Source organism: Variovorax multivorans (assembly GCF_051216835.1).
In the GTDB taxonomy this organism is placed as follows: domain Bacteria; phylum Pseudomonadota; class Gammaproteobacteria; order Burkholderiales; family Burkholderiaceae_C; genus Variovorax.
Genome location: NZ_JBPJZL010000015.1, coordinates 1 through 54,248, shown reverse-complemented (window position 1 = coordinate 54,248; position 54,248 = coordinate 1). Strand labels below are relative to the sequence as shown.

Below are 54,248 nucleotides of genomic sequence, written 5' to 3'. Positions count from 1 at the left end.
AGCTCGCCGCCGGTTTCAAGGAGCTCGGCCTTGAGTACGTTCCCTCGTCGGGCAATTTCCTGATGGTGCAGGTCGGCGACGCGCAGGCCGTGCACGCGCGCCTGCTGGCGGCCGGCATCGAGGTTTCGCTGCTCGGCAATTACGACCTGCCGCAGTGGCTGCGCATCAGCATCGGCCTGCCAGAGCAGAACCGCGCGGTGCTGGCCGCGCTGCGCTGAGCGGCACTGCTTCTTCCACAACTCCCCGAGGAGACAAGAACCATGAAACGCCGTCAGTTCGCAGCGCAGTCCGCTGCCGCCCTTGCCGCTACGGCCGTCGCGCCGCTGGTGTTCGCGCAGCAAGACCGCACGGTGCGCATCCTGGTCGGCTTTCCGCCGGGCGGCTCGGCGGACGTGGTGGCGCGGGTGCTCGCCGAGAAGATGCGCGTGTCGCTCGGGCAGAACGTCATCATCGACAACAAGCCCGGTGCGGCAGGGCGGCTCGCGCTGGGCGAGCTCAGGCGCGCGGCGCCGGACGGCAACACGCTGGTCTTCTCGCCGAGCGGCGCGATGGTGATCCATCCGTGGCTCTACTCGAACCTCGGCTATGACCCGGCGAAGGACTTCACCCCGATAGCGCTCGGCAGCACCTTCGACTTCGCGGTGACGGCCGGGCCCGGCGCGCCCGCCGGCGACCTGAAGACGGTGCTGGCGTGGATGAAGGCCAATCCGGCAAAGGCCAACTACGCCACCTCGGGCGCGGGCACGGTGCCGCACTTTGCCGGGCAACTGATCGCCCAGGTGGCCGGCGTGCCGATGACGCACGTGGCCTATCGCGGCGGCGCGCCGGCGGCGCAAGACCTGATCGGCGGCCAGGTGCCGCTGATGGTCGACACGGCCTCGGAAACCATCGAGCACCACCGCGCCGGCAAGGTCCGCATCCTCGCGGTGACGGGCGAGCAGCGCAGCCGCGCGCTGCCCGACGTGCCGACGCTGAAGGAGTCGGGCATCAATGTGACGGCCGATGCGTTCTTCGGCCTCTATGGCCCGCCGGGGATGTCGCCCGAAGTGGTCGCACGGATCGACAAGGCCGTGGCCGATGCGCTGCGCATGCCCGATGTGCAGGAGAAGATCTATTCGCTGGGGCTGGTGCCAGCGCATGCCGGGCCGGGCGAGCTCGCGGCCATCCAGGCGGCGCATCTGAAGCGTTGGGAAATGCCGATCAAGAACTCGGGCTTCAAGGCCGAGTCCTGATTCGCCGCCCGCTCAGACCTGTCCGCTGAGCTCCCGCGCGGCAGCCTGCACTGGCTCGATATAGCGCTCGTCGTAGCGGTGCGTGGGCATGGTCAGCGTAACGGCCGCGGCAAGGCTGCCGTCCGCATGGAGCACCGGCGCCGAGATGCCCGCCAGTTCGGCCGTGCGGTCGCCCACCAGCGCGCAGTAGCCCTGCGCGCGAATGCCGTCGTACAGCTTGCGTTCCTTCGCACCGCGCGGCCGCTCGGCTTCCGGGCCGAAGGCGATCAGCACGCGCGCACCCGCGCCCCGGTCGTTGGGCAGCAGGTCGCCAACGCGCACGTGGTCGCGCACCACGTGCGATGAATCGACCCGGAACTGGCACAGGCGTACCCAGCTGTCGCCCTGGTCCTGCCGCACGTGGTACGCCGCGCTTTCGCCTGTGGTTGCGGCGAGCGAGCGCAGCACCGGCAGCACGATGCGGTCGAGCGACTGCGACGCCGCGTACAGCCCGTGCAGCCGCGCGATCTCCATGCCCAGCGCGTAGCGCCCGTCATCCTGCCGGCGGATCAGCCGCGCGTGTTCGAGCGAAGCCAGCAGCCGCAGCACGGTGCTCTTGTAGAGCTGAGTGCGCTCGGCGAACTGCGCGAGCGACAGTGCTTCGTCTCCCGGCTGGAAGGCCGAGAGCAGGCTCAGCGCGCGGTCGACCGCCGCCGCGCCGCCGGGGGCGGCATTGAGGTCTGACACGGATTCGGTCTGGGCTTTGCGGGGCATGAGGAAGGAATGGCTCGGCTTGACAGTCGGATGTATCGACGGTCTAATTCTGTTTAACGGAATATAGTTCTGTAAGATAGAACAATCAAGCGATTCCACGATTCCATCGAAGGAGACAAGTCCGATGACACCCCCCGACGTCCTCATCAGCGAGGTCGGCCCGCGCGACGGCCTTCAGTCGGTCAAGGCCACGATGCCCACGGCCGACAAGCTGCTCTGGATCGACGCGCTCTACGCCGCCGGCATCCGCGAGATCGAGGTCGCGTCCTTCGTGCCCGCGAAGCTGCTGCCGCAGATGGCCGATGCCGCCGACGTGGTGCGCCACGCCGTCACGCTGCCCGGCCTCGTGGTGATGGCGCTGGTGCCCAACCGCAAGGGCGCGCAGGCCGCGCTCGAAGCCGGCGTGCACAAGCTCACCATGCCGGTGTCGGCCAGCGTGGCGCATTCGCTGGCCAACGTGCGCAAGACGCCGACCGAAATGGTCGAGGAGGTGCGCGCCATTTCCGATCTGCGCCGCGCCATTGCGCCGCAAGTGAAGCTCGAAGCCGGCATCTCCACCGCCTTCGGCTGCACGCTGCAGGGCCTGGTGCCCGAAGACGACGTGATCCGCCTGGCCGCGCAATGCATCGAGGCCGGCGCGGATGAATCGGGCCTGTCCGACACCGTGGGCTACGCCAACCCCGCGCAGGTGCGCCGTCTCTTCAAGCGACTGCGCGCGGAGATCGGCAGGCACGCCGGTGCGGCTCACATGCACAACACGCGCGGCCTTGGCATCGCCAACTGCCTCGCGGCTTGGGATGAGGGGGTGCGCACTTTTGACGCCTCGCTTGGCGGTCTCGGCGGCTGCCCTTATGCGCCGGGCGCCTCGGGCAATGCCGTTACCGAAGATCTCGTGTTCATGTTCGAGGCCATGGGCGTGCGTACCGGCATCGACATCCAGAAACTCATCGCGGCGCGCGCGCCGCTCATGGCCGGCCTGCCCGGCGAACCGGTCTACGGCATGACGCCCGAGGCCGGATTGCCCAAGGGCTTCGTCCAGGAACACACCGCACAACATGTCTGAAGCCAATCCTCTTCCTTATGCCGGCGTCCGCGTCGTCGAATTCACCCACATGGTCATGGGCCCGACCTGCGGCCTGCTGCTGGCCGACCTCGGCGCCGAGGTCATCAAGGTCGAGCCCATCGAGGGCGACAACACGCGCCGCCTGCTCGGCTCGGGCTCGGGCTTCTTCCCGACCTTCAACCGCAACAAGAAGAGCATCGCGCTCGACCTGAAGAAGCCCGAGGGCGTGGAGGCCGCGCTGCGCCTCATCGCCACCGCCGACATCGTCAGCGAGAACTTCAAGCCCGGCACCATGAAGAAGCTGGGGCTCGACTACGACACGCTCAGCAAGCTGAATCCGCGCCTCGTCTATGTGAGCCACAAGGGCTTCTTGCCCGGGCCGTACGACCACCGCACCGCGCTCGATGAGGTGGTGCAGATGATGGGCGGCCTTGCCTACATGACCGGCCGCTCGGGCGACCCGCTGCGCGCCGGCACCAGCGTGAACGACATCATGGGCGGCATGTTCGGCGCCATTGGCGCAATGGCCGCGCTGCGCCAGCGCAACCTCACCGGCAAGGGCTGCGAAGTGCAGTCCGCGCTGTTCGAGAACAACGTGTTCCTGGTCGCGCAGCACATGATGCAGTTCGCCGCCACCGGCAAGGCGGCCGACCCGATGCCCAGCCGCATATCTGCCTGGGCCGTGTACGACGTGTTCACCGTGAAAGACGGCGAGCAGATCTTCCTGGCGGCCGTGAGCGACAAGCAGTGGGCCATCTTCTGCAAGGCCTTCGGCCTGGAAGACATGCTGGCCGACCCGCGCCTGAAGACCAACAACGACCGCGTGCTGGCGCGCGAATGGATGATGCCCATCCTGCGCTCGCACCTCGCGAACCACAGCGCGGCCGAGCTCAGTGCGGTGTTCGAGCAGAACGAGCTGCCCTTCGCGCCCATCACCAAGCCGCAGGAGCTGTTCGACGACCCGCACCTGAACGCCACTGGTGGCCTCGCGCCGGTGCGCATGAACGACGGCAGCACGGCCAAGGTGCCGCTGATGCCGTTCACGCTGGGCGGCGAACGACCCGGAATCAGGCTGCAGCCGCCGCACATCGGCGAGCACAGCCGCGAACTGCTGAAAGAAGTGGGCTACAGCGACGAAGAAATCGCCGCGCTCGAAACACAACACATCACCCTCGGAGACTGACCCCATGTTTTTCATCACACGGCGCGCCTTGCTGGCGTGCGCCGCGGCCGCCGCATGCCTGAACGCCGCTCCCGCCCTTGCCGACACGGCCTGGCCCGACAAGCCCGTGCGTCTCGTCGTGCCCTACACGCCCGGCGGCGCCACCGACATCGTGGCGCGCCTTGTCGCGCAGAAGCTCGTCGACGACACGAAGTGGACCTTCATCGTCGACAACCGCGCGGGCGGCAACGGCAACATCGGCATGGACGTGGTGGCCAAGGCCAAGCCCGACGGCTACACCGTCGGCCTCGGCCAGACCGCCAACCTCGCGATCAACCCGACGCTGTTCCCCAAGATGCCCTACGACGCGCTGAAGGATCTGGTGCCGGTGTCGGTCGTGGCCTCGCAGCCCGTGGTGCTGGTGGTGCGCGCGGACGCGCCGTACAAGTCGCTGGCCGAGCTGATCGCGGCCGCCAAGGCCAAGCCCGGCGAGATCAAGCAGGCGCTCGCCGGTACCGGCACGCTGGGCCACATGGCCGGCGAGGTGCTCGCAAAGCGCGCGGGCTTCCAGGTGCTCAACGTGCCGTACAAAGGCGCCGCGCCCGCCATCACCGACCTGCTCGGCGGCCAGACCGACTACATGTTCGCCACGCCGCAGGGCGCGCTCGCGATGGTGAAGGGCGGCAAGCTGCGCGCGCTGGCCGTCACCTCGGCCAAGCGCCTGCCCGTGATGCCCGAGGTGCCGACCGTGGGCGAGAGCTACAAGGGCTTCGAGGCGGTGGACTGGAAGGCGCTCGTGGTGCCGGCCGGCACGCCCGCCGACATCGTGAAGAAGCTCAACGCCGCCGTCGACAAGGCGCTGGCCAAGCCCGCGACCATTTCGCAGCTGCTGGCCGAAGGCAGCACGCCCGTAGGCGGCAGTCCGGAGCAGGCGGCGCAGTACGTCAAGGCCGAGCATGCGCGCTGGGGCGCGGCGGTGCGCGAGGCGGGCGTGCGGCCCGAATAGGCGCCCTCCAACTAACCAACAAACAGGCGGGCGATATAGTTTCCGCCCCATGGACCGCCTCAAGCAGCTCGAATCCTTCGTCTCGGTCGCGACCCGCGGCGGGCTCACGGCCGCGGCCAAGGCCGAGGGCGTGGCGCCCGCGATCATGGGGCGCCGGCTCGATGCGCTCGAAGAGCGCCTGGGCGTCAAGCTGCTGGTACGCACCACGCGCCGCATCACGCTCACGCACGAAGGCAGCGCATTCCTCGAAGACTGCCAGCGCCTTCTGGCCGAGTTCGCAAACGCCGAAGCCAGCGTGAGCGCCGGCGGGATCAAGGCCAGCGGCCATCTGCGCGTGACGGCGCCAGCGGGCTTCGGCCGTAGACACGTCGCGCCGCTGGTGCCGCGCTTTCATGCGCTGCACCCTGAAGTGACGATCTCGCTGAACCTCAGCGACCGCGTGGTCGACGTCACCGGCGAGAGCTTCGATTGCGCGGTACGCGTAGGCGACCTGCCCGATTCATCGCTCGTGAGCGTGCGGCTCGCCGACAACCGCCGCCGCTGCGTGGCCACGCCCGAGTTCGTGCGCCGCCACGGCATGCCCAAGCACCCGGGCGAACTCTCGCGCTTTGCCTGCCTCACGCTGTCGAGCGACGCCTCGCAGACGCGCGGCTGGGCCTTTCGCATCGTCAACGAGGAAGGCAACCAGGAGCTGATCCACCTGCGCCCCAGCGGCCCGCTCGATTGCTCCGACGGCCAAGTGCTACACGACTGGTGCCTGGCCGGCCACGGCATCGCCTGGCGCAGTACCTGGGAGGTCGAGGCCGAGATCGATGCCGGCCTGCTCGTGCCCCTGCTCGACGAGTTCGCCGCGCCGCCCAACGGCATCTACGCGGTGTTCGCGGGCGCCAAGCACCTGCCGCTGCGGGTGCGACTGTGGCTTGATTTCCTCAAGGAGCAATACGGGAACCCGGAATTCTGGGGTGGAAGGGCCTGAGGCGCATCGGCGGCGTCACAATCTGTTTGCATTTGCAACCCCACTCGGAAGAAAGCCATCGATGACGCTCGAAGCCATCCTCGCGTATCTGCACTTGCTCGCCATCCTGACGATGGTGGTGTTCATTTCCAGCGAAGCGGCGCTATGCCGCGTGCAGTGGCTCAATGCCGCGGTGGTCGAGCGGCTGGCCAAGGTCGACATGGTCTACGGCATTGCCGCCATCGCGGTGCTCGCCACGGGCATCGCGCGCACCTGGTGGGGCGTGAAGGGCACGGCCTGGTATTGGACCAACCCGCTGCTGCACGTGAAGCTGGGGCTCTTCATCATCGTGGGCGTGCTCTCGATCTTCCCGACGCTCACCTACTTCCGCTGGCGCAAGACGCTGCGCGCCACCGGCAAGCTGCCGGCCGAGGCCGACATCAAGAAAACGCGCAAGCTGGTGATGGTGCAGGCGCACCTGATCGCGCTCATTCCGCTGGTGGCGGTGTTCCTGGCACGCGGCTTCGGCAAGTAAGCCCGGCATGGGACACCCCGGCATCCAGCTTCTGTTTGCCGGAACCATCTTCAGTAGCGCGTTCCTGCTGTTCCTGGTCCAGCCGCTGATCGCGAAGCAGATCCTTCCGTGGTTCGGCGGCTCGGCCGCGGTGTGGTCGATCTGCATGGTGTTCTTCCAGGTGGTGCTGCTCGCGGGGTACGCGTATTCCGACTGGGTCACGCGCCATCTGCGCATGCGGGCGCAGGCCGTGCTGCACGTGGCGCTGCTGCTCGCGAGCCTGGCGTTTCTTCCGATCGTGGTGGGCGCGAACTGGAAGCCGACGGGCACTGAAGACCCGGCCTGGCGCATCCTGGGGCTGCTGTTCGGCACCATCGGCCTGCCGTACTTCCTGCTCTCGACCACCGGGCCGCTGGTGCAGTCGTGGGTGGCGCGCACGCCTTGGGGCGCGCAGGTGTACCGATACTTCTCGCTGTCGAACCTGGCGTCGCTGCTGTCGCTGCTGAGCTATCCGGTGCTGATCGAGCCGCGCAGTACGCTGCTGCAGCAGGCGCACGGATGGTCGTGGGGCTATGCCGCGTTCGTGGTGCTGTGTGCCGGCACGACGCTGTACATGGCGCGGCGATTGACGGCCGAGACAGTGCCGCAGCCGTCGTCTCCGGGCCAGGCCGCCCAAGCCGTCGTGGAGGACAAGCCGCCGCGCCTCGCCGACTATCTCCTGTGGCTCGCGCTGCCGGCGCTGGCGTCGTGGCTGCTGCTGGCCGTGACGAACCACATCACCCAGAACGTTGCCGCGGTGCCGTTCCTGTGGGTGCTGCCGCTGTCGCTGTACCTGCTGACTTTCGTCCTGTGCTTCGAGAGCGACCGCTGGTACAGGCGCGGCGTGTTCCTGCCGCTGGCGGCTGTCATGCTGCTGCTGTGCGCTTTCGGCCTGCAGCACCACATCGGCGCCGAGGTCCGCATTGCGCTGCCGCTGTATGTGTCGGGGCTGTTCGTGCTGTGCATGTTCCTGCACGGCGAAACCGCGAAGCTGCGGCCGGGGCCGCGCTACCTCACGCGCTTCTATCTGATGATGTCGCTCGGCGGGGCGCTGGGCGGGGTGACGGTCGGGCTGGTCGCGCCGCATGTGCTGGTGGCGTACTACGAGCTGGGGCTCGGCCTGATGCTGACCGCGCTGGCGGCTGCGGCCGTGCTGCGCCAGCGGGTGTGGCTGCGGGTCTGCTGCGTGGTGCTGGCCGCCTGCTGCACGCTCTTTTTGCTGCTGCAGGTCGGCAGCGACCGGTCGGGCGCGCGCAGCCTGCAGCGTAATTTCTATGGGGCGCTGCTGGTTTACGACACGACGGGCGATCCGCCATCAGACAACGTGCGCCAGCTGGCGCACGGGTCGATCAAGCACGGCTCGCAGTTCCTGGACCCGGAGCGCCGGCACGAGCCCACCACCTACTACGGCGAAACCTCCGGCATCGGCCGCACGATCGACTCCGCGCCTGCCGCACCGCGTCGCGTGGGCCTGATCGGGCTGGGTGCCGGCACGCTCGCGACCTATGGCCGCAGCGGCGACGTCTACCGCTTCTACGAGATCAATCCGCAGGTGTTCGCGCTGGCGGACAAGGAGTTCAGCTTCCTGCGCGACAGCGAGGCGCGCATCGAACGGGTGCTCGGCGATGCCCGGCTGGCGCTGGAGCGAGAGCCGGCGCAGGGTTTCGATGTGCTCGCGGTCGACGCCTTTTCAGGGGATTCGGTGCCGGTGCACCTTCTCACGGCCGAGGCGATGGACGTCTACCTGCGGCACATGAAGCCCGACGGCGTGATCGCCTTTCACGTGACCAACCGGTTCCTGGCGCTCGCGCCCGTGATCGCCAAGGTGGCCGAGGCCCGGGGACTGCACGCGGTGCTGGTGCACGACGAAGCCGAGCAATCCGATTGGCTGCACCGCACCGACTGGGTGCTGGTCGCGCGCGATCCGCAGGTGCTGGCGCGCGAGTTGATACGGGAGGCCGCGACGCCGATCGCCACGAAGCCGGGGCAGCGGCCCTGGACCGACGACTTCAACAACCTGCTGGGTGTGCTGAAGTAGCGTGGAGCATTGGCGTGGCCAAGAAAAAGGCCCGCACGCGGCGGGCCTCTTTTCACAATTGTCAGTGCAGCGTGGCTTCAGGCCTTGGCGTCTTTCTCGCACTTCTTCATGAAGCTGTTCTTGGCGGCGCCGGCCAGTGCCTTGCCGTTCTTGTCGACGGCCTTGGCGGCGCAGGCGGGAGCCGCTGCAGCCTTGGTGTCTTTCTCGCACTTCTTGATGGAGCTGGCCTTGGCCGCGCCAGCGAGGGCCTTGCCATTCTTGTCCACAGCCTTGGATTCGCAGCTTGCGCCAGCGGCGGCGGGTGCAGCAGCGGCGGCGGGGGCTGGTGCCGGGGTGGCGGCCTTGTCTTGAGCCTGTGCGGCGCCGAAGGAAAGGCAGGCGCCGAGTGCGAGCAGGGAAAGGAGCTTCTTCATGGTGATGTGTCCTTGCAAGGTTGGGTTGTGACAGGAGCCCCGCCTCGGGGCCGACCATCCTAACGGGCCAAGCCAACAATCGGATGACCATCGTCAACTGCACCCGGGTTTGCCCCCGGTAAAATTCCCGGATGCTATTGGTCAAACAGGAGCTGCTCGCGGCGCTCGCGAACACGCTCGAATCCTTCTCGCCCGGCGCTGGCTCCAAAGCCGCGTTCGAGTCGCCCAAGGTGGCTGCGCATGGCGATTTCGCCAGCACGGCCGCCATGCAGCTCGCCAAACCGCTGGGGCGCAAGCCTCGCGAACTGGCCGAGCAACTGAGCGCTGCGCTGCTCGCCACCCCCGCTTTCGGCCAATGGGTCGAGGCGATCGAGATCGCCGGGCCCGGCTTTCTCAACATCCGACTGAAGACGACGGCCAAGCAGCAGATCGTGCGCGAGGTGCTGTCGGCCGGGAATACTTTCGGGCAGCAACCCGCCACCGGCGAAAAGGTGCTGGTCGAGTTCGTCTCGGCCAACCCGACCGGCCCGCTGCACGTCGGCCACGGCCGTCAGGCGGCGCTGGGCGACGCCATCTGCAACCTGCGCGCCTCGCAGGGCGAAAGCGTCTGGCGCGAGTACTACTACAACGACGCCGGCGTGCAGATCCAGACGCTGGCCACCAGCACGCAACTGCGCGCCCGCGGTTTCAAGCCCGGCGACGCCGAATGGCCCAGCGGCGAAAAGGCACCGGCCTACAACGGCGACTACATCGCCGACATTGCCGAAGACTTCAAGGCGAAGAAGACCGTCAAGTCGGAAGACCGCGAAGTCACCGCCAGCGGCGACATCGAGGACATCGACGCGATCCGCGCGTTCGCCGTGGCCTACCTGCGCCGAGAGCAAGACCTGGATCTGCAGGCCTTCCGCGTCCACTTCGACCAGTACTACCTGGAGTCCAGCCTCTACACCAGCGGCCGCGTCGAAGCTGCCGTGCAGAAGCTCGTGGCTGCCGGCAAGACCTACGAACAGGACGGCGCACTGTGGCTGAAGTCGACCGACTACGGCGACGACAAGGACCGCGTGATGAAGAAGCAGGACGGCACGTACACGTACTTCGTGCCCGACGTCGCGTATCACATCGCCAAGTGGGAGCGGGGCTTCCACAAGGTCATCAACATCCAGGGCACCGACCACCACGGCACCATCGCGCGCGTGCGCGCCGGCCTGCAGGCGGCGGGTGAAGGCATTCCCGAGGGCTACCCCGACTACGTGCTGCACACCATGGTGCGCGTCATGAAGGGCGGCGAAGAGGTCAAGATCAGCAAGCGCGCCGGCAGCTACGTCACGCTGCGCGACCTGATCGAGTGGACCAGCACCGACGCCATCCGCTTTTTCCTGCTCAGCCGCAAGCCCGACACCGAATACACCTTCGACGTCGACCTCGCGGTGACGAAAAACAACGACAACCCGGTTTATTACGTGCAGTACGCGCATGCGCGCATCTGCTCGGTGCTGGCCGGCTGGGGCGGCGACGCTGCCACGCTGAAAGACGTCGACCTGTCGCCGCTCGAAAGCCCGGCCGCCCAGGCGCTGATGCTGCTGCTGGCCAAGTACCCGGCCATGCTGACGGCCGCGTCGAAGGACTTCGCCCCGCACGACGTCACGTTCTACCTGCGCGAGCTGGCCGCCAGCTACCACAGCTACTACGACGCCGAGCGCATCCTGGTCGACGACGAAAAGGTCAAGCTGGCCCGCCTGGCGCTGGTCGCCGCGACCGCGCAGGTGCTGCACAATGGCCTCGCGATTCTCGGCGTCAGTGCGCCGAGCAAGATGTGAACCTCCCCTCACCATGAAGAAGACAACCAGACAACGCGGCAACATCGTCATCGGCCTGATCATCGGGCTGGTGCTCGGCCTGGGCGTCGCGCTGGGCATCGCGGTCTACGTGACCAAGGTGCCGATCCCGTTCGTGACCAAGACGCAGCGCGGCGGCGCCGAGCAGGACGAGGCCGAGGCCCGCAAGAACCGCGACTGGGACCCGAACGCGCCGTTGGCCGGCAAGGCAGGCGCCGCCAAGCCGGCGCCCGCACCCACCGGCCCGGTCAACCCCGTCACCGGCGAGCCGGCCACCACGGCCGTGGCCCCTGCCACCGCCCCACCCACGACTGCACCGCCGGTCCCCGTGGTTGTGGCGCCCAAGCCGCCGCGCCCTGCGCCGGTACCGGCCGAAGCCAACGCACTGCCGCCGTCGAACGATCCGCTGGGCGACCTGGCCCGGGCGCGCTCGGGCGGTGGCTCCAGCTCCGGCAGCACGACCACAGCGTCGGCCGCACCCAGCAGCAACAGCAATGCCGGCAGCAGCAGTTCGGGCCCCGATCCGTTCATGTACTTCGTGCAGGCCGGCGCCTTCCGCACCACCGACGATGCCGAGGCGCAGCGCGCCAAGCTGTCGCTGATGGGCGTCGAGGCCAAGGTCACCGAGCGCGAGCAGGCGGGCCGCACCGTCTACCGCGTGCGCGCCGGCCCCTTCAACAAGAAGGACGACGCCGACCGCCTCAAGGAGCGGCTCGACGGCGGCGGCATGGATTCGGCGCTGGTTCGCGTGCAGCGCTGACCCGGCAGCCGACGCAAATAGCCCCTAAGCTTCGCCGCGCGGCGTTTGCCGCCACCATCCACTGCCTCGGGCGCGCTGGACACGGGGGAACTCCCCGCCGCGCGCCGGCTCAGTCTGCCGTAACAACTGGAGAGCTCTTTCAATGAAACGTCGTGACTTTTCGCTGGCCGCCACTTCGCTCGGGCTGCTGTCCCTGGCCGCCAACCCGGCCCACGCCCAGGCGCGCGCGCCCAAGGCCGGCACCGAGTACCTGGTGCTCGACAAGCGCGTGCCGGTCGACGCGCCCGCCGGCAAGATCGAGGTGGTCGAGTTTTTCTCGTACAACTGCCCGCATTGCAACGACTTCGAGCCGGCGCTGGAAGCCTGGATCAAGACCGTGCCCAAGGAAGTCGCCTTCCGCCGCATCCCTGTGCCTTTCGTGGGCAACGACGTCGAAGCCAAGCAGCGCCTGTACTACGCGCTCGAGGCCATGGGCAAGGTCGACGAATATCAGCCGAAGGTGTTCAACGCGATCCACGCGCAGCGCCAGAACGTGAACGGCGACGCCAACATCATTGCCTGGGCCGCCGCGAACGGCCTGGACGGCGCCAAGTTCAAGGAAGTCTTCACCTCGTTCGGCGTGGCCAGCAAGGCCAAGCGCGCCTCGCAAATGACCGACGCCTACAAGGTGGCTGGCGTGCCGGCAATGGCCGTGGCCGGCCGCTGGTATGTGGACGGCGAAACCGCCGGCAACATGACCAAAGTGCTTCAGGTCGTGAACTACTTGATCGGCGAAGCAAAGAAGGGCTGACCCCCCCAAGATCGCGGACCGGCGGAGCCGGTTCCGCGGTGTTCCTGAGAGGAATCCAGGAAGAAAGTCAAGCCCGCATCGGCGGGCTTTTTCATCTGTGCGTGCGGGGCTGACGCAATCAGCCGCATACAATGCCGAGCAAGTTTCGTGCCTCTATGACATTGCACTCTCACCCCACCACTCCCTTCTTCCGTCGCATCGGCCGCCTGGCTGTCGGCGCGCTGTTGCTGGCCGGCCTTGCCTCGGGCGCACTGGCCGAAACCGCCGACCGCACCAAGCCGATGAACATCGAGTCGGACTCGATGCGTTACGACGACCTGAAGCAGACCAGCGTGTTCACCGGTAACGTGCTCGTTACGAAGGGCACGATCATCATCCGTGGCGCACGCATGGATGTACGCCAGGACCCCGAGGGCTACCAGTACGGCGTGGTCACGGCGGCTCCGGGCAAGCGGGCCTACTACAAGCAGAAGCGCAACGCGCCCGACGAGTGGATCGAGGGCGAATCGGAAGTCATCGAGTACGACAGCCGTGCCGACAACGTCAAGTTCATCCGCAACGCCACCATGCGCCGCCTGCTCGGCGCCACGCCGAACGACGAAAGCCAGGGCGCGCTGATCGTCTACGACCAGAGCAACGACACCTACACGGTCAACGGTTCCACCGTGCCGCCGAACACCGCCGTCAACGCGTCCACCCCGGGCGGGCGCGTCAAGACCATCCTGACCCCCAAGGCCGCCACCGCACCGGCGGCCGGTGCCTCGGCCCCGGCCGGTGCGAAGGCGGCGCCGCCGGCGCCCACGCCCGCACCCGGCAAGGGCCTGCGCCCGAGCACCACGCTCAGTGACCAGGGAGAAACCCGCAAGTGATCGAAACCGCTGGAACGCAGGACGCCAACGGCGCACCGGGCAGCCGCCTGATCGCGCGCGGCCTGAAGAAGAGCTATGGCAGCCGCACGGTCGTGAAAGACGTCTCGCTCGACGTGCAGAAGGGCGAAGTCGTCGGGCTGCTCGGGCCGAACGGCGCGGGCAAGACCACCTCGTTCTACATGATCGTGGGGCTGGTGCGCGCCGACGCGGGCGACATCAGCATCGACGGCGAGCCCATCGCCCACATGCCCATTCACCGCCGCGCCCGCATGGGCCTGAGCTACCTGCCGCAGGAAGCCTCGATCTTCCGCAAGCTCACGGTCGAGGAAAACGTGCGCGCCGTGCTCGAGCTCCAGAGCGAGCCCGACGAGAACGGCAAGATGGCGCCGCTGTCGAAGCAGCACATGGACGAGCGCCTGGCCGAACTGCTGGCCGACCTGCGCGTCGACCACCTGCGCGATTCGCCCGCGCTCGCGCTGTCGGGCGGCGAGCGCCGCCGCGTCGAAATTGCGCGTGCGCTGGCCACGCAGCCGCGCTTCATCCTGCTGGACGAGCCCTTCGCCGGCATCGACCCGATCGCCGTGATCGAAATCCAGCGGATCATCAGTTTCCTGAAGGAGCGCGGCATCGGCGTGCTCATCACCGACCACAACGTGCGTGAAACGCTGGGCATCTGCGATCACGCTTTCATCATCAGCGACGGGCATGTGCTGGCACAAGGCACACCCTCGGAGATCGTCGACAACGCCGAGGTACGCAGGGTGTACTTGGGCGAACACTTCCGCATGTAAGGGCGGGGGCGGTTCCCATGAAGCAAGGGCTATCCCTTCGCGTTTCGCAGCATCTGGCGTTGACGCCACAGCTGCAGCAGTCGATCAGGCTGCTTCAACTCTCCACGCTCGAACTGAGCCAGGAGGTGGAGCAGATGCTCGACGAGAACCCGTTCCTCGAGCGCACGGCTGAAGAAGCGGCGCGCGAGGAATTCGGGCTCGACACGGCCGATGCCCCGGTGCCGCGCGACGACGGCGGCGATAGCGGCGACGGCGAGAGCGACTTCGCTTCCCCCGCCGCCAGCGCGTCCACTGCTTCCACCGAAACAAGCACCACCACCACGGCCGACACCGACGGCCCCGCCGCCGAAATCACCGAGCGCGAGCCCGACTGGGAAGGCGACGGCACCGTCGACATGGCGCCCGACGACAGCGAATGGGGCAGCGACGCGCCCGCGCGCCAGAACAACCTGGGTGATGACGAACGCGCCGACGCCACCGAACTCGCGCGCAGCCAGGAATCGCTGCAGTCCTTCCTGCACCGCCAGGCGCTGAGCCTGCGGCTGAACGAAAACGACAGCGCCGCGCTGCGCTTTCTCATCGAATCGCTCAACGACGACGGCTACCTCGAAGACTCGCTGCCCGCACTGGCCTCGGGCCTGGCCGGCGACGACAACGACCAGTTCGACGACCTCGTGCATCACTTTCAGGTGGCGCTCGGCCTGCTGCAGAGCCTGGAGCCGGCCGGCGTCGGCGCGCGCGACCTCGGCGAATGCCTGGGCATCCAGCTGCGCGCCCTGGCCCGCGAGGACGAGACCGACGAAGAAGAGCTGGTCCGCAAGATCGCCATTGCCATCTGCAAGCAGCCAATGGAGCTGCTCGCGCGCCGCGACTTCAAGCGCCTGGCCACGCTCACCCGCAGCAACGAGGAACTGGTGCGCTCGGCGCTGCAGATCATTGCGCGGCTCGAGCCCAAGCCGGGCCGGCGCTTCGTCGACGTCGAGCGCAACATCGTCATTCCCGACGTCATAGTCACCAAGACGGGCCGCGGCACCAACGTGAAGTTCCGCGTTATGCTGAACCCCGAGGTGATGCCGCGCCTGCGCGTGCACGACATCTACGCCGGCGCACTCAAGTCGCACAAGGGCGAAGGCAGCCAGGCGCTGTCGCAGCGGCTGCAGGAAGCGCGCTGGTTCATCAAGAACATCCAGCAGCGCTTCGACACCATCCTGCGCGTGAGCAACGCGATCGTCGAGCGGCAGAAGAGCTACTTCGTGCACGGCGAGCTTGCGATGCGTCCGCTGGTGCTGCGCGAGATCGCCGACGAGCTGGGCCTGCACGAATCGACCATCTCGCGCGTGACCACCGCCAAGTACATGGCCACGCCCTTCGGCACGGTCGAGCTCAAGTACTTCTTCGGCTCGGCGCTGGGCACCGAGACCGGCGGCAATGCATCGAGCACCGCGGTGCGCGCGCTGATCAAGCAGTTCGTCAGCTCGGAGAGCATCAAGAAGCCGCTGTCGGACAGCCAGATCTCCGAGATGCTGAAAGAGCAGGGCATCGAGTGCGCGCGTCGCACCGTGGCCAAGTACCGCGAGGCGCTGCGCATTGCGCCCGCCAACCTTCGCAAGGCCCTGTAGAAAGACGCCGATGACCCGTCGCCTGCTGTCGCTGTCGCGTTGTGGGCATTGGGTTTTCGTCATGGCGGCGGTCTTGCTGTTCGCAGGCTGCGCCACATTGCCCGACGAGGCACCGCGCCCGCCCACCAAGGCCATGACCGTGTCGGCCGACACCGCTCTCGGAAAGATCGCGCTGGCCTCGCAGCCCGACCCCGACCTGAGCGGCTTTCGCCTGATGCCCGGCGGCGACTTCGCCTTCGATACCCGCATCCAGCTGGCCCGCCGCGCGCAGCGCACGCTCGACGTGCAGTACTACCAGATCGAGAACGACGAGACCGGCCGCTACCTGATGCGCACCCTGCGCGATGCCGCACTGCGCGGCGTGCGCGTGCGGCTGTTGATGGACGACCTCTACACCTCCGGCGAGGACGAGCTGCTGCTCGGCCTCGCCGCCACGCCCAACGTGGAGCTGCGGCTGTTCAACCCGTTCCCGGCCGGGCGCGGCAGCCTGCTGAAGCGCTTCAGCGCCTCGCTCTTCGACTTCAGCCGCGTCAACCGCCGCATGCACAACAAGCTGTTCATTGCCGACGGCGCGATGGCGGTGGCGGGCGGGCGAAACATCGGCAACCAGTACTTCAGGCGCACCGCGGGCGAGAACTTCCTCGACCTCGACACCTTCGTCACCGGCGCGCTGATCCCGCGGCTGGGCAGCCTGTTCGACCAGTACTGGAACAGCATCTACGTGCGGCCGGTCCAGTCGGTGGTGGCCAGCGACCTGTCGCGCGAGGAACTGCAGAAGCGCTTCGACGTCGCCACCGGCCCCGACACCACGCCACCGCCGCCGCCGCCCGCGCCCAACGACCTGCTCGGCTACAGCCCGATGGCGGAAGACCTGAACGCCGGCAAGCTCGGCCTGATCTGGGCCACCGCAGAGGCCTACGCCGATTCGCCCGAGCGCGTGATCGGCAAGACCGCCTCCTACGGCGGCGTGCCGTTGCTGGACGTCGACAGCGTGCGCTACAACGTGGTCGAGCAGATGCGCCGCGCGCGCTCCGAGGTGACCATCGTCTCGCCCTACCTCATTCCGGGCGCCTCGGGGTTGGAGGTGATGCGCGAGATCCGGGGCCGCAACGTGAAGATCAGCGTGGTCACCAATTCGCTGGCCGCCACCGACGAGCCGCTGGTGCACACCGCCTACCGCCGCTACCGGCCCGACATGCTCAAGCTCGGCGCCGACCTCTACGAGCTGAGTTCCACCCGCACCCGGCGCAGCGTGCGACTCGGCCTGTTCGGCACTTCGGTAGGCAGGCTGCACGCCAAGTCGGCGGTGATCGACCGGCGCATTCTTTTCGTCGGCTCGATGAATTTCGACCCGCGCTCGGAGACGTACAACACCGAGATAGGCCTCTTCATTCGCAGCCCCGAGATGGCGCAGCAGGCGCTGAAGCTCATCGACGTGCTCAAGCAGCAGGGTGCGTACCGGCTGCGCTTTGCCGAGGGCAGCAACGAGTCGCGCATCGAATGGGTCAGCGACGATGCCGGCAAGCTCACCGTGCTGACCGAGGAGCCCGACTCCGGCTTCTGGGACCGGACCATGCTCGAGATTCTGGCGCCGCTGACGCCGGAGAGCCTGTTGTAGCGTAGGCCCTTCAGGTGCCGCGTACGGCCGACCACACGAGCCGCAGTCCCAGCAAGCCCATCACGCCGCCGGCTGCGCGGTCGATCCAGACCTTGTAGCGCAGGTAGGCCGAACGCGGCGCCGCCGAGGACAGTGCGAGAGCGACGATGGCGTACCACCCCGTCTCGATGCAGAAGATGACTGCCGGCACCGCCAGTGCCAGCACCAGCGGCACCTCGCGCGGCAGGAAGGCCGCGAAGATGCTGGCGTAGACCACGGCAGTCTTCGGGTTGCTGACCTGCGTGGCCAGGCCCAGCAGGAAGGTGTGGCCGCTGCGGCCCTGCTGGCGCGGCGAGGCGCCCGTTTCCTGCGTCACCGCCAGCGGCTGGCGCGCGCCGCTCCATATCCGGATGCTCAGGTAGACGAGGTAGGCGCCGCCCAGGCCCTTGATGGCCACGTACAGCGTCGGCACGGCCAGGAACGCCGCCTGCAGCCCGGCCAGCGCGGCGATCGCGAAGACCAGCCCGCCAGCGCCCATGCCCAACGCGGCAGCCAGTCCGTCGGCGCGAGAGCTCACGGCGGTGCGGGCCACCATCACGAAACTTGGGCCGGGGCTCATCGCGCCCACAGTCATGGCGCCGGCGATGCCGAGCAGGGAAAGGGTGGTGTCCATCATGGCCTTGCCTCCCGTGTCACTGCACGTTGACCGCTTCGACCTGCACCAGCAGCTTCACCTTGTTCTCGAAGCCGAAGTTCAGCCCCCAGGTGATGCCCCAGTCGCTGCGCTCCACCGTGGTCTCGAAGTCGCCGCCGCACACCTGGCGGTTGATCAGCGGGCTCAGGTAGCAGTTGAAGCGCACGGCCTTCAGCGTCACCGGTTTGGTCTGGCCCATCAGCGTGAGCGTGCCGGGCACGTCGACCACCTTGTCGCCGCTGAAGTCGATGCGCTCGGCCACGAAGCGGCCGGTCGGAAACTCCGCCACGTTGAAGAAGTCCTTGCTCTGCACGTGGCGGTTGAGCAGGTCGACGCCGGTGTTGATGGAGCTGATGTCCATCGTGATGTCGACCTTGCCGCTGGCGCCGGTGCCGTCGATCTGCACCGAGCCGTCCTTGGTGCTGAAGCGCCCGCGGTTGGTGGTGGTGCCGTAATGGCCCATTTCGTACATCACGAAGGTGTGCGTCGGGTCGACGACGTAGTTGGCGTTTTTCACCGGTCCGCCCGTGGGCTTTGCGGCCACGGCTGGCGCGAACCCCGATGGCTGTTGTTCCTGTGCGCTGGCACCGGTGAACGCGGCGGACGCCGACAGGGCCATGGCGAGAAGAAGCTTTTTCATGGCGGTGGTGGTGTGGATCATGAAAGAGAAAAACGGATGGAAGAAGGCGGATCGGCCAGGCGGTTCACAGCGGCCCGAGGCCCGCGAGCGTGAACTTGAAGCGCACCTGCACCTCGTTGCCGACCATCGATGTGTCGGTCCATTCGCCGTCGCCCACCTTGTAGTCGAGCCGCTGGATCGTAAAGCTTCCGGTGGCCACCGCGTAGTTGCCGCCGGCCGCTGCGATGCTGACGGGCACCGTCACGTACTTGGCCGTGCCCTTGATGGTGAGCTTGCCCGCCATCTCGAACTTGCCGTCGCCCAGCGCCTTGATGGCGCTCGACTGGAAGCTCGCCTGCGGGAAATGCGCGGCGTCGAACCACGACTGCTTGGGCAGCTCGGCATCGCTCATCGGAACGCCGAAGCCGGCGCTGGCCGTGTCGATCTGCAGCGCGACGCTGCCGCCCTCGGGTTTCTTCGGATCGAAGGCGACGTGTGCGTCGAACTTCTTGAACGTGCCTTCCACCGGCACGCCCATCTGCTTGGTGACGAAGACGATCTGGCTCTTGTCGGCGACGAGCTTCGCGGCCGCAGGCTCGGCGCCGGCCGGCAACGCGATGGCGAAGGCCAGCGCCGCGAGCGGCGGCAAGAGGCGGAAAAACAGGCGCTTCATCATCGAGCAGATTCCTTGCGTGGCCCCGGCCACATGCGTTTCAGAAGACCGTCGCGGTCGATCCAGTGGTGCTTGAGCACGGCAGCCACGTGCAGCAGCGTGACGCCCGCCAGCACGAAGGCGCAGTTGCGGTGCAGCGGCTGCAGCACCGCCTCGGCGAAGTCGTGGTCGACCGGCACGAAGTCGGGCAGCGGCAGCACGCCGAACCACGCGACCGGCATGCCCATGGCCGAGCTGTAGGCCCAGCCGGACAGCGGCACCGCGAAGAACAGCAGGTACATCAGCGTGTGGCTGATGCGGTAGCCGGCCAGCTGCAGCCGCGTCATGCCGGGCGGGAGCGCCGGCGGGCGGTGCCCCAGCCGCCACAGCAGCCGCAGCGCCGACAGCGCGAGGATCGTGACGCCCGCCCACTTGTGCCAGCTGTACACCTTCAGCCGCAGCGGCGAGAACGGCAGACCCGTCATGTAGAGCCCGACGCCGAACGAGCCGACGATCAGGGCCGCGAGCAGCCAGTGCAGCGCGATCGCGAGCGGGTCGTAGCGCGGGTTGCGTGGATCAGCGGCGAGGAGAGGGGGGGATGTGTCGGTGGACATCGAAGGCAGGGCTGGCGGCCTGTGCGCGGAGCATATATCGGAAGCCATGACAGCACAGCAGGGCCCGTGCCAGCCCGGTGGCCTCGGTCAGCTCCGCAGCTGCTGCTGCGCCTTCAGCAGCACGCCGCGCAGTTCGTCCGGCTGCACCGGCTTGCGCAGCGCATGCCAGCCGCGTTCGGCGGCCAGCCGCTGGGTGGCTTCGTTGATGTCGGCCGAAATCAGCGCGATCGCGAGCGACGGCTTCTGCCGCTGCAGCTTCTCGGCCAGCGCGATGCCGTCGAGCGCACCCGGCAGGCGGATGTCGCACAGCGCCGCGTCGAGCGCGCGCAGGTCGGCCAGCGCCAGCGCCTCGGCGGCGCTGGCATAGACGCGCGGCTCCACTTCCCATTGCAGCAGCAGGGCCGAGAGGCTGTCGGCCACCACCGTGTTGTCTTCCACCACCAGCACGGCGAGCCCGGGGCGCAGCGGCGTGCGCGTCGCCTCGTCGCCATCGTCCTGCGCCACGGCAGCGGGGCGCGCCGCCACCACCGCGCCTTCCGGCGCTGCAGGCAGTTCGAAGCTGAACACCGACCCTCGCCCCGGTGCCGAGCGCAGCGACACCTCAATGCCGAGTTGCGCCGCCAGCCGCCGCACGATCGCCAGGCCCAGCCCATGGCCGCGCTGCAGGTTGCGCTCGACGTTGCCGATCTGCTCGAAGTCGTTGAACACGCGCTGCTGCGCGTCGGCCGCGATGCCGATGCCGCTGTCGCGCACCTCCACGCGCCAGGCCCGGGCGGTGCCTCGTCGCCGCGCCCGCACCGCCAGCAGCACGCGCCCGCGCGGCGTGAACTTGACGGCGTTGTCGACCAGGTTGGCGAGCACGCGGCGCAGCGACACCGTGTCGCTCCAGGCGATTGCATCGTGCGGGCAGCGCACCAGCACGCGGCCGTCGCCCGCCTGGCGCGCCAGTTCCTGCAGCAGCGGCGCCAGCGCCACCGCCGCCGGGCGCAGCGGATCGACCGCGGCCTCGATGCGGCCGATTTCCAGCAGCTGGTTGGTCAGCCCTTCGAGCGCCTGCTGCGCCCGCGCCAGCGAGCCCACCGTGTGCTGCACCGCCTCCATGTCCGCGCCGTTGTTCAGCTGCTGGCGCAGCACCTCGGCCTGCAGGCCGATGGCCATCACCGGCTGGCGCAGGTCGTGGTTGGCGGCCGAGAAGAAGCGCAGCCGCTCGGCCTGCGCGTGTTCGGAGGCGCGCAGGCCGGCCAGTGCCTGTTCGCGCAGGTTGCGCTCGTTCAGCCGCAGGCCGATGTTCTCTTCGAGCTGGCGCGAGCGCTCGGCCACCAGCTTCCACATCATCGCGATCAGGCCGATGCCGATGACCGCCACGGCCATCATCACCGGCGCGCCCATCCAGAGGCCGGTGATGATGATCGGCGCCAGCAGCAGCGTGATGGCGAGCTGCGTGGCCGGCGTGTAGAACGACACCGAGAAAGCCGACGACAGCGTCATGCCCATCAGGATCAGGCCCAGCAGCAGCTGCAGGTCGGCGCTCGCCGGGTTGAACAGCAGCACCCCGGCCAGCCCGTGCGCCAGCTCCCAGATGGCTGTGCGCAGCGTGTGCGTGCGCTGCGCCTCGCGCAGCGTTTCGGGCGTGAAGGGCTCTGGCAGGCGCTGGGGGAAGAAGCCGCGCATCACCGTCACCCCCGTGACCAGCGCGATCCAGATCAGTGCGCGCGTCAGCGAGTACTGCCAGGCGAAGAGCGCCGCCACGCCGCAGTTCAGCAGGTACTGCACCAGCAGCACCGGTCCGATGGGCCGCACGGACAGCCGCAGCACCTCGCACTGGATCGCGAAGCGGTCGTCGCTGCTGTCGCTGGCGGCGGCCGGCGCGGTCGGTGATGCGGGGGTGGGGGTCATCGGCGAATCGACTATATAGAGAAGGCGCGTGACGCGGCGACAATGGAGTCCCCTAGTCGGGTTCCCCGATGGCCTAATTTCCGTGAACGATCTCTCCTTTTTCCTGCCTTGCGCCGCCGGCGTCGAGGAATTCCTCGCCCAGGAGGTGCACGCCCTGACCGGCCGCGTCGGGCAAGACCTGCTCACGTTGCGCGGCGGCGTGCGGGTGCGTGCCGACTGGCGCGACGCCTTGAAGCTCAACCTGCACTGCCGGCTCGCCCAACGCGTGCTGGTCGAACTGGCCCACGCGCCCTACCGCAGCGAGAACGACCTGTACGCCATTGCCAACGGCGTGGCCTGGGAGATCTGGTTCACCCCCAAACAGACCTTCAAGATCGAGACCACCGCCCAGCACAGCCCGCTGCAGAGCCTGAACTTCGCCACCCTGCGCATCAAGGACGCCATTGCCGACCGTTTCCGCGCCAAGGCCAACGGCGTGCGTCCGAGCATCGAGACCCAGTGGCCCGACTGCCGCGTGTTCGCCCACCTGACCACCGACACCTGCACGCTTTACATCGACACCTCGGGCGAACCGCTGTTCAAGCGCGGTTGGCGCCAGGACAAGGGCGACGCCCCGCTGAAGGAAACCCTGGCCGCCGCCATGCTGGCCGCCAGCGGCTGGTGGAACCCCGAGACCGGCGAGGTGTCGACCCAGCCGCTGTACGACCCCTGCTGCGGCAGCGGCACCATCGCCATCGAGGCGGCGCAGATCGCGCGCGGCATCGCGGCCGGGTCGCTGCGGCGCTTCGGCTTCGAGAAACTGCTGCCGTTCCAGGCGCACGTGTGGACGGTCATCAGGCAGGAGGCCGAGACGGCCGTGCGCGAGGGCAGCGTGGCGATCTTCGGCTCCGACGTGTCGCACCGCATGGTCGACTTTGCCGAACGCAACGCCGAGCGCGCCGGTGTGGCGCAGGCCATCGAGTTCCGCGGCGGCGACGCGCTGCAGCGCATGCCGCCGGCCGAGGGCGGCGTGATCATGCTCAACCCGCCGTACGGTGAGCGCATCGAGGTGGGCGGCGTGGCCGGCACGGGGCGCTCGGGTGCGCGCGAATCGGCGCAGACCTCAGGCGGTGAAGCAGGTGGCGAGGGCGACGGCGGCGAATTCTTCCCGCAGCTCGCCACCCACTGGAAGAAGAACTACGCCGGCTGGACTGCCTGGGTGCTCACGCCCGACCTGAAGCTGCCCAAGCAGATGCGCCTGAAGGAATCGCGCCGCGTGCCGATGTGGAACGGCCCGATCGAATGCCGGCTGTTCCGCTTCGACATGGTCGCGGGCTCAGCGCGGAAGTAGCTCGCCTTCGGGCTTGGGCTGCTGCTGCTGTTCCCTGGCTTCCTTGGGGCGAACGGCGCAGGCTGCGTTGATCGTTCGCGTGACGAGGTCGCGCGCGCCGGCCAGGGTCACGGTGCGCACGTCGCTCTCCTCGAAATGCCTCACCGCGACAGGCTCGCCGACGAAGTCCGGATGGCCGAAGTAGGTGGCGCTCACGTAGCGCGCGCTGCGGGCCTCGCAATCGACCTTGGCTCGGGCCTGGAAGGAGCGGAACCTGATGCCGTCGCGGCCCGTGCGGTCTTCCGGCAGGCTCATGCGCAGGCTCACGAGGCGGTTCGATCCATCCACCTCGACGCTGGTCGGCTCGACCTGCACATAGCTGCTGGTGGCGTCGCCGGGCGTGCCCGACAGCGTGAACCACTCGGCCCGGACACCCACGGAGGCGAGCAGGACGAGGCAGAGCAGCGGGAGACGTTTCATGAAAGAGGGCGGATGCTGTGATGAGGCAGGGCGCGCAAGCGCCCGGGAGCATTGTCGTCGGCCGAACCGACTCGGGCCTGACGCCGGCCCCGCATGGTGCAACATCGGCGATATCCCCCGCACATTCCATGACGTTGACAGAATCCTCCGCCCCCGTCGTCATCGACACCAACATTGCGCTCGACCTGCTGGTCTTCGAAGATCCGGCATGGGGCCCGCTGACCGCACGGCTTGCGGCAGGAGAACTGCGCTGGCTGGTTACGGCCGCCATGCGCACAGAACTCGAACGCGTGCTGGGCTATCCGCTGATTGCAAGGCGCATGGCGCAGCGGGAGCTACAGGTGCCGATGGTGCTGGCAGATTTCGACGCGCGGGTGCAGATGGTGGAAGGCATTCCGCCGCGCGCGCCCTGCGTGTGCAGCGATCCTGATGACCAGGTGTTCATCGACCTGGCCGTGGCGCATCGGGCGCTGCTGCTTAGCAAGGATCGGGCTGTGCTTTCGATGAAGAAGAGGCTGGCGCTGCGCGGGGTGGCGGTGCAGGCGGCGTTTGGGGCTTGATGCGTGCCATGAGATTGATCGCCCGCATCCTCTTCATCTTTGCTGGAGCGATTGCGCTCGGCTTTGTTTTCTACAAGCTTATTGGGCCTGTGGGCCATTGGTATGAGCTCAACTTCGCAAAGAACGATGATGATTTGGGCCGGGCGTACATGGTCGCGCTTGGCGTTCAACTCGCGGCATTGATGACGGGCGGCTCGCTGGGCGATTGGGTATTTCGCAAATGGCGGCAGACGCAACCCGATCTTCAATAGCTCATGTGAAGAGGGGGCATCTGGTGTCAGGTATCAATTGACAACTTTTCAGTCATCGCCACTTTTCGGGGCGGTGTTAGATTTTTCAGCAAGGCGAGGATGGTTGCGGCGAACGGGCGTCGCAGTCCCTTGCTTTTCCTGCGGCCTCGATGCCACCCCTTCAGCCTTTGCTATGACTGGAAATCATGCAGCCATCTTTTGCGACCCTTTGGGCGAATCATCCGACGATCAAGGGAGACGACGCCTTGCTGGACAAGGACGTCTACACGGATCAATGCGCCATCAACGTTGGTGCAGCATTCATTCGATCCAGTCTGAGCCTCGACAGCTTCCCAGGCGTTTATTCCTGGCAGAAGGACAAGCCGAAGTACCCGATCAGGGCGCAGGAATTGGCAAGCTGGCTGGATTCCGGCAAGTCCGGCCTAATGTTTCGCACCGAGAAATACACGGGAAAAGAGGGGTTCGAGAAAATCGCCAAGCGCACCGGAATCGTGTTCATCCAGAACTACTGGGGTGAAGGACGACAAGGCGACCACATCGACCTCTGGAATGGCTCACGGATGACGGAACTCATGTCATATTTCCGCGTTCAGTGGCATCTCTCTTGGGAAGGGGTCATCACTGACATGCGTCTAGCACAAGCCATTTGGTTTTGGCAGGTTCTATGAAAATCCTACTTCGCCTCATCTGCATCGTGCTTGGGGGATTGGCGCTTAGTTTTGTTGTGGCAAAGGGCGTGCTCGTACCTATTGGCCAGTGGTACGAAATGAACAAAGCTCAAAGCGAGAGCGATCTGACTCAAGCCTTTGCAATCGCCCTTGCCGTGCAGGCAATTTGCGCCATCGTGGGTGGTTGGTTAGGCGACTGGGTATTTCGCAAATGGCGGCAGAAGCGCCTTGACCGCCAACAGCTCCCGTAACGACGGCTGCTAGTTCTGCAGCCCGCCAGCAGGCGCCAGATACCACCGCCCCAGCAGCCGCGCCACCGCCCGCACCCGCTGCGTATCCCGCCCCCACCGCCGACTAGCCGGCAGCTTCTGCGCCCACTTCATGCGCCGCGCCGCATTCGCGATGCGCTCGCGGACCTCTTCGTTCACGCCGGCCAGTGCCGCGTGCCAGTGCTGCCCTGCAGCCTGCGGCGCCGCGGCTTCGAGCATCATGGCCGTCGAATGCAGGTAGCTCAGCCAGTCACGCGCCTGGCATTCCGCCAGCGTCATGACTTCGGCCGGGTCGTCCTCGAAATCGATGTAGCCGATCACGCCGTCGGGGCACTGCACGAGGTTGCGGTCGAAGGCCTGGCTCAGGTGCTGGCCTCGCACGTGCACGGCGGCGATGGCGACAAGGCCCTCGCGCCACACGGCGAGCAGCGCGGCGGGGCCTGCGGCGGCGGCTTGGTCGATCCGCTCCTGCAGCACGACCGTTGCACGGCCGCTTTCGCCCAGGTCTGATATCAGCAGGCCATCGGCCTGCTGCGCCAGCACCACCGGCACGCGCAGGCCGGCGGCGGCGAGCTGTTTCAGCCGACGCGCTTCGGTCGCGATGGCCGCTTCGCCGCCCGGGTTGGGCACTGGCTTGATGATGTCCAGCCGCGCCATGCGCGCGACCGCCGCCATCACGCGGTAGCCCCACTTGCCATGCCGGGGGCCGGCCTTCTTGAGCCACACGCGCTCGCTGCCGAGCCGGTGGCTGGCCACGTTCTTCTGCTGTTGCGGCAGGGTGGTGCGCAGGAATTCCGCGTAGTCGCTGGGCGCTGGCGGATTCGGGGAAAGCGCGTCGAGGGGCGCGGGCGCCGAAGCTGCGCCTTTGCGCGTTTGCAGGCGCGTGTTGGCGCCTCGTCTCAGTGGGTTCATGCGGCCAATGCAAAGCCCGCCACAAGCCCTTGCGGGCCCTGCGTCACGGGCTGGAAACTCTCTGCACTGGCCAGCGGCCAGTAGGTACGGAAAACATTGTGCTGCTCGTCGAGCGGGCCGAGCAGGGCGCCCGGCTGTACCTGCATCACCAGGTTGCTCAACAGGCGCACTTCGGTGTCTGAAATGCGGCGCACGATGTGGTGCGCGGTGATCTGCTGCGGATGGTCGAGCCCGGCGGCCTGCACCAGCTCTTGCAGCGCATGCAGCGTGCTGCGGTGGAAGTTGCGCACGCGGTCGGCCTTGGTGGGCACCACCAGCGCCTGCTGGCGCAGCGGGTCCTGCGTGGTCACGCCCGTGGGGCAATGGCCGGTGTGGCAGCTCTGCGCCTGGATGCAGCCCAGCGCCATCATGAAGCCGCGCGCGGCGTTGCACCAGTCGGCGCCCAGCGCCATCATGCGGGCCACGTCGAAGGCGGTGATCACCTTGGCGGCGCAGCCGATCTTGATGCGGTGGCGCAGGTTCACGCCCACCAGCGTGTTGTGCACCAGCAGCAGGCCTTCCTGCAGCGGCGCGCCCACGTGGTCGCTGAACTCGACCGGCGCCGCGCCGGTGCCGCCCTCGGCGCCGTCGACCACGATGAAGTCGGGCGTGATGCCGGTGGTCTGCATCGCCTTGACGATGCCGAACCATTCCCACGGATGGCCCAGGCAGAACTTGAAGCCGGTCGGCTTGCCGCCCGACAGTTCGCGCAGCCGCGCGACGAAATGCATCATCTCGGTCGGTGTGGAGAACGCGCTGTGCGAAGAGGGCGAGATGCAGTCCACGCCCACCGGCACGCCGCGCGCCGCCGCGATCTCGGGCGTGACCTTGGGCGCCGGCAGCACGCCGCCGTGCCCGGGCTTGGCGCCCTGGCTCAGCTTGATCTCGATCATCTTGACCTGCGGGTCGCGCGCGTTGGCGGTGAAGCGCTCTTCGTTGAAAGTGCCGTCGTCGTTGCGGCAGCCGAAGTAGCCCGAGCCAATCTCCCAGATCAGGTCGCCGCCGTGCACGCGGTGGTGCTGCGAGATCGAGCCCTCGCCGGTGTCGTGCGCAAAGCCGCCCATCTTCGCGCCCTTGTTGAGCGCGAGGATGGCGTTGGCCGACAGCGCGCCGAAGCTCATGGCCGAGATGTTGAACACGCTGGCGCTGTAGGGCTGCGTGCAGACCTGCGCCGGGTTGGCGCCCACCGGCTGCGGCGTGCCGCCGATCACGATGCGGAAATCGTGGTTCTCCAGCTTCGTCGGCTGCATCGAGTGGTTGATCCACTCGTAGCCCGCGATGGTCACGTTCAGCTGCGTGCCGAAGGGCCGGTTGTCGGGGTCGCCCTTGGCGCGCTGGTACACCAGCGAGCGCTGGGCGCGCGAGAAGGGCGCGGCTTCGGAGTCGCTCTCGATGAAGTACTGCCGCATCTCGGGCCGGATGAACTCCAGCAGAAAGCGCAGATGCCCGATGACCGGGTAGTTGCGCAGGATGGCGTGGCGGGCCTGCCGCAGGTCGTGCACGCCGGTACCTGTAAGTACCGCAAAGACTGCCACGCCGACCCAGGCCAGCCACAGGTGCGGCGACACCAGAACGAAGGCGAGGCAGGCCGCCAGACCGACCACGCACAGGGCGAAAGCGCTGTAGCGCGTCGGAAACGGAATAATCGTGGGCATAGAAATAGTCTCGACCGGAGCCTGCTGCATCATAGAGGGCTGCCCCGAACTTGCCATGACGACCATTCCCGACCCCATTTCGCCCCCAGAGGCCACCTCCGCAGCCCAGTCCCCCCTCGGCCCCGACGATTTCGACGCACTCGACCAGGCGCTCGACGCCATGCGCGAGCACGACGAGGAAATCCCCCAGTGGGAGTTCTGCGAAGGCTTCATGGCCGCGCTGATCTGCACCCGCCGGCCCATCATGCCGTCCGAATACTGGCCCGTGCTGCTGGGCGACAGCTTCTCGTCCGCGCAGCACATGGAGTTCGTCTGGAACTGGAAGCGCCGCTGGGTCGAGATCGAGGAAGGCCTCGACGCCCCCGTCGAAACCCTCGACGACGAACGCAGCTGGCAGCCCGAGGTGCTCGACACCCGCGGCGCCATCGCCTCGCTGCCTGAGGAAGAACGTGCCGAAGTGGCCGGCGAAGCGATTCCCTCCTTCGCGCAGGTCTGGGCGCTGGGCTTCATGTACGCGGTCGAGAACTGGCCCGAAGACTGGGCCACGCCGCGCGACAAAGATGCTGCGCGAATGCTCGACGACGCGCTCGACAACATCGTCGCCCTCACCGAGGACGACAACGCCAAGCCCACGCTGTCGATGTACAGCGACGACGCCCCACCCAGCGTGAGCCAGCAGCGGCTGGACGACTTCGGTGCCGCCATCTGGGCCGTTTACGACCTGCGCCAGCTCTGGAAGAGCCTGGGCCCGAAGGCCGAAACCATCCGCAAGCAGGCCGAGCCCGGCCGCAACGACCCGTGCCCCTGCGGCAGCGGAAAAAAATACAAGAAGTGCCACGGTGCCACCTAGCACCGGCACTGGCTCTGACAACGCACCCCTGACGCCGCGCGCGGCCTGGGTGATGGTCCTGGCGCTGTGCGCCGGGGTCGCGCTGAGCCAGGCCTTCCGCACGGTCGGCGCCATCATGGCGAGTCCGCTGCAGGCCGACTTTCATCTCTCCGCCCAGGCCCTCGGGATTTTCTCGGGGGCCTTTCACTTTGCGTTCGGTGCCATGCAGCTGTTCATGGGCATCGGCATCGACCTGCACGGCGTGCGCCGCACGGTGCTGGTGGCCTTTCCCGTTGCCATCGCGGGCGCGCTGCTGTCGGCGGTGTCATCCAGCTACCTCGTGCTGGTGGCGGGCCAGGCACTGATCGGCGTGGGCTGCGCGCCGGCCTTCCTGGTGTGCACGGTGTTCATCGCGCGGCACTTTCCTGCGGCGCGCTTCGCAACCGTGTCGGGCATGGTGCTGGCCGTCGGCGGCCTCGGCATGCTGGCGACCGGCACACCGCTGGCGTGGCTGGTGCAGGCCCATTCATGGCGCGCGGGCTTCCTGGTGCTGGCCGTGGCGGCCGCGCTGGCGTGGCTCGCGATCTGGTACTGGGTGCACGAGCCCGCCTCGGCCGTGCCGCAGGTCAAGGAGTCGATCCCCGAGGCGATCCGCCAGTTCGGCGCGCTGTTCGCCATGCCGCACACGCTGGGCATCATGGTGTTGGGGGCAGTCACCTACGCCGCCTTCATCTCGCTGCGCGGCCTGTGGCTCGGCCCGCTGATGATGGAGCGCCACGGCTACTCGCTGGTGCAGAGCGGCAACGTCGCGCTGGCGGTGTCGGTGATCTCGCTGTTCGGCGCGCCGCTCTTCGGCCGGCTCGACCGCGACGGCGCCGGGCGGCGCCGCTGGATCGTGATCTGCGCGCTCGGCTATGCGGGGCTCTTCGCGCTCATCGCGGTGCTGCACTCGGCCTGGCTCGACATCGCCGGCATGGTGCTGATCGGCGTGCTCTCGGGCTTCATCGTCTGGCAGTACGCCGACGTGCGCGGCGCCTACCCGGCCACGCTCACCGGCCGCGCGATGGCTGTGTTCACGATGGCGATGTTCCTCGGCGTGGCGCTCATGCAGTGGGGCACGGGCGTGGCCGCCTCGGTGGCGTCGGCGCATGGCGGCGATCCGCTGACGGCCGTGCTGGCCACCATTGCCGCGCTGCTGGTGCTGGGCATCGCGGCCTTCGCGTGGTTGCCCGCGCCGAAGGCCGATTCCGTCAGATCTTGAAGGCGCGCTGGATGTCCGGCCGCACCAGGTCTGCGTACTCGCGATGCTTGCGGATGTAGCCCGCGATGAACTGGCACACCGGAATCACATGCAGCCCCTTGGCGCGCGCCTCGTCGAGCACGTGCCTCGCGATGCCCGAGCCCACGCCCTTGCCCTCGTGCTCCGGCAGCACCTCGGTGTGCGTGAACATGATCGCGTCGGTCAGCAGGTTGTACTCGGCATAGGCCGCGAGCTTGGCATCCAGCGTGGCCTCGTAGCGGTGCTGGGCTTCGTTGTTGGAAAAGGTGAGGGCGGTGTTGTTGCTCATGGCTGGCGTGCAAGAAAAGTGGCGAGGTTGGCTGCGGCGGTGGCGCGCACCTTGTTGCGCAGGATGGGCGTCCAGCCGAGCAGCAGGCCCGGCGTGCCGAGCGCCTGGCGCGACCAGGTCCAGAACGGGAAGCTGTCGCGGTGCGTCGCGATCAGCCCCTCGGGCGTGAAGGTGAAGCGCGCGTCGATGCTGTTGTCGACGAGGCGGCCGGTGGCGCTGAAGCGGTAGTGCGCGTCCCAGTGGGCGCTGCCGGTGTTGTCGTCGGCCTTCACGTCGCGCCAGGTCAGGCGCCACACGTCGGCGCCCTTGGCCCGGGTGCCGCCTGCCAGCATGCGCCACATGCCGCCCACTTCGCGCCGCCCGCGCAGCGAAAAGGCCTCGTCGTCGAACACCGCGTCGCTCGCGTAGCAGGCCTCCATGGTGGCGGCGTCGAGCTTGGCGAACGCGCTGTAGAAACGCTCGATGGTCTGGGCATTGGTGGCTGCGGTCATGAGGCCTCTTGGTATGAATGGCGGGGGAGTCACAGCACCTGGGGAATGGTGCGGGCGAGGAAATCATAGACCGAGCGGATGCGCCGGTCGGTGCGCACCTCGCGGTGCACCGCCAGCCACACGGGCAGCACCGGCAGCTTGATCGAAGGCAGCACGCGCACCACTTCGCCGTCGGTGTGGGCCAATGACTCGCTCACGAAGCCGATGCCCATGCCCTGGCGCAGCGCCTCCCAGTACACGCTGACGTCGTCGGTGCGAAAGCAGAAATCTTCGCGCTTCAGGGGCGCGCCGAGCTGGGCGGAGCTGCGCAGGATGCTGTCGTCGCGGTCGTAGCCCAGCAGGTCGTGCCTGAGCAGGTCGGTGATCTGGCGCGGCGTGCCGCGGCGGCGCAGGTAGTCGCGCTGGGCGAAGGTGCCGAGCGCGAACCGGCCCACGCGCCGGGCGATCACCGAGCCGGTCTCGGGCGGGCTCATGCGCAGTGCGATATCGGCCTCGCGGCGCAGCAGGTTGCTGACCTCGTTGGTTGCCACCAGCTCGACCTGTATCTCGGGCAGCTCGCGCCGCATCTGGGCCAGCAGCGCCGGCAACAGGTGCCGCGCCGTGGCCTGGCTCGCCGAGATGCGCACCGTGCCGGCCAGCGCGGTGTTGGCGCCCGACACGCTGCGCGACAGCGCGAGCGCGCCGCTTTCCATGCTGCGCGCGGCCTGCGCGAGCCGCGTGGCCATTTCGGTCGGCCGCAGGCCCCGGCCGGTGCGCTCGAACAGCACCACGCCCAGTTGCGCTTCGAGCTCGGCGATGTGGCGGCCCAGCGTCGGCTGGCTCGCGCCCACGGCGCGCGCCGCTCCCAGCAGGCTGCCATGGTCGAGCGCGGCCAGAAACGCGCGCACCAGCCGCCAGTCGAAGCCCAGTTCCTTGTCGGGTTTCATCGGGTATTCAGTTTTGAATAGCAGTTATGGAAGCTTGACGCATTGTGAACTGCGGGCGCGCTTTCGATAATTCGCCCAATGGATGAGCGAAGAAACTTTGTCCGGCTGCTGGGAGGCGGCGTTGTCGTAGCGGCGGGTGCGGCCGCGTTGGCAGCCTGGTGGCTGAACTCCGACATGCCGGCGGCCGCGCTGGAGATATGGAACGGCCCCGGCAACGAGCCCGACGTGCGCAAGCGCGCCGTCGCCTATGCCGTCACCGCCCCCACCGCGTACAACTGCCAGCCCTGGCTGGTCGACCTGCGCGAGCCCGACGCCATCGTGGTCTATTGCGACCGCGAGCGCGTGCAGCCCGAGTCCGATCCTTTCGGCCGGCAGGTCGTCATCGGCCACGGCGCCTTCATCGAGCTGCTGGTGATGGCGCTCGCGCAGCAGGGCGTGCAGGCCAGCGTGCAGCTGTGGCCGCAGGGCGAGCTGATCGGCGAGCCGCGGCACTGGCCGCACATTCCGGTGGCGCGGCTGCGGCTGGCGGACGGCGGCGTGCCCGATCCGCTGTTCGCGCAGGTGCTGCGGCGACGCACGCCCAAGCAGCGCTTCGACCTCACGCGGCCGGTGTCGGCCGACATATTGCAGGGCCTCACCTCGGTGGTGCCGGCGGGCGGCATGGTGAGCTCGGCCGGCACGGTCGAGCTGGCGCGCGTGCTGCCCTTGCGCAGGCTCTGCGCGGCGGCTGCGCGCGTGGAGCTCGCCACGCCCGGCACCGCCATGGAAAACCTGCAGCTGCTGCGCATCGGCCCGCAGGAGATCCTCGAACACCGCGACGGCTTCTCGGTCAACGATCCGGCGCTGCGCATCGCCGTTGCGCTGGGGCAGTTCAGCCGCAGCACGCCCGCGCCCGAAGACAGCCCTTCATTCCGCCAGACCCTGCAGATGTTCGAGGACCAGGCCCAAACCGCGATGGGCTTCGTCTGGCTCAGCACGCGCGGCAACAGCCGCACCGAGCAGATCGCGGCGGGCCGCGCCCATGTGCGCCAGCAACTGCGCGCCACCGACCTGGGCCTGGGCATGCACCCGATGAGCCAGCCGCTCGAAGAGTTCGCGGAGATGGCGCCGTGCCGTGCGGTCGCGCACGACCTGCTGCTGGGCACCGCGCGGCCGGGCGACAGGCACAGCCCGACGGTGCAGATGATGTGCCGCCTCGGCTACCCGATGGCGCCGGTGCCCGCCGCGCCGCGCCGGCCGCTCGGCGATTTCATGACGGCCTGAAGGCCGGAGCCTGCCCGCGCGTTCAGCGCGAGAGCAACTCGACCAGCGTCTTCAGCGCGTGATGCACCGTGGCCGCGCGCACCGTGGCGCGGTCGCCGTCGAAGCGGCGGCGCTCGGTGCGCACGTCGCCGTCGACCGACCAGCCGAACCACACCGTGCCCACCGGCTTGTCGGGCGTGCCGCCGGTCGGACCCGCCACGCCGGTCACGGCCAGCGCCACGCGCGACGGCTGCGAATGTGCGATCGCGCCCGTGGCCATGGCGCGCGCCACCGGCTCGCTGACCGCGCCGTTCGCCGCGATCACCGTTGCGTCCACGCCCAGCAGCTCGGTCTTGGCTTCGTTGGAGTACGTGATGAAGCCGCGCTCGAACCACACGCTCGACCCCGCCAGCTCGGTGCAGGCCGCGCCGATCAGGCCGCCCGTGCAGCTTTCGGCAGTGGCCAGCATCCAGCCTTTTTTCTGCAGCAGGCCGGCCAGGGCCACGACCAGTTCGGGCGTGTCCTGGTCCGCGAGCGCCGTTATAGAGGAAGAGTCCATCGGGTTCACCATGCGCGCCAGAGTGCAATGACCAGCAGCGTGCAGAACGCCGCCACCAGGTCGTCGAGGATGATGCCGAAGCCCGCGCGCCACCAGCGCACCTGCACCGCATCGCGCTGCTTGAACAGCGCATCGGCCCAGGCCACCGGGCCGGGCTTGGCGGCATCGAAATAACGGAACAGCGCAAAGGCGACGGCCTGCGCGAAGAGGCCGGCAGGCGTTACCAGCCAGAGCACGATCCAGAAGGCAATTACCTCGTCCCACACCACGGCGCCGGGGTCGGCCACGTTCATGTCGCGCGCGGCCACGGTGCAGGCCCACCAGCCGATGGGCAGCGAGGCCGCGATGATCCAGCCGATGGTCGCGGGCGTGAACCAAAGCTGCATCACCGCGAAAGCCACCCAGGCCCACAGCGTGCCCACGGTGCCGGGCGCGAAGGGCGACAGGCCCGAGCCAAAGCCCAGCGCGATGAAGTGCGCGGGGTGCGACAGCAGAAAGCGCAGCGTGGCGCGGCGCATCGGGGGTTGGGGCATGGCGCCGGTGGTCGTTGTGGACAAGGAAGAAGGAGAGGAAGAAGCGGCTTGCATCGGGGCAGAAGTGTCGCGCATCTGCGCCGGCACGGTTCGGCACAGTTTTATTTATCAAAGAGATAACTTGTTTAATTAACGCAGGCCGCCTACCATCCGGACTCCTTTCCAAGCTTCGTCTCCGCGCCATGTCTTCCTCTTCCGCCGCCCTGCGTCCTCCACCTGCCACCGCCGCCTGGAGCGAATTGTTCAGCGGCCGCAACGGCTGGCGCGCGCTGGCCCTGACGGGCGGCGTCGCGCTGCACGCCGTCAACGTGCACATCGTGACCACCGTGCTGCCGTCGGTGGTGCGCGAAATCGGCGGGCTCGATTGGTACGCCTGGAGCACCACGCTCTTCGTGGTCGGCTCGATCCTCGGCGCCACGCTGTCGGTGCGGCTGCTCGCCGTGCTCGGCCCGCGCGGCGCGTGCCTGGCGGCGCTGGCGGTGTTCAGCGCCGGCTCGATCGGCTGCGCGCTCGCGCCGGCCATGCCGTGGATGCTCGCGGGCCGCACGGTGCAGGGGCTGGGCGGCGGGCTGCTCGCGGCGCTGAGCTACGGGCTGATCCAGCTGGTGTTCGAGCAGCGGCTGTGGCCGCGCGCAGTGGCGCTGGTGTCCGGCATGTGGGGCGTCGCCACGCTGTGCGGGCCGGCCGTGGGCGGCCTGTTCGCACAGGCCGGGCACTGGCGCTGGGCCTTCTGGTTCCTGCTGCCGGTGGCGGCGGCGCAGGCGTTGCTGGTACTCGTGCAATTGCGGCCCTCGATGGGCGTGAAGCACGCGCGGCCCGACGTTCCACCGCGCGTGCCGGGCATGCAGATCGGCCTGCTCGCGCTGTCGGTACTGGTGATTGCGGCCAGCGGCTTGTGGCCCGAACTGCTCTGGCAGGCCGTCGGCGTCGCATTGGGCCTGGCCATCGGCTTCGCGGCCACGCGAATCGACAGCCGCGCCGCCGTGCGCGTGCTGCCGAGCGGCGCCTATTCGATGAGCGCGCCGCTGGGCGCCATCTACGCGAGCGTGGCGCTGCTGCTCATCGGCAGCACCACAGAGATCTTCGTGCCGTACTTCCTGCAGCTGCTGCACGGCCATTCGCCGCTGGCGGCGGGCTACCTCACGGCTGCGATGGCGGGTGGCTGGAGCGCGGGCTCGCTGCTGTCCTCGGGCCGCAGCGGCACGGGGGCCGACCGCATGCTGCGCGCCGGCCCGGTGATCTGCACGCTGGGGCTGGCGGCGCTGGCGTGGCTGCTGCCGTCGCCGGGGTTCTTCGGCGACGGCTTCGAGACCTTGCTGATAGCCATTGCGCTGGCGGCCGTGGGGCTTGGCGTGGGCATCGGCTGGCCGCACCTGATCACGCGCGTGATGTCGCTGGCGCCCAAGGGTGAGGAAGGCCTGGCCTCGGCCTCGATCACCACCGTGCAGCTCTACGGCATGGCTGTGGGCGCGGCGGTGGCGGGGCTGGTGGCGAATGCGGCGGGGCTCACCGTGCCGGGCGGCGTCGAAGGCGCGCGGTCGGCGGCCGTGTGGCTGTTCGCGAGCTTTGCGCTCGCGCCGGCCTTGGCGGTGTGGCTCGCGTACCGAGCTGTCGCACGGCGCGGCTGGTGAGCAGGGCGGCCGCGAAGGCTCAGGCCACCACGCCTTCCCACGCGAGCGCCCGCCGGCGCGCCCGCACCCGCAGGCCTTCGCCGCGCAGCAGGCCCACCAGGTCGTAGACCTCGGCCGGCAGGTGCGCGCCGCGCCAGGCCACGTGCTGGTCGGGGCGGCACAGCACGAGGCGGTGCGTGTAGGCCTTGGGCACGTCCTCGGTCTCGATGTCCAGCACCGTGAGCGGCATGCTGTAGGCGGCCGCGGCGCGTTCGAGCGGCCGCACGTCCACGCTGCGGTCGAAGCGCAGCATCGTGTAGCCCGGGCCGAAGGCGTCGTAGACCGAACGGCCGTCCGAAAGCCAGAAGTGCGGCGCGCGGCAGCCCGGCACGGTGGACGGCGTGAACTCGCCCATCGAGTAGGGCGGCGCCATGTGTTCGCCGTCCGCAATGATGATCGGCGAGCCGCTGTAGAAATAGCCGAAGTTCAGGCCGCCGCAGCAGAACTGCTGCACGTTCAGCTCGTAGGCCTCTCGTCCGATGTCGGCACGCAGCGCATCGCCGGCAGGGCCGGGTTCCTCGATGTTCGGCGGCACGGCGCGGCGCGCGCGGATCATCTTCTGCGCATGGTCCATCGCGAAGTTCGACACTTGCTCGGTGATCGGCTGGCGCTCGGCCTCGTAGGCGTCGAGGATGGCCTCGTCGCCCCAGCCCTGCACAACAGCACCCAGCAGCCACGAGAGGTTGAGCGCGTCGGCAATGCCCGCATTCATGCCGTAGCCCGCATAGGGCACCCACAGGTGCGCCGCGTCGCCCGCGAGGAACACGCGGCCCTCGCGGAAGCGGTTGGCTACGAGGCGGCGGCCGATCCAGTCTTCCTTGCTGATGATCTCGTACGTGAAATCGGGGCCCACGCCGAGGATTTCGCGCAGTGACTTGTCGCGGTCGACCGAGTCGAACTCGGGCTCCTCGGCATTCAGGTGGTTGTGCACCAGCCAGGTCTCGTGCCCGTCGATGGCGAACATCGTGCCGCAGCGGCGCGGGTTCATCGCGTAGTACGACCACGCCGGCTTGCCCGGAATCAGCGCGCGCAGTTGCGGCGCGCGGATGAAGGTCGACTGCACGCGCTGGATCACTGCCGTGCCTTCGAGCCTTGCGCCGATCTGCTTGCGCACGATGGAGGCGCCGCCATCGCAGCCCACCATGTAGCGGCATCGGATGCTGCGCGTCACGCCGCTGTCCATGTCGGTGGCAATCGCCGTCACGCCTTCATCGTCTTGCGTGAAGCCCGCGAACTGCGTGCGGTTCAGTAGCGTCACGCCCGGCAGCGCGGCCGTGTGCTTCAGCAGGATGGGCTCGAGGTAGATCTGGTTGATGCGATGCGGCGGCTCGGGCGTGGGCCACCACGCGTCGGGGCCCTCGGTCTCGGTGTAGCGGTCGCGCCGGCACGGAATCGGAATGCGCGTGAGCTCGGTGCCCGTCACGCTGGTGCGGAACACAACGTCGTTCGGGTAGTCCGCGGGCAGCCCCGCATCGCGCAGCTTCTGCGCCACGCCCAGGCGGCGGAACTGCTCCATGGTGCGTGAGGCCACGTGGTTGCACTTCACGTTCGGCGGCTCCGCGAAACGGCGCGTCTCGCAGATGACGACCGAGACGCCGCGCGAGGCGAGGTCCATCGCCAGCGTGAGGCCCACGGGGCCGGCGCCGACGATCATCACGTCCGCTTGCAGTGCTGCTGTGTGGTGGTCGGTCATGTTCGGAAGAGGGCGAAAGGGAGCGTGCCGTCAGTCGAGCCGGATGTGGGCGGTCTGGATCACCTTCGCCCACTTCTTCGTCTCGGATTGGATGTAGGCCTCGAAGGCCTCGGTCGAGCTCGGCGCAGGTTCCGCGCCGAGGTTGCGCATCGCGGCCTTGATCTGCTCGTCGGCGAGCGCGGCGTTGATCTCGGCGTTGAGCCGCGCGACGATGGGCGCGGGCGTGCCCGCAGGCGCCACCACGCCGAACCAGCCCGTGGAGTCGTAGCCGGGCAGGCCGGCCTCGGACACCGTGGGCACCTCGGGCAGCATCGGCACGCGCTGTGCGCTGGTCACCGCGAAGGCGATCAGCTTGCCCGCGCGGATCTGCTGCAGCGAAGCCTGCAGGTCGACCAGCGCGAGCTGGATCTGCCCCGCCATGGTGTCGAGCGCCGCGGGGCCCGAGCCGCGATAAGGCACTTCCACCAGCTTCACGTCGGCCATCTGCGCGAACAGCGCCGCCGACAGGTGCATGGCCGTGCCGTTGCCGCCATGGCCTATCGACAGCGTGCCCGGCTTCGCCTTCGCCAGCGCGATCAGCTCGCGCTGCGTGCGCGCAGGCAGGGAAGGGTGTCCTACGATCACGAAGGGCGTGGCCGCGACCATGCCCACGGGCTTGAAGTCCTTCACCGGGTCGAAGGGCATCTGCGCGTACAGGCTGGCGTTGGCGGTCAGCGCGCCGGCCGCGCCCAGCCCCAACGTGTAGCCGTCGGCCAGCGTCTTGGCCACCAGCGCGAGCCCCACGTTGCCGCCAGCGCCGGGCCGGTTGTCGACCACCAAGGGCTGGCCCAGCTTCTCGTTGAGCCGGGGCACCATCAGTCGCACCACCGCATCGGCGCTGCCGCCCGGCGGAAAGGTCACGATCATGCGGATGGGCCTGTTCGGGAAATCGCCGACTGTGGGTGATGGCGCAGGGGCCTGCGCGAAAGCCGAGCCGCCGGTCAATGCCGCGCCGACTGCGCCCAGCATGAGCTGCCTGCGAAGCGCGCTCTTCCCGTCGGCAAGAGGTACTGCCATCGAGGCTCCTTGAATGTGATCTGTCTTTTCAATGATTGAACGATGACAGCATTCATTCGTAAATCAAGAAATTTCTAATGAAATATCATCTTTGCTGATGAATACGAACTTCAGTCCTACGATCCGCCAGCTGCGTGCATTCCTCGCGGTCTACCAGCTGAAAAAGCTCAGCGCGGCGGCTCAGCGGCTGTTCGTTACCCAGTCTGCGGTGAGCATGCTGATCCGCCAGCTCGAGGACGGACTGGACACGCGCCTGTTCGATCGCACCACGCGTTCGCTCAAGGCCACGGCGGCGGCCGAGCAGATGATGGTCACGGTCGAGCGCATCCTGCGCGACGTCGATTCGCTCTCGGCCGACTTCCGCGAACTGGCCACGCTCGAACGCGGCCGCGTCACGCTGGCCATCACGCCCACGCTCTCGGCCTTGCTTCTGCCTGATGCCATGCGCGCGTTCAACGAGCAGCACCCCGGCGTGCGCGTGCTGGTGAACGACTGCGCGCCCGATCAGTTCATCTCGCGCATCCTCGGCGAACATGTCGATTTCGGCATCGGCACGCCCGAGCGGCCAGGCGCCGAGGTCGAGGTGCAGCGGCTCATGCGCGACCACCTCGCGCTGGTGTGCCGCGAAGACCACCCGCTGGCCAAGGCGCGGGTGGTGCGCTGGACCGACCTGGCGCGCCATCCCGTCATCACCGTGCGCCCGGGCTACGGCGTGCGCCCGCTCATCGATGGCACTGCGGCCGATGCGGGCGTGGCGCTTGATGTGGTGAACGAGGTTTCGTTCCTCTCCACCGCCATCTGGATGACGGCCGCCGGCATGGGCGCGTCGATCATGCCCTCGGCCTTTGCGCGCGCGGAGGCCAATCCCTCGCTCGTCATCAAGATACTGAGTTCGCCGCGCGTGGCGCGCGACATCTCGATCGTCACCAAGCGCGGCCACTCGCTCTCGGCCGCGGCGCGCGCCTTCATAGAGGCCCTGAAGCGCTCCCTATAATTTTTCGATCCACAACACACGGGAGGGCCAGTCCCCATGAGAACTTTCATTCAACGTCTCGGGGCCCTGTCGCTCCTGGTGGCCTTCAGCTTCGTGCTGGTGGCCTGCGGCAACAAGGAAGCCGAGCAGCGCAAGGCCTTCACCACCTTCCTGCAGACCCGCGTGCTCGACAAGCCCGGCCTGCGCGTGCCGGTGCCTAACGAGGAAGAGAAAACCTCGTTCGGCGACTACGCGAAGCACTACGCCGTGATCACCGACTTCAACGAAGGCATGAACAAGTCGGTGAGCCAGCCCATGACGCAGATCATGGCCAAAGGCGCGCTGCGTTCCATTGCCGACCTGCCGGCGCGCCGCGACGACCTCAAGGCCGCGAAGGACGGCCTGACCGCCTTGCGCACCGCGCTCGACCAGCAGACCGCCAAGGCCGATGCCGCGCATGCGCAGCTCAAGCAGCCCGACGACCTGAAGCAGGTCTACGACAAGGCCTTCGACAAGACCGTGACCGCGCCGGCCACCACCTTCAAGGAAGTGTTCCCCGCGCTCGACACGGTGTTCAACAGCGCGCTGGCCATCGGCGACTTCATGGAAAAGAACAAGTCGAAGATCCAGGTCGCGGGCTCTTCGGTCACCGTGACCGACCCGGCGGTGCAGGCCGAGCTCAACAAGATGCTGCAGCAACTCAACGGGCAGTCGGCAGCCATCAACGCCGCGCAGCAAAAAATGCAGGCCATGGTGCGCGGCTCCTGACCGGAGCGGCGCAACAACAAGAGCTCAGACGAAGTGGTCGAACGAGCCGAAGCGCTGTGACACCGGCGCACCGGTTGCATCGACGATGCGCAGGCCGACATCGGCCTCGATGCGGCCGATGCGCGTGACGCGCGTGACGCTGCCCAGTCCCGCTTGCGTGACCGCGTCGCGCGCAGAGGCGGGAGCGGTGAAGACCAGCTCGTAGTCGTCGCCGCCAGAGAGCGCGCAGGTGCGCAAAAGCTCGGTGCGCAGGCCGGGAGCCTCGGCAGCGATCAGGGCCGTCGCTGCATCGGCATCGAGCGTGGCGCCCACGCCGCTCGAACCGAGGATGTGGCCCAGGTCGCCGATCAACCCATCGCTCACATCCACCGCCGAAGAGGCGATGCCGCGCAAGGCCTGCCCCAGCGCCACGCGCGGCGTAGGCTGCTCCATGCGCATGCGCGTCGATTCGAAAGCCTCGGCCGACAGCGCGACCGTGCCGCGGAACACCTCCAGCGCCAGCCGCGCATCGCCCAGCGTGCCGCTCACCCAGATGTCGTCGCCCGCGCGCGCGCCCGAACGCAGTAGCGCAGCGCCGGCCGGCACTTCGCCGAACACCGTGATGCAGATGTTGAGAGGGCCGCGCGTGGTGTCGCCGCCCACCAGCTCGCAGCCATGCGCATCGGCCAGCGCGAACAGTCCGCGCGAGAAGCCTTCGAGCCAGGGCTCGTCGACGCCCGGCAGCGCCAGCGCGAGCGTGAAGGCCAGTGGCTTCGCGCCGCAGGCCGCCAGGTCGCTGAGGTTCACCGCCAGCGCCTTGTGGCCCAGCCGCGCCGGATCGACGGTGGAAAGAAAGTGCCGGCCCTCGACCAGCATGTCGGAAGACACGGCGAGCTGCATGCCAGCAGCGGGCGCAAGCAGCGCGCAGTCGTCGCCCACGCCCAGCGGGGAGCGTGTGGCGGGGCGCTTGAAGTAGCGCGTGATCAGGTCGAATTCACCCATATGGGGGGTGAGCATAAGGGCTGAGGCCGTGCTCAGGCCTGCCCGCGGAAGCGCAGCGACGCCTGCCGCACCACCTCGGCCAGCAGCCGCTCTTTGCCCTGCTTCTCGCGCAGCCAGCGTGCATCGTTGCGGTTGGCTTCCACGCTGGTTCGCAGTTCGCCCAGCGCCTGCGTGGCGTTGAGCGCCTCGCTGTGCCATTCGAGCTGGGTCATCGTCATCAGGATGTGGTCGCGCAGCGGCATGTGCTGGCCGGTAGCCGGGTCGACGTACACCGCGTCCAGCCCGAAGCGGCAGGCCTGGAAGCGGTTGTAGGTGTAGACGAGGTAGTCGTCTTCCGTCGGCTCGAAGGGCTGCTCCTGCAGGAACCACGCTGCCAGCGACTGCACGTAGCCCGCGAGCGCTGCGGCGCGCTCGACGGTGAGCGGCGTGTCGAACACGCGGATCTCGATGGTGCCGAACTCGGGCTTGGGGCGGATGTCCCAGTAGAAGTCTTTCATGCTGCGCACGACGCCGGTGCGAGTCATGCGCTCGAAATACGCCTCGAATTCCTTCCAGCTCAGTGTGAAAGGCGCGCGGCCCGACAGCGGAAAGGCGAACACCGAGTTCAGCCGCGCCGAGTCGAATTGAGTGTCCTGCCCCTGCACGAAGGGCGAAGACGCCGACAGTGCAATGAAGTGCGGGATGTAGCGCGACATGCGGTGCAGCATCAGCAGCGCCGCGTCCGCATCGGGGCAGCCGATGTGCACGTGCTGGCCGAAGATGGTGAACTGCTTGCTCAGGTAGCCGTACAGCTCCGACAGTTCGCGAAAGCGCGGTTTGTCATAGATGCGCCGCTCGTGCCACTGCTGGAACGCGTGCGTGCCGCCGCCCACCACCGCGATGTTGAGCTTGTCGGCATTGCGGATCAGCGCTTCGCGAATGGGCGACAGCTGCGTGATCACGTCCTGCGCCGAGTGGCAGATGTCGGTCGAGATCTCGATCATGCTGGACGTCATCTCGGGCACCACGCTGCCGGGCAGCGGGGTCTGCGCCATCAGGCGCAGCATGTCCTCGGCGTACGGTGCCAGGTCGTAGTCGTGCGTGTTCACGAGCTGCAGCTCCAGCTCCACGCCGAGCGACAGCGCCTCCGACTTGTTGAAAGGTTCGAGCTTGACCGCGCGGCTCTCGGGGTCCGAAGGCAGCGGTGCCGAGCGTACGTCGTCGCTGTCCGGGTCGATAGGTGTGTTGTTGTTGACTGCGGTGCTCATCGCTGCGTGTCCTCCGTGATGCTGAAGGCCTGGGGCATCCAGGGCACCGAACTCTCGCCCACCGCGTGGATGGCCACTGTGGCGAGCATCGCGCCCACCACCTCCATCAGCAAAATCGAGGGCAGGGCCACCTGCGTGATCATCGTGCCCAAGAGCGGCGAGGCGGTGGCGAAATTGGAGGCAATGAGCAGCGCAATCGACGACAGCGGCGACATCGCGCAGCCGACCCAGAAGGCCTGCTTCCAGCTCGCGCCGCTGCCCGGGTTGGCAATGGCCACGCCCGAAATCTTGGCCAGCAGGCGCACGCCGATCACGGCCAGCACCACGCTGGCCACCGGTAATGTCCAGTCGGCCTGCGCCGCAACGATCGATACCAGCACGAACATCAGCATGGTCAGCAGCGAAGCCGCCGTGCCCAGCTGCCGCTGCCAGGCCCAGGGCTTGGGGTTGAGCGTCTTCAGCAGCACGCCGCCGATCAGCGCGGCCAGCGGCGCCGAGCCGCCGATGTGCGCGGTGAGCGCGGCGCCCGCCGCGATGATCGCCAGCAGCAGGATCGACGTGTTCTCGCTCGACGGGCTCATCACCCGCAGGGCCGAGCGCAGCGCCAGCGCCATGATCCCGCCGACCACGAACGAAAGGCCCAGCACTACCGCCACCGGATACAGCTTCTGCAGCATCGTCTGCGGCGCGCGCTCGATCAGCCCGGCCTGCGCGTAGCCCAGTGCCAGCGCGTAGAAGGTGTTGAGCGTGGCCAGCGTCATCGCGCGTTCGGTCACGGGGCCGGCGGCGCGGGTGTCGATGATCACGCGGCTCAGCACCGCCGGCGAGGCGACGATGGCCATCAGCGCGATCGGGTTGGCCACCGGCTCGGGCAGGCCCAGCAGCGTGAGCACCCAGTACACGCCGAAGTAGGTCAGCGTGGCTTCGAGCAGGCTCTGCACCAGCACCATCGGGTTGTGGCGGAACCAGCGTAGCGGCAGCCGCCCACCGGCCTCGAACAGCACCACGGCCACGCCGAGTTCGAGCAGAAAGAGGCTGATGCCCCGTAGCGGCCAGATCGCGCCTTCGAAGCCGGCAAAGCCCACCACAGCGCCCACCAGCGAATAGCCGATGACCTTGGGAAACCCAAGATAGCGTTGCACCAGGTGGCCGGAAGCCGCCGCCGCCGCCAGCAGCAGCGACCACAGCACGGTGGGCAGGCCCGCCGAGGGGCGCACCCATTCGGACCAGAAGCCCAGCAGATCGTTGAGGAAGCTCGTCAAATTCATCCAGGCAGGAAAAAGCTCACCGGCCGGCTGCGCCAGCGGGCCCAGATCGCGCTGCGGATGCGGGCGCGGTCACCGAGGCTCACGCTGTGCGCGCGCAGCGCCAGGCGGAAAGCGAAGTAGAAACTCACGCTCACATTGAGCGCGCCAATGACCGGGATCGCCGCTACCGCCCACCACAGCGCGGGCTGCTGCAGCACCCCGAGGCCGGTGGATGCCGCGGCTGCGGCGATCTGTCCGGCCGAGAGTGTCACGTGCCGTACATCAAGGCCAAGCCCGAAGAAACCCGCGAACGCGGGCAGCAGCCCGAGCATGAGTCCCAGCGAGATGTTGGAGGCGAAGCCTGAGATGTGTGTGCGCATGAAATCGGCCCAGCGGCGGGCCCGTGCGGCGCCGAGAAAAGCGCCGATGCGGGGGTTGTAACGCATGGCGGAGTCCATGCGATGCAGGACAAAGGCGTTTTCTGTCCATCCGGCGACGATGCTGGCCGAAAACAGCAGGATGCCGGTGATTGCCGCATAAAGCGCGGTCGGCCCGGCCAGCGAGAGTGATTTCAGCGTGGCCGCGGCATGCGCGGCGTCGAGCAGGGGCCGCTCCAGCGCCAGCTGGGCCAGCAGGGCGATGCCCACCACCGCCGGCACCACCACCAGCACATTGCCCAGCACCGCCGCCACCTGCGAGCGCACGAGGTTCGCGACCTCATCGACGAAATCGCTCACCGCGCCGTCCGAATCGATGTCGCGCAGCCGCGCCGCCATGGCCGGCGCCGTCATCGCGGGCTGCTTGGTGGCCAGCGTCAGGTGCAGCAGCTGGATTGCGACGAAGCTGGCCGCATACATCAGCCCCGCGCCCAGCCCGCTCCAGAAGGCCGACAAGCCCAGCGCGTAGATGCCGAACTTCAGCAGCACCGTGATGGCCGTGAGCGCGCCGCCGCCCGCGGCCTTCTTCACCATCTGCAGGTAGCTGGCGCGGTCGCGGGTGATGTAGTGCTCGCCGGTCTCGGCGCTGCGCTCGGTCACCTTGGCCGCCAGCATCGACGAGTTGGAGGCGATCAGCGCGCGGATGCTGTTGCGTTCGCCGCCCGCCAGCACCAGCCGCCCGACCAGCCGAGCCACGCTGGGCGCGGGGTTGGGCGCCATCAGGCAGTCGAGCAGTTCGCGGATGCGCAGCACCCGCTCGCGCAACTGGCGCAGCCGGAACACCAGCCCGACCGAGATGCCGTTGTCTTCCAGGTGCGTGTAGACCGAGGCGGCACCGGCCCGGCAGGCGTCGAGCCGGTCGCGGAAGGCCATGAAGGCGGCCTGCAGCGCCTCCTCGTCGCGGGGCTCGCCGGGCCGGTCGAACATCTGCTCGCGCAGTTCGTCGAGATCGGCCATCAGCGAATGAAAAGGGCGCCCCTGGCCCAGCACCTCGGTGCTCATGCGCAGGCGCAGCTCCGGCGAGAAGCCGGCCGCCACCACCTGGCTGCTGCAGTAGGTAACGGCGTCCATTACCGTGTGGCGCCAGCGCGGCGCGCCGTCGTCGTCCAGCGCCGCATCGGCCAGCAGCGCGCCGATGCGGGCCAGCTGCGTCTCGTCGAGCAGCGCGATCCAGCCCGCGTCGAACACGCCGGGCAGCACCATGCGGAACAGGTCCGACGCGTCGGTGGTCTCGGGCGTGCCGGGCAGGATCTTGCGGCGCAGCCGCTCGCCCAGCTCGCTGGCGAAGGCGGTGCGCGGGGCGAAGCCGTAGTCGGCCAGCAGCGTGGTCAGGTCGACCGTCTGCGTGAACACTCGCCACCAGGCGCGCAGCCGCTCACGCAGCTCGGGCCGCGCCTCGATGGCGTCGAGCAGCAGCTGCACGCGGCCCATGGCCGCCTGGGGCGAGGCGCGGTCGCCGCGCAGCCAGTCAAAGATATTGATGAGCCAGATGTGGCGCTGTGCCACGTCGGCTGTCGGGTCGAGGCCGGCAAGCAGCCCCTGCAAGTCGCGCGATGCGGCAGCCATGGAACGATCTCGTCAAGCGCCGGGGAACACCGCGGAACCGGCTTTGCCGGGCCGCAGGTGTTGCCCCCGGCGAGGGGGGGTGGCGAAGCGACACGAAGTGCGCGAAGCCTGGGGGAGTACCTAGTGAAGCACGCGGGAGACGGGGGCTCCGCCCACGTCCGCTTCGAGCACGAACATCGGAATCGGCACGTCGAAGCGCTCGCCTTCTTCCGTCACCACGAAATAGCTGCCATGCATCGTGCCGCTGGGCGCCTGCAGGCGGCAGCCGCTGGTGTAGCGGAAGGATTCGCCGGGCGCCAGCAGCGGCTGCTGGCCGATCACGCCGAGGCCCTTGACCTCCTGCGCATGGCCCGAGGCATCGTTGATGAGCCAGTGGCGGGCGATCAGCTGGGCAGCCACCGTCCCCGTGTTGGTGACGGTGACCGTGTACGAGAAGGTGTAGATGTTGTCCTTGGCCGACGACTGGTCGGCCAGGTAGCGCGGTTCGACTTGCACGCTGAAGGGGCTGTGTGACATGGGCGCGATGGTAACTGCAGGCCCTCTCCCCCACGTCCGCCGGGCGACGTCAGACCGTGTTGCCCTTCGGCGTGCTCTCGGGCGCTGCGGCCGGAACAGTCTGGAACAGCAGGTCGCGCAGCGCCGCGGTGGCGGCCGTGTCCGGGTCCCGGTCCGAGGTGCCGACCAGCACGATGCGCCAGACCTGGGTGCCGCTCTTCAGCAGCGTGGCATCCACGTGCCGCGAGGCGTCCGCGGTCATCGCACCCTTCATCTGCAGGCCCAGGCGGCCCTTGACGTTGATGGGGCGCGCGCGTGCGTCCAGCTCCATCGACGGGCGCACCGCCATCGCCCAGATTCGCTGGTACTCGTCCAGGCTCACCTGCTCCATGCCACCTTCCACGGCGAAGACCGCGACCACGGTGTCCGAGAAGAAGGTGTGAACCACGTCGCCGGTGGTGTTGGACTGCTCCCGGTATTGCCACCCGCGCGGGATGCTCGCGCGCAGCTTCGTGACGGGGTTCGTCCACTCGAAGCCGGCGTAGAAGCGCATGCTTCTTTGCGCCTCGCGCTGGTTGATGAAGACCACGCCGGCCACGAGGCCCGCCAGTGCGGTCACGGCCAGGCCCGTGCGCAACACGCCCGTTCCCGCCGCCTGCACCAGGTAGCGCTTCGCGTCGTAGGTGGCGGGGCGGCCCTCCTTCACCTCGAAGAACTGGCGGCCCATGGTGAACAGCGTGACGAAGGGAATGCCCAGGCCGAGGCCGGACAGGTACATCCACGCCACGCGCCCCAGGTACTGGAGGAAAGTGGGCCGCCCGCCGTCGTGAAGCCTGACCCGCACGCCGAACAGCAGCTTGCCCAGCGTCGTGCCGAACAGGCCGAAGACGATGGCTTCGAAGACCAGCGCCACGGGCAGGAAGATGATCCCGAGCGTTGGCGTGGACGACGGGTTTTCCATCCACAGGCCGAAGGCCGGCCAGATGCGGCCCACCACCGCGGCCATGAAGAAGCCGGCGGGCAGGCACATCGTCCAGACGTCGAAGAGACGGGCGAAAAAGCGGCGCCACGGGCCGGCCGCCGGCAGGCCGGGGGTGCGCCTTTGCGGTGCGGGTGCCTCCAGGGGACCGTCGGACAGCCACGGTTCCGGGTCGGGTCGCGCGGACTGCGGCGCGGGCATCGGGCGGTCCGGGGCTGGTTGCTCGTCGGGCAAAGGCGGCGCCTCGCGCACTGCGGCGGGCCCGAAGTCCTGTAGCAGCACGGGTTCCATGCGCACGCCCGGCTGCATCAGTTCCTCGACCTGGTGCAGGGGCTTCCAGGCCAGCCGGCCCGGACGCCAGATCAGCGTCTGTGCGTCGATGATGCCCGTGCGAATGCGTTCATGGATCTGCGCGCTCGACAGCGGACCCTGCCTGTCTTCGCCCTGTGCGTACCACCAGCCCTCGTCCATGGAAGCTCCCCCGTCCTGTAGTGCCGCCCTCTACGGGCCACACAAATGTATCGGGAAGTACTCCTTGCTCCAAGGACAAGCGGGCGGGGCTGAAGCGACAATCGGGGGCATGAGCACCCCGTTTCGCATCGCGCCCTCCATCCTGTCCGCCGACTTCGCGCACCTCGGCAAAGAACTGACCGACGTGATTGCGGCCGGCGCCGACTGGATCCATTTCGACGTGATGGACAACCATTACGTGCCGAACCTGACCTTCGGCCCGATGATCTGCCAGGCACTCAAGCCCTACGCCAAGACCGCCGACGGCACCCCGGTGCCCGTCGACGTGCACTTGATGATCCAGCCGGTCGACGCACTGGCGGCCTCTTTCGCGCAAGCGGGCGCTGACTACATCAGCTTCCACCCCGACGCCTCGCCCCACACGCACCGCAGCATCCAGGCCATCAAGGCGGCCGGCTGCAAGGCCGGGCTGGTGTTCAACCCCGGGCTGGGGCTCGAGGCGCTCGACTGGGCCATCGACGACATCGACCTGATCCTCATCATGAGCGTGAACCCCGGCTTCGGCGGCCAGAGCTTCATCGACTCGGCCCTGCGCAAGATCGAACTCGCGCGCAAGCGCATCGAGCAGAGCGGACGCGACATCCGCCTCGAGGTGGACGGCGGCATCAAGGCCGACAACATTGCGCGCGTGGCCTCGGCCGGCGCCGACACCTTCGTGGCGGGCAGCGCCATCTTCAACGCCAAGGACTACGGCGCCGTCATCACTGACATGCGCAAGCAGCTGGCCGGCGTCGTCAGCGCTTGATCTTCCCGCTCTTGTAGACGCGGTTGGCCTCCAGCCCGCGGTCGGTATCGACCAGGCCGCGCTCCACGTCTTCATGGGCCTGGCGGCCCACCTCGGTCGGACGGCCGTCCGGCGTCTGCTGGCTGTCGGACGACTGGTCGTGCTCGTGTGGCAGGCGCGGCGCCGATTCGCCGCCTTGCTCCACCTTGGTATTGCCGCCGCCGGTATCCTTTTGAGGATCGGCCGGCGCGGTCTTGCTCTTGCTGCTCTTGCTCATGCGGGGGCTCCTTCAATGAAGAACGAGCCTGCGTCGCGACCGCCGCCTGGTCGGTAGGACATGCAAGCCAGCCCCTGTAGGTGTTGCAGTCTGCTATGAAATGAGTAGCGCCTTTGCGCGCAGGGAAGGGGCTCCGCAATAATCCCCGGATGTCCTCCGATCCCTCAGATCCATTTGCCGGCATTGCCACCGACAGCCTGCGCATCCACGCCTTCGCCTCGCTGAACCCCGGTCCCCGGTTGCTCGTGATGGGCGGCGTGCATGGCGACGAAGTCTCCGGCACCCTGGGCATCGAGCGCATCCTTGCCGAGTTCGAGGCCGGCACGCTGCAATTGAAGCGCGGCGAGCTGACCCTGGTGCCCGTCGCCAACCCGCTCGCGCGGCGCCGCCTGCAGCGCGAGGGCGAGCGCAATCTCAACCGCCTGTTCCGCCCCACCGAGGCACCCGTCGACTACGAAGCCCGCGTGACCAACGTGCTGGCCCCGCTGATCGCGCGCCACGAGGTGCTGCTCGACCTGCATTCCTTCCAGAGCGAGGGCGAGGCCTTTGCCATGATCGGCCCGCGCGACAACACCGGCACGCTGGAGCCCTTCGCCCGTTCGTTTGAAGAGGGCCAGCTCGCGCTGCACATCGGCACGCCCATCGTGGTGGAGGGCTGGCTCGACATCTACGCCGCCGGCCTCGCGCAGCGCGCGGGCGGCACGCCGGCCGACGAGGCCGCGCTCGACTTCGGCCGTGGCACCAACGAATACATCCGCAGCCGCGGCGGCTACGGCGTCACGCTCGAATGCGGCCAGCACCTGGACCCGCAGGCACCTGAGGTGGCGTGGCGCGCCATCCGCCGCACGCTTGCGCTGCTGGGCATGGCGGCGCTGCCCGAAGGGCTGTCGGGCGCGCCGGAGCAGCCGCCCAAGCTGCTGCGCCTTGCCAGCGTGACCGACCGCCTGCACGAGGAAGACAGCTTCGTGCGCGACTGGGCCACCTTCGACGAAGTGCAGCGTGGCGAACCCATCGGCATGCGCCACGACGGCTCGCTGGTAAGCGCTCCCGAAGACGGCTTCATCGTGTTCCCCAACGCGATGGCGCTGCCGGGCGCCGAGTGGTTCTATTTCGCGCGCCCGAGCGAGCGCCGGCTCGGGCCGGTGGCCGGCACGGCCTGACGCCGCGCTCCTACATCGCCCGCACATGGGCGGCGCACATTCCAAGGCTGAAGGAGTGTGCCCATGCCAGTCTCGAAAAAAGCCCCCGCACCGCGCGTCCTGTGGAAGGGCGCCATCAGCTTCGGCCTCGTCCACATTCCGGTGGCGCTGTATTCAGCCACCACCGACCACGGCATCGATTTCGACTGGCTCGACAAGCGGACCATGGACCCGGTCGGCTACAAGCGCATCAACAAGAAGACCGGCAAGGAAATCGCGCGCGAGCAGATCGTGAAGGGCGTCGAATACGAGGACGGCGAGTACGTGGTGATCAGCGACAAGGAGATCGCGGCCGCCTACCCCAAGACCACGCAGACCATCGAGATCGAGACCTTCGTGCCGGCCAACGGCATTCCCTTCGTGTACCTGGAGCGGCCCTACTACGTGGCACCGATCAATCGCGGCGCCAAGGTGTATGCGCTGCTGCGCGAAACCCTGCAGCGCAGCGGGCGCGTGGGCGTGGCGCGCGTCGTCATCCAGACCAAGCAGCACCTCGCCGTGCTGGTGCCAGTCGGCCCCGGCCTCGTGCTGAACCTGCTGCGCTGGGGCGCCGACATCCGCCCGTGGACCGACCTGCCGCTGCCCTCCGAAGACGCGAAGAAGGCCGGGCTGAGCGAGCGCGAGCTCAAGATGGCGAAGCAACTGGTCGACGACATGAGCGCCGACTGGGACCCGACTGAATTCAAGGACGAGTTCAAGGACGAGATCCTGCGGCTTGTCGACAAGAAGGTGAAGGCCGGCCAGACCGAGACCGTGACGCAACCCGAGCCTGAAGAAGAGCAGTCCACCGAAGGCCGCGGCGCCAAGATCATCGACCTGACCGAACTGCTGCAGCGCAGCCTGCGCGGCAAGGCGAAGGCTGCCGGCGAAGAAGAAGCTCCCCCACCCAAGGCCGCGGCGAAGAAGCGCAAGCCCGCCGCCAAGACAGCAGCGCGCAAGGCCCCGGTCCGCCATCGCCGCGCAGCCTGACGCCGGCCTGCCGCCATGGGCACCACCGCATCGACCGCGCGCAAGGCGCTGGCGCGCTACCACGGCAAGCGCGATTTCACCCGCACGCCCGAGCCCAAGGCCGGCGGCAGGAATGGCAAGGGCGTGCTGTCCTTCGTCATCCAGAAGCACCACGCGAGCCATCTGCACTACGACTTCAGGCTCGAACTCGACGGCACGCTCAAGAGCTGGGCCGTGCCGAAGGGGCCGTGCCTCGACCCGACCGTGAAGCGCATGGCCGTGCACGTCGAAGACCACCCGATCTCGTACGCCAGCTTCGAGGGCACCATCCCGCCGAAGCAGTACGGCGCGGGCACCGTCATCGTCTGGGACCGCGGCGACTGGCTGCCCGACGGCGATGCGCGCAAGGCGCTCGCGGCCGGCAAGCTCAAGTTCGAGCTGCGCGGCGAGAAGCTGCACGGCCACTGGACGCTGGTGCGCATGCACGGCAAGGGCGACGAGAAGCACGAGCCCTGGCTGCTCATCAAGGAGCGCGACGGCGATGCGCGTGCGCTCGACGACTACGACGTGCTCGAAGAACAACCGGCGAGCGTGATCACCGGGCGCGGCGTGGACGAGGTGGATCAGCCGCCGAAGAAAGCCGCAACGAAGAAGGCGCCCGCAAAGAAGACAGCACTCCCCGCCACCTTTCAGCCCCAGCTCGCCACACTCGCAGCCTCGCCACCGCCGTCCCCCGGCGACTGGCTCTACGAGCTCAAGTTCGACGGCTACCGCCTGCTCGCACGCATCGACAAGGGCAAGGTCCGCTGCTTCACCCGCAACGGCCACGACTGGACCGCGAAGCTGCCCGCGCTCGCCAAGGCCCTCGCGAAGCTGCCCACCGACTCGGCCTGGCTCGACGGCGAGATCACCGTCGACGGCGAAAACGGCGCGCCCGACTTCCAGGCGCTGCAGAACGCCTTCGACAGCGGCGCGACATCGTCCATCGTCTACTGGCTGTTCGACGCGCCTTTTCTCGATGGCGAAGACCTGCGCGACATGCCGGTCGAGGAGCGCCGCGCACGGCTCGCACAGCTGCTCGGCAAGAAGCCGCCCGCACCACTGCGCCTGAGCGAAGCCTTCGACGCCTCGCCGCGCGACCTGCTCGCGTCGTCGGCGCGCATCGGCTTCGAGGGCATTGTCGGCAAGCGCAAGGGCTCGCCGTATGTGTCGCGCCGCTCGCCCGACTGGATCAAGCTCAAGAACCAGCAGCGCCAGGAATTCGTGATCGGCGGCTACACCACGCCCAAGGGCACGCGCACGGGCTTCGGCTCGTTGCTGCTCGGCGTGCACGACGAGGCCACCGGGCGCCTTCGCTACTGCGGCAACGTCGGCACTGGCTTCGACGCCAATCGCCTCGCCGACATCAAGACGAAGCTCGACAGACTGTCCACCGACGACTGCCCGTTCACGCCCACGCCGCGCGGCATCAAGGCGCAGTGGGTCAAGCCATCACTCGTGGCCGAGGTCTCGTTCGGCGAGTGGACGCGCGAAGACCGCGTGCGCCAGGCCGTCTTTCAAGGCCTGCGCGCCGACAAGCCCGCTCGCGACATCCGCCGCGAGCGGCCGGAGGAAGGAAAGAGAAAGAGCACCCCCATGTCCCAGCAGAAGATCACCCACGCCGACCGCGTGATCGACAAGCACAGCGGCATCACCAAGGGCGAGCTCGCCGCCTACTACGACGGCGTGGCCAAGCTCATGCTGCCGCACCTGCGCGGCCGGCCGGTGTCGCTGGTGCGCGCGCCCGAGGGCGTGGGCGGCGAGCTGTTCTTCCAGAAGCACCTGCAGAACCGCGAGATTCCCGGCGTGCGCCTGCTCGATCCCGCGCTCGACCCGGGCCACGAGCCGCTGCTGCAGATCGACACGAAGCAGGGCCTGCTCGGCGCCGCGCAGATGAACGTCATCGAGCTGCACACCTGGAACGCCACCTCGCGCGCCATCGGCAAGCCCGACCGCATGACCTTCGACCTCGACCCCGGCGAAGGCGTGGCATGGCCGCAGATACAGGAGGCCGCGATGCTGGTGCGCACGCTGCTCGACGAACTGGGCCTGCCTTCGTTCCTGAAGACCAGCGGCGGCAAGGGGCTGCACGTGGTCGTGCCCATCCGGCGCCAGTACGACTGGGACGCCGTCAAGGGCTTCTCGCAGGCCGTGGTGGCGCATCTCGCGCAGACCATTCCGGCGCGCTTCGTCGCCAAGAGCGGGCCGCGCAACCGCGTGGGCAAGGTCTTCGTCGACTACCTGCGCAACGGCTTCGGCGCGACCACCGTCAGCGCGTGGTCGGCGCGTTCGCGCCCGGGGCTGGGTGTGTCGGTGCCGCTTGCGTGGGAAGAGTTGCCGGAGCTCACGAGCGCTGCGCAATGGACAGTCGCCAACGCGGCGCAGCGCTTCGACATCGGCAACAAGCCCTGGGCCGCGATGGAGCGCAGCCGCAAGGGGCTTGCTGCGGCGATGAAGCTGCTCGGCTACAAGCCGGAGTGATGCGCTGATCCGAAAGTATCAAGAGCCATTCCTCTTCATCATTTGCTTGACGTCATTCAGCGGCGCAAGGAGACTGCAACGACGATGAAGAAACTTCTGTGGCCTTTCGCAGGCATCACCGTACTCATCATCATTGCAGTGCTGGCTCTTGCGCTGTGGCCCACGACCACGCGGGCCATCGCCGCCGCGTCCGACAGCAATTCGAAAGCTCTCATCGACAAGGGCCGCTACCTGGCCCAGGCGGGCGATTGCGTGGCCTGCCACACGTCGCCGGGCGGAGCGCCATTCGCCGGCGGGCTGCCGCTGGCTTCGCCCATCGGTGCGATGTACAGCACCAACATCACGCCCGATCACGACAGCGGCATCGGCAATTACACGCTCGCCGACTTCGATCGCGCAGTGCGCCACGGCATCCGGATCGACGGCGACTCGCTGTACCCCGCGATGCCTTATCCGTCGTATGCGCGCATGAGTGACGACGACGTCCGCGCGCTGTATGCCTTTTTCATGCATGGCGTGGCGCCGGCCCCGTCGCAACCGCATCCACGCGGCATTGCCTGGCCGTTGTCGATGCGCTGGCCGATGGCGCTGTGGCGCAAGGCATTCGCGCCGCAACCAGATGCCGTGGCCTTCGACGCCGCCCGCTATGCCGACATGTCGGTGGCGCGGGGTGCGTATCTGGTGCAGGGCCTGGGGCATTGCGGCAGCTGCCACACGCCGCGCGCGCCGACGATG

The 54,248-nt window shown here is 68.2% G+C and carries 55 protein-coding genes (1 of these 55 running past the window's edge); 31 read left to right on the top strand and 24 right to left on the bottom strand.

Annotation, left to right across the window (positions count from 1 at the left end):
- Together hisC and ACSFCA_RS30040 are read left to right on the top strand one after the other, a co-directional pair.
- Positions 1–218: the end of a histidinol-phosphate transaminase gene (hisC, locus tag ACSFCA_RS30045; RefSeq protein ID WP_435462049.1), read on the top strand. 760 nt of this gene lie to the left of the window's left edge; only the last 218 of its 978 coding nucleotides appear in the window; its start codon lies off the left edge, out of view; it ends in the stop codon at positions 216–218.
- Between the two features lie 42 nt (positions 219–260).
- Positions 261–1,232 (top strand): Bug family tripartite tricarboxylate transporter substrate binding protein, encoded by a 972-nt coding sequence (locus ACSFCA_RS30040; RefSeq protein WP_435462048.1) that lies wholly within the window; start codon positions 261–263, stop codon positions 1,230–1,232.
- A 12-nt stretch (positions 1,233–1,244) separates the two neighbouring features.
- On the opposite strand, the gene ACSFCA_RS30035 is transcribed toward ACSFCA_RS30040, so the two are convergent.
- Entirely contained in the window at positions 1,245–1,985 is a 741-nt protein-coding gene (locus tag ACSFCA_RS30035; RefSeq protein ID WP_435462047.1) for an IclR family transcriptional regulator, read from the bottom strand.
- 124 nt (positions 1,986–2,109) lie between these two features.
- On the opposite strand from ACSFCA_RS30035, the gene ACSFCA_RS30030 reads away from it, so the two are divergent.
- From ACSFCA_RS30030 to ACSFCA_RS30005, 6 genes are all read left to right on the top strand, one after another.
- The gene (locus ACSFCA_RS30030; protein WP_435462046.1) at positions 2,110–3,048 is read left to right on the top strand and encodes a hydroxymethylglutaryl-CoA lyase; all 939 of its coding nucleotides are present in this window, start codon (positions 2,110–2,112) and stop codon (positions 3,046–3,048) included.
- Positions 3,041–4,231, top strand: coding sequence for a CaiB/BaiF CoA transferase family protein (locus ACSFCA_RS30025; protein ID WP_435462045.1), 1,191 nt, complete (start codon positions 3,041–3,043; stop codon positions 4,229–4,231). Before ACSFCA_RS30030 ends, ACSFCA_RS30025 begins: the two co-directional genes overlap by 8 nt.
- Before the next feature lie 4 nt (positions 4,232–4,235).
- Positions 4,236–5,216, top strand: coding sequence for a Bug family tripartite tricarboxylate transporter substrate binding protein (locus ACSFCA_RS30020; RefSeq protein WP_258351571.1), 981 nt, complete (start codon positions 4,236–4,238; stop codon positions 5,214–5,216).
- 49 nt (positions 5,217–5,265) lie between these two features.
- Entirely contained in the window at positions 5,266–6,192 is a 927-nt protein-coding gene (locus ACSFCA_RS30015) for a LysR family transcriptional regulator (protein ID WP_435462044.1), read from the top strand.
- 61 nt (positions 6,193–6,253) lie between these two features.
- Complete coding sequence (locus ACSFCA_RS30010; protein WP_093054094.1) at positions 6,254–6,706, top strand: DUF2214 family protein; 453 nt, start codon at positions 6,254–6,256, stop codon at positions 6,704–6,706.
- 7 nt (positions 6,707–6,713) lie between these two features.
- The gene (locus ACSFCA_RS30005) at positions 6,714–8,762 is read left to right on the top strand and encodes a spermidine synthase (protein ID WP_435462043.1); all 2,049 of its coding nucleotides are present in this window, start codon (positions 6,714–6,716) and stop codon (positions 8,760–8,762) included.
- Positions 8,763–8,839: 77 nt separating this feature from the next.
- On the opposite strand, the gene ACSFCA_RS30000 is transcribed toward ACSFCA_RS30005, so the two are convergent.
- A complete protein-coding gene (locus ACSFCA_RS30000) occupies positions 8,840–9,175 on the bottom strand; it encodes a hypothetical protein (RefSeq protein WP_097200437.1) in 336 nt (111 codons plus the stop codon).
- Positions 9,176–9,306: 131 nt separating this feature from the next.
- On the opposite strand from ACSFCA_RS30000, the gene argS reads away from it, so the two are divergent.
- The 7 genes from argS to ACSFCA_RS29965 all read left to right on the top strand — a co-directional run bounded on the left by argS (position 9,307) and on the right by ACSFCA_RS29965 (position 17,457).
- Positions 9,307–10,992 carry an arginine--tRNA ligase gene (gene argS, locus ACSFCA_RS29995; RefSeq protein WP_258351567.1) on the top strand — a complete coding sequence of 562 codons (1,686 nt, stop codon included), beginning with the start codon at positions 9,307–9,309 and terminating at the stop codon, positions 10,990–10,992.
- 13 nt (positions 10,993–11,005) lie between these two features.
- Entirely contained in the window at positions 11,006–11,770 is a 765-nt protein-coding gene (locus tag ACSFCA_RS29990; RefSeq protein WP_258351566.1) for an SPOR domain-containing protein, read from the top strand.
- A 142-nt stretch (positions 11,771–11,912) separates the two neighbouring features.
- The gene (locus ACSFCA_RS29985; protein ID WP_093054102.1) at positions 11,913–12,560 is read left to right on the top strand and encodes a thiol:disulfide interchange protein DsbA/DsbL; all 648 of its coding nucleotides are present in this window, start codon (positions 11,913–11,915) and stop codon (positions 12,558–12,560) included.
- Positions 12,561–12,715: 155 nt separating this feature from the next.
- Complete coding sequence (lptA, locus tag ACSFCA_RS29980) at positions 12,716–13,429, top strand: lipopolysaccharide transport periplasmic protein LptA (RefSeq protein WP_258351565.1); 714 nt, start codon at positions 12,716–12,718, stop codon at positions 13,427–13,429.
- The gene (lptB, locus tag ACSFCA_RS29975) at positions 13,426–14,220 is read left to right on the top strand and encodes an LPS export ABC transporter ATP-binding protein (RefSeq protein ID WP_093054106.1); all 795 of its coding nucleotides are present in this window, start codon (positions 13,426–13,428) and stop codon (positions 14,218–14,220) included. Before lptA ends, lptB begins: the two co-directional genes overlap by 4 nt.
- Before the next feature lie 17 nt (positions 14,221–14,237).
- Positions 14,238–15,839, top strand: coding sequence for an RNA polymerase factor sigma-54 (gene rpoN, locus ACSFCA_RS29970; RefSeq protein ID WP_093054107.1), 1,602 nt, complete (start codon positions 14,238–14,240; stop codon positions 15,837–15,839).
- A gap of 10 nt (positions 15,840–15,849) precedes the next feature.
- Positions 15,850–17,457, top strand: a complete 1,608-nt coding sequence (locus ACSFCA_RS29965) for a phospholipase D family protein (RefSeq protein WP_435462042.1) — start codon at positions 15,850–15,852, stop codon at positions 17,455–17,457.
- Positions 17,458–17,467: 10 nt separating this feature from the next.
- Here the strand turns inward: ACSFCA_RS29965 and ACSFCA_RS29960 are convergent, their stop codons facing one another.
- The 5 genes from ACSFCA_RS29960 to ACSFCA_RS29940 form a co-directional block, all read right to left on the bottom strand.
- Positions 17,468–18,112: a LysE family translocator gene (locus ACSFCA_RS29960; protein ID WP_435462041.1), complete on the bottom strand. Its 645-nt coding sequence runs from the start codon at positions 18,110–18,112 to the stop codon at positions 17,468–17,470.
- A gap of 16 nt (positions 18,113–18,128) precedes the next feature.
- Positions 18,129–18,770 (bottom strand): YceI family protein, encoded by a 642-nt coding sequence (locus ACSFCA_RS29955; protein ID WP_435462040.1) that lies wholly within the window; start codon positions 18,768–18,770, stop codon positions 18,129–18,131.
- Between the two features lie 64 nt (positions 18,771–18,834).
- Positions 18,835–19,422 (bottom strand): YceI family protein, encoded by a 588-nt coding sequence (locus ACSFCA_RS29950; RefSeq protein WP_258355377.1) that lies wholly within the window; start codon positions 19,420–19,422, stop codon positions 18,835–18,837.
- Positions 19,422–20,015, bottom strand: a complete 594-nt coding sequence (locus ACSFCA_RS29945) for a cytochrome b (RefSeq protein ID WP_435462039.1) — start codon at positions 20,013–20,015, stop codon at positions 19,422–19,424. The genes ACSFCA_RS29950 and ACSFCA_RS29945 overlap by 1 nt, the downstream gene beginning before the upstream one ends.
- 87 nt (positions 20,016–20,102) lie before the next feature.
- Positions 20,103–21,911 carry a sensor histidine kinase gene (locus tag ACSFCA_RS29940; RefSeq protein ID WP_435462038.1) on the bottom strand — a complete coding sequence of 603 codons (1,809 nt, stop codon included), beginning with the start codon at positions 21,909–21,911 and terminating at the stop codon, positions 20,103–20,105.
- A gap of 82 nt (positions 21,912–21,993) precedes the next feature.
- Here ACSFCA_RS29940 and ACSFCA_RS29935 point away from each other — a divergent pair, with 82 nt between their 5' ends.
- Positions 21,994–23,241 (top strand): THUMP domain-containing class I SAM-dependent RNA methyltransferase, encoded by a 1,248-nt coding sequence (locus ACSFCA_RS29935; RefSeq protein WP_435462037.1) that lies wholly within the window; start codon positions 21,994–21,996, stop codon positions 23,239–23,241.
- On the opposite strand, the gene ACSFCA_RS29930 is transcribed toward ACSFCA_RS29935, so the two are convergent.
- The gene (locus tag ACSFCA_RS29930; protein ID WP_435462036.1) at positions 23,227–23,700 is read right to left on the bottom strand and encodes a surface-adhesin E family protein; all 474 of its coding nucleotides are present in this window, start codon (positions 23,698–23,700) and stop codon (positions 23,227–23,229) included. The genes ACSFCA_RS29935 and ACSFCA_RS29930 overlap by 15 nt on opposite strands.
- A gap of 128 nt (positions 23,701–23,828) precedes the next feature.
- On the opposite strand from ACSFCA_RS29930, the gene ACSFCA_RS29925 reads away from it, so the two are divergent.
- The 4 genes from ACSFCA_RS29925 (at position 23,829) to ACSFCA_RS29910 (ending at position 25,430) form a co-directional block, all read left to right on the top strand.
- Positions 23,829–24,260 carry a putative toxin-antitoxin system toxin component, PIN family gene (locus ACSFCA_RS29925; protein WP_435462035.1) on the top strand — a complete coding sequence of 144 codons (432 nt, stop codon included), beginning with the start codon at positions 23,829–23,831 and terminating at the stop codon, positions 24,258–24,260.
- Between the two features lie 8 nt (positions 24,261–24,268).
- Complete coding sequence (locus ACSFCA_RS29920; protein WP_435462034.1) at positions 24,269–24,511, top strand: hypothetical protein; 243 nt, start codon at positions 24,269–24,271, stop codon at positions 24,509–24,511.
- A gap of 185 nt (positions 24,512–24,696) precedes the next feature.
- Positions 24,697–25,179, top strand: coding sequence for a type VI secretion system amidase effector protein Tae4 (locus tag ACSFCA_RS29915; protein WP_435462033.1), 483 nt, complete (start codon positions 24,697–24,699; stop codon positions 25,177–25,179).
- The gene (locus tag ACSFCA_RS29910; RefSeq protein ID WP_435462032.1) at positions 25,176–25,430 is read left to right on the top strand and encodes a hypothetical protein; all 255 of its coding nucleotides are present in this window, start codon (positions 25,176–25,178) and stop codon (positions 25,428–25,430) included. Before ACSFCA_RS29915 ends, ACSFCA_RS29910 begins: the two co-directional genes overlap by 4 nt.
- Before the next feature lie 9 nt (positions 25,431–25,439).
- On the opposite strand, the gene ACSFCA_RS29905 is transcribed toward ACSFCA_RS29910, so the two are convergent.
- Entirely contained in the window at positions 25,440–26,360 is a 921-nt protein-coding gene (locus tag ACSFCA_RS29905; RefSeq protein WP_435462031.1) for a BUD32 family EKC/KEOPS complex subunit, read from the bottom strand.
- A complete protein-coding gene (locus ACSFCA_RS29900; RefSeq protein ID WP_435462030.1) occupies positions 26,357–28,054 on the bottom strand; it encodes an FMN-binding glutamate synthase family protein in 1,698 nt (565 codons plus the stop codon). The genes ACSFCA_RS29905 and ACSFCA_RS29900 overlap by 4 nt, the downstream gene beginning before the upstream one ends.
- Before the next feature lie 55 nt (positions 28,055–28,109).
- Between ACSFCA_RS29900 and ACSFCA_RS29895 the strand changes: the two genes are divergently transcribed.
- Both ACSFCA_RS29895 and ACSFCA_RS29890 read left to right on the top strand, forming a co-directional pair.
- Positions 28,110–28,904: a UPF0149 family protein gene (locus ACSFCA_RS29895; RefSeq protein ID WP_258351554.1), complete on the top strand. Its 795-nt coding sequence runs from the start codon at positions 28,110–28,112 to the stop codon at positions 28,902–28,904.
- 52 nt (positions 28,905–28,956) lie between these two features.
- Positions 28,957–30,144 (top strand): MFS transporter, encoded by a 1,188-nt coding sequence (locus ACSFCA_RS29890; RefSeq protein WP_435462117.1) that lies wholly within the window; start codon positions 28,957–28,959, stop codon positions 30,142–30,144.
- On the opposite strand, the gene ACSFCA_RS29885 is transcribed toward ACSFCA_RS29890, so the two are convergent.
- The 3 genes from ACSFCA_RS29885 to ACSFCA_RS29875 are packed head-to-tail and all read right to left on the bottom strand — an operon-like array spanning position 30,134 to position 31,868.
- On the bottom strand, positions 30,134–30,451 hold the full coding sequence (locus ACSFCA_RS29885; RefSeq protein WP_093054135.1) for a GNAT family N-acetyltransferase: 318 nt from the start codon (positions 30,449–30,451) through the stop codon (positions 30,134–30,136). The genes ACSFCA_RS29890 and ACSFCA_RS29885 overlap by 11 nt on opposite strands.
- A complete protein-coding gene (locus tag ACSFCA_RS29880; RefSeq protein WP_258351553.1) occupies positions 30,448–30,942 on the bottom strand; it encodes a nuclear transport factor 2 family protein in 495 nt (164 codons plus the stop codon). The genes ACSFCA_RS29885 and ACSFCA_RS29880 overlap by 4 nt, the downstream gene beginning before the upstream one ends.
- Before the next feature lie 29 nt (positions 30,943–30,971).
- On the bottom strand, positions 30,972–31,868 hold the full coding sequence (locus tag ACSFCA_RS29875; RefSeq protein ID WP_258351552.1) for a LysR family transcriptional regulator: 897 nt from the start codon (positions 31,866–31,868) through the stop codon (positions 30,972–30,974).
- Between the two features lie 78 nt (positions 31,869–31,946).
- Here ACSFCA_RS29875 and ACSFCA_RS29870 point away from each other — a divergent pair, with 78 nt between their 5' ends.
- Positions 31,947–33,131, top strand: coding sequence for an Acg family FMN-binding oxidoreductase (locus tag ACSFCA_RS29870; protein ID WP_435462029.1), 1,185 nt, complete (start codon positions 31,947–31,949; stop codon positions 33,129–33,131).
- 22 nt (positions 33,132–33,153) lie between these two features.
- Here ACSFCA_RS29870 and ACSFCA_RS29865 read toward each other — a convergent pair whose 3' ends face one another.
- Positions 33,154–33,681, bottom strand: a complete 528-nt coding sequence (locus ACSFCA_RS29865; protein ID WP_435462028.1) for a CinA family protein — start codon at positions 33,679–33,681, stop codon at positions 33,154–33,156.
- A complete protein-coding gene (locus ACSFCA_RS29860; RefSeq protein WP_435462027.1) occupies positions 33,675–34,202 on the bottom strand; it encodes a phosphatidylglycerophosphatase A family protein in 528 nt (175 codons plus the stop codon). Before ACSFCA_RS29860 ends, ACSFCA_RS29865 begins: the two co-directional genes overlap by 7 nt.
- A 182-nt stretch (positions 34,203–34,384) precedes the next feature.
- Between ACSFCA_RS29860 and ACSFCA_RS29855 the strand changes: the two genes are divergently transcribed.
- The gene (locus ACSFCA_RS29855; protein ID WP_435462026.1) at positions 34,385–35,833 is read left to right on the top strand and encodes an MFS transporter; all 1,449 of its coding nucleotides are present in this window, start codon (positions 34,385–34,387) and stop codon (positions 35,831–35,833) included.
- Positions 35,834–35,852: 19 nt separating this feature from the next.
- On the opposite strand, the gene ACSFCA_RS29850 is transcribed toward ACSFCA_RS29855, so the two are convergent.
- Positions 35,853–37,565: an FAD-dependent oxidoreductase gene (locus ACSFCA_RS29850; protein WP_435462025.1), complete on the bottom strand. Its 1,713-nt coding sequence runs from the start codon at positions 37,563–37,565 to the stop codon at positions 35,853–35,855.
- A gap of 30 nt (positions 37,566–37,595) precedes the next feature.
- Positions 37,596–38,621: a Bug family tripartite tricarboxylate transporter substrate binding protein gene (locus ACSFCA_RS29845; protein ID WP_435462024.1), complete on the bottom strand. Its 1,026-nt coding sequence runs from the start codon at positions 38,619–38,621 to the stop codon at positions 37,596–37,598.
- Between the two features lie 97 nt (positions 38,622–38,718).
- On the opposite strand from ACSFCA_RS29845, the gene ACSFCA_RS29840 reads away from it, so the two are divergent.
- Together ACSFCA_RS29840 and ACSFCA_RS29835 are read left to right on the top strand one after the other, a co-directional pair.
- The gene (locus tag ACSFCA_RS29840; protein WP_258351545.1) at positions 38,719–39,615 is read left to right on the top strand and encodes a LysR family transcriptional regulator; all 897 of its coding nucleotides are present in this window, start codon (positions 38,719–38,721) and stop codon (positions 39,613–39,615) included.
- 36 nt (positions 39,616–39,651) lie between these two features.
- Positions 39,652–40,362, top strand: a complete 711-nt coding sequence (locus tag ACSFCA_RS29835) for a DUF3053 domain-containing protein (protein WP_435462023.1) — start codon at positions 39,652–39,654, stop codon at positions 40,360–40,362.
- Between the two features lie 24 nt (positions 40,363–40,386).
- Here the strand turns inward: ACSFCA_RS29835 and thiL are convergent, their stop codons facing one another.
- The 6 genes from thiL to ACSFCA_RS29805 all read right to left on the bottom strand — a co-directional run bounded on the left by thiL (position 40,387) and on the right by ACSFCA_RS29805 (position 47,785).
- A complete protein-coding gene (gene thiL / locus ACSFCA_RS29830) occupies positions 40,387–41,343 on the bottom strand; it encodes a thiamine-phosphate kinase (RefSeq protein WP_435462116.1) in 957 nt (318 codons plus the stop codon).
- Positions 41,344–41,375: 32 nt separating this feature from the next.
- Positions 41,376–42,590 (bottom strand): YbdK family carboxylate-amine ligase, encoded by a 1,215-nt coding sequence (locus ACSFCA_RS29825; RefSeq protein WP_435462022.1) that lies wholly within the window; start codon positions 42,588–42,590, stop codon positions 41,376–41,378.
- On the bottom strand, positions 42,587–43,858 hold the full coding sequence (locus ACSFCA_RS29820; protein ID WP_093077040.1) for a cation:proton antiporter: 1,272 nt from the start codon (positions 43,856–43,858) through the stop codon (positions 42,587–42,589). Before ACSFCA_RS29820 ends, ACSFCA_RS29825 begins: the two co-directional genes overlap by 4 nt.
- A complete protein-coding gene (locus ACSFCA_RS29815; protein ID WP_435462021.1) occupies positions 43,855–45,840 on the bottom strand; it encodes a site-specific recombinase in 1,986 nt (661 codons plus the stop codon). The genes ACSFCA_RS29820 and ACSFCA_RS29815 overlap by 4 nt, the downstream gene beginning before the upstream one ends.
- A 120-nt stretch (positions 45,841–45,960) precedes the next feature.
- Entirely contained in the window at positions 45,961–46,356 is a 396-nt protein-coding gene (gene apaG / locus ACSFCA_RS29810) for a Co2+/Mg2+ efflux protein ApaG (protein WP_435462020.1), read from the bottom strand.
- 49 nt (positions 46,357–46,405) lie between these two features.
- Positions 46,406–47,785, bottom strand: coding sequence for an RDD family protein (locus tag ACSFCA_RS29805; RefSeq protein ID WP_435462019.1), 1,380 nt, complete (start codon positions 47,783–47,785; stop codon positions 46,406–46,408).
- 109 nt (positions 47,786–47,894) lie between these two features.
- Between ACSFCA_RS29805 and rpe the strand changes: the two genes are divergently transcribed.
- On the top strand, positions 47,895–48,590 hold the full coding sequence (gene rpe, locus ACSFCA_RS29800; protein ID WP_093054169.1) for a ribulose-phosphate 3-epimerase: 696 nt from the start codon (positions 47,895–47,897) through the stop codon (positions 48,588–48,590).
- Here rpe and ACSFCA_RS29795 read toward each other — a convergent pair.
- Positions 48,580–48,846 (bottom strand): hypothetical protein, encoded by a 267-nt coding sequence (locus tag ACSFCA_RS29795; protein ID WP_435462018.1) that lies wholly within the window; start codon positions 48,844–48,846, stop codon positions 48,580–48,582. The two genes, rpe and ACSFCA_RS29795, sit on opposite strands and share 11 nt — an antisense overlap.
- Positions 48,847–48,995: 149 nt before the next feature.
- Between ACSFCA_RS29795 and ACSFCA_RS29790 the strand changes: the two genes are divergently transcribed.
- From ACSFCA_RS29790 to ACSFCA_RS29775, 4 genes are all read left to right on the top strand, one after another.
- The gene (locus ACSFCA_RS29790) at positions 48,996–50,006 is read left to right on the top strand and encodes a succinylglutamate desuccinylase/aspartoacylase family protein (RefSeq protein ID WP_435462017.1); all 1,011 of its coding nucleotides are present in this window, start codon (positions 48,996–48,998) and stop codon (positions 50,004–50,006) included.
- 63 nt (positions 50,007–50,069) lie between these two features.
- Complete coding sequence (gene ku, locus ACSFCA_RS29785; RefSeq protein ID WP_435462016.1) at positions 50,070–51,014, top strand: non-homologous end joining protein Ku; 945 nt, start codon at positions 50,070–50,072, stop codon at positions 51,012–51,014.
- A gap of 15 nt (positions 51,015–51,029) precedes the next feature.
- Entirely contained in the window at positions 51,030–53,513 is a 2,484-nt protein-coding gene (gene ligD / locus ACSFCA_RS29780; RefSeq protein ID WP_435462015.1) for a DNA ligase D, read from the top strand.
- An 84-nt stretch (positions 53,514–53,597) separates the two neighbouring features.
- Positions 53,598–54,248, top strand: a 651-nt coding sequence (locus ACSFCA_RS29775) for a c-type cytochrome (RefSeq protein ID WP_435462014.1), incomplete at its 3' end; no start/stop codon positions are given.

What these genes read in the sequence shown, in the direction of transcription:
- ACSFCA_RS30040 (WP_435462048.1), top strand. Translation starts at nt 261, where the DNA reads ATGAAACGCCGTCAGTTCGCAGCGCAGTCCGCTGCCGCCCTTGCCGCT.
- ACSFCA_RS30035 (WP_435462047.1), bottom strand. Translation starts at nt 1,985, where the DNA reads ATGCCCCGCAAAGCCCAGACCGAATCCGTGTCAGACCTCAATGCCGCC.
- ACSFCA_RS30030 (WP_435462046.1), top strand. Translation starts at nt 2,110, where the DNA reads ATGACACCCCCCGACGTCCTCATCAGCGAGGTCGGCCCGCGCGACGGC.
- ACSFCA_RS30025 (WP_435462045.1), top strand. Translation starts at nt 3,041, where the DNA reads ATGTCTGAAGCCAATCCTCTTCCTTATGCCGGCGTCCGCGTCGTCGAA.
- ACSFCA_RS30020 (WP_258351571.1), top strand. Translation starts at nt 4,236, where the DNA reads ATGTTTTTCATCACACGGCGCGCCTTGCTGGCGTGCGCCGCGGCCGCC.
- ACSFCA_RS30015 (WP_435462044.1), top strand. Translation starts at nt 5,266, where the DNA reads ATGGACCGCCTCAAGCAGCTCGAATCCTTCGTCTCGGTCGCGACCCGC.
- ACSFCA_RS30010 (WP_093054094.1), top strand. Translation starts at nt 6,254, where the DNA reads ATGACGCTCGAAGCCATCCTCGCGTATCTGCACTTGCTCGCCATCCTG.
- ACSFCA_RS30005 (WP_435462043.1), top strand. Translation starts at nt 6,714, where the DNA reads ATGGGACACCCCGGCATCCAGCTTCTGTTTGCCGGAACCATCTTCAGT.
- ACSFCA_RS30000 (WP_097200437.1), bottom strand. Translation starts at nt 9,175, where the DNA reads ATGAAGAAGCTCCTTTCCCTGCTCGCACTCGGCGCCTGCCTTTCCTTC.
- argS (WP_258351567.1), top strand. Translation starts at nt 9,307, where the DNA reads ATGCTATTGGTCAAACAGGAGCTGCTCGCGGCGCTCGCGAACACGCTC.
- ACSFCA_RS29990 (WP_258351566.1), top strand. Translation starts at nt 11,006, where the DNA reads ATGAAGAAGACAACCAGACAACGCGGCAACATCGTCATCGGCCTGATC.
- ACSFCA_RS29985 (WP_093054102.1), top strand. Translation starts at nt 11,913, where the DNA reads ATGAAACGTCGTGACTTTTCGCTGGCCGCCACTTCGCTCGGGCTGCTG.
- lptA (WP_258351565.1), top strand. Translation starts at nt 12,716, where the DNA reads ATGACATTGCACTCTCACCCCACCACTCCCTTCTTCCGTCGCATCGGC.
- rpoN (WP_093054107.1), top strand. Translation starts at nt 14,238, where the DNA reads ATGAAGCAAGGGCTATCCCTTCGCGTTTCGCAGCATCTGGCGTTGACG.
- ACSFCA_RS29965 (WP_435462042.1), top strand. Translation starts at nt 15,850, where the DNA reads ATGACCCGTCGCCTGCTGTCGCTGTCGCGTTGTGGGCATTGGGTTTTC.
- ACSFCA_RS29960 (WP_435462041.1), bottom strand. Translation starts at nt 18,112, where the DNA reads ATGATGGACACCACCCTTTCCCTGCTCGGCATCGCCGGCGCCATGACT.
- ACSFCA_RS29955 (WP_435462040.1), bottom strand. Translation starts at nt 18,770, where the DNA reads ATGAAAAAGCTTCTTCTCGCCATGGCCCTGTCGGCGTCCGCCGCGTTC.
- ACSFCA_RS29950 (WP_258355377.1), bottom strand. Translation starts at nt 19,422, where the DNA reads ATGAAGCGCCTGTTTTTCCGCCTCTTGCCGCCGCTCGCGGCGCTGGCC.
- ACSFCA_RS29945 (WP_435462039.1), bottom strand. Translation starts at nt 20,015, where the DNA reads ATGTCCACCGACACATCCCCCCCTCTCCTCGCCGCTGATCCACGCAAC.
- ACSFCA_RS29940 (WP_435462038.1), bottom strand. Translation starts at nt 21,911, where the DNA reads ATGACCCCCACCCCCGCATCACCGACCGCGCCGGCCGCCGCCAGCGAC.
- ACSFCA_RS29930 (WP_435462036.1), bottom strand. Translation starts at nt 23,700, where the DNA reads ATGAAACGTCTCCCGCTGCTCTGCCTCGTCCTGCTCGCCTCCGTGGGT.
- ACSFCA_RS29925 (WP_435462035.1), top strand. Translation starts at nt 23,829, where the DNA reads ATGACGTTGACAGAATCCTCCGCCCCCGTCGTCATCGACACCAACATT.
- ACSFCA_RS29920 (WP_435462034.1), top strand. Translation starts at nt 24,269, where the DNA reads ATGAGATTGATCGCCCGCATCCTCTTCATCTTTGCTGGAGCGATTGCG.
- ACSFCA_RS29915 (WP_435462033.1), top strand. Translation starts at nt 24,697, where the DNA reads ATGCAGCCATCTTTTGCGACCCTTTGGGCGAATCATCCGACGATCAAG.
- ACSFCA_RS29910 (WP_435462032.1), top strand. Translation starts at nt 25,176, where the DNA reads ATGAAAATCCTACTTCGCCTCATCTGCATCGTGCTTGGGGGATTGGCG.
- ACSFCA_RS29905 (WP_435462031.1), bottom strand. Translation starts at nt 26,360, where the DNA reads ATGAACCCACTGAGACGAGGCGCCAACACGCGCCTGCAAACGCGCAAA.
- ACSFCA_RS29900 (WP_435462030.1), bottom strand. Translation starts at nt 28,054, where the DNA reads ATGCCCACGATTATTCCGTTTCCGACGCGCTACAGCGCTTTCGCCCTG.
- ACSFCA_RS29895 (WP_258351554.1), top strand. Translation starts at nt 28,110, where the DNA reads ATGACGACCATTCCCGACCCCATTTCGCCCCCAGAGGCCACCTCCGCA.
- ACSFCA_RS29890 (WP_435462117.1), top strand. Translation starts at nt 28,957, where the DNA reads ATGGTCCTGGCGCTGTGCGCCGGGGTCGCGCTGAGCCAGGCCTTCCGC.
- ACSFCA_RS29885 (WP_093054135.1), bottom strand. Translation starts at nt 30,451, where the DNA reads ATGAGCAACAACACCGCCCTCACCTTTTCCAACAACGAAGCCCAGCAC.
- ACSFCA_RS29880 (WP_258351553.1), bottom strand. Translation starts at nt 30,942, where the DNA reads ATGACCGCAGCCACCAATGCCCAGACCATCGAGCGTTTCTACAGCGCG.
- ACSFCA_RS29875 (WP_258351552.1), bottom strand. Translation starts at nt 31,868, where the DNA reads ATGAAACCCGACAAGGAACTGGGCTTCGACTGGCGGCTGGTGCGCGCG.
- ACSFCA_RS29870 (WP_435462029.1), top strand. Translation starts at nt 31,947, where the DNA reads ATGGATGAGCGAAGAAACTTTGTCCGGCTGCTGGGAGGCGGCGTTGTC.
- ACSFCA_RS29865 (WP_435462028.1), bottom strand. Translation starts at nt 33,681, where the DNA reads ATGGTGAACCCGATGGACTCTTCCTCTATAACGGCGCTCGCGGACCAG.
- ACSFCA_RS29860 (WP_435462027.1), bottom strand. Translation starts at nt 34,202, where the DNA reads ATGCCCCAACCCCCGATGCGCCGCGCCACGCTGCGCTTTCTGCTGTCG.
- ACSFCA_RS29855 (WP_435462026.1), top strand. Translation starts at nt 34,385, where the DNA reads ATGTCTTCCTCTTCCGCCGCCCTGCGTCCTCCACCTGCCACCGCCGCC.
- ACSFCA_RS29850 (WP_435462025.1), bottom strand. Translation starts at nt 37,565, where the DNA reads ATGACCGACCACCACACAGCAGCACTGCAAGCGGACGTGATGATCGTC.
- ACSFCA_RS29845 (WP_435462024.1), bottom strand. Translation starts at nt 38,621, where the DNA reads ATGGCAGTACCTCTTGCCGACGGGAAGAGCGCGCTTCGCAGGCAGCTC.
- ACSFCA_RS29840 (WP_258351545.1), top strand. Translation starts at nt 38,719, where the DNA reads ATGAATACGAACTTCAGTCCTACGATCCGCCAGCTGCGTGCATTCCTC.
- ACSFCA_RS29835 (WP_435462023.1), top strand. Translation starts at nt 39,652, where the DNA reads ATGAGAACTTTCATTCAACGTCTCGGGGCCCTGTCGCTCCTGGTGGCC.
- thiL (WP_435462116.1), bottom strand. Translation starts at nt 41,343, where the DNA reads ATGGGTGAATTCGACCTGATCACGCGCTACTTCAAGCGCCCCGCCACA.
- ACSFCA_RS29825 (WP_435462022.1), bottom strand. Translation starts at nt 42,590, where the DNA reads ATGAGCACCGCAGTCAACAACAACACACCTATCGACCCGGACAGCGAC.
- ACSFCA_RS29820 (WP_093077040.1), bottom strand. Translation starts at nt 43,858, where the DNA reads ATGAATTTGACGAGCTTCCTCAACGATCTGCTGGGCTTCTGGTCCGAA.
- ACSFCA_RS29815 (WP_435462021.1), bottom strand. Translation starts at nt 45,840, where the DNA reads ATGGCTGCCGCATCGCGCGACTTGCAGGGGCTGCTTGCCGGCCTCGAC.
- apaG (WP_435462020.1), bottom strand. Translation starts at nt 46,356, where the DNA reads ATGTCACACAGCCCCTTCAGCGTGCAAGTCGAACCGCGCTACCTGGCC.
- ACSFCA_RS29805 (WP_435462019.1), bottom strand. Translation starts at nt 47,785, where the DNA reads ATGGACGAGGGCTGGTGGTACGCACAGGGCGAAGACAGGCAGGGTCCG.
- rpe (WP_093054169.1), top strand. Translation starts at nt 47,895, where the DNA reads ATGAGCACCCCGTTTCGCATCGCGCCCTCCATCCTGTCCGCCGACTTC.
- ACSFCA_RS29795 (WP_435462018.1), bottom strand. Translation starts at nt 48,846, where the DNA reads ATGAGCAAGAGCAGCAAGAGCAAGACCGCGCCGGCCGATCCTCAAAAG.
- ACSFCA_RS29790 (WP_435462017.1), top strand. Translation starts at nt 48,996, where the DNA reads ATGTCCTCCGATCCCTCAGATCCATTTGCCGGCATTGCCACCGACAGC.
- ku (WP_435462016.1), top strand. Translation starts at nt 50,070, where the DNA reads ATGCCAGTCTCGAAAAAAGCCCCCGCACCGCGCGTCCTGTGGAAGGGC.
- ligD (WP_435462015.1), top strand. Translation starts at nt 51,030, where the DNA reads ATGGGCACCACCGCATCGACCGCGCGCAAGGCGCTGGCGCGCTACCAC.